Origin of the sequence: Streptomyces sp. NPDC126510 (assembly GCF_040302345.1) — a bacterium.
GTDB lineage: Bacteria > Actinomycetota > Actinomycetes > Streptomycetales > Streptomycetaceae > Streptomyces.
The window spans coordinates 1-57,671 of record NZ_JBEORR010000030.1; the positions used below are offsets into that span (position 1 = coordinate 1).

General features: G+C 72.1%; 49 protein-coding genes (1 of these 49 running past the window's edge). 35 read left to right on the forward strand and 14 right to left on the reverse strand.

Annotation, left to right across the window (positions count from 1 at the left end):
- Positions 1-188 precede the first annotated feature (188 nt).
- Entirely contained in the window at positions 189-968 is a 780-nt protein-coding gene (locus ABTX60_RS32960) for a TetR/AcrR family transcriptional regulator (RefSeq protein WP_352100679.1), read from the reverse strand.
- A gap of 109 nt (positions 969-1,077) precedes the next feature.
- Between ABTX60_RS32960 and ABTX60_RS32965 the strand changes: the two genes are divergently transcribed.
- From ABTX60_RS32965 to ABTX60_RS32985, 5 genes are all read left to right on the forward strand, one after another.
- Positions 1,078-2,037 carry an ATP-binding cassette domain-containing protein gene (locus ABTX60_RS32965; RefSeq protein WP_352100680.1) on the forward strand — a complete coding sequence of 320 codons (960 nt, stop codon included), beginning with the start codon at positions 1,078-1,080 and terminating at the stop codon, positions 2,035-2,037.
- Positions 2,034-2,852: an ABC transporter permease gene (locus ABTX60_RS32970; RefSeq protein ID WP_352100681.1), complete on the forward strand. Its 819-nt coding sequence runs from the start codon at positions 2,034-2,036 to the stop codon at positions 2,850-2,852. Before ABTX60_RS32965 ends, ABTX60_RS32970 begins: the two co-directional genes overlap by 4 nt.
- Positions 2,853-3,002: 150 nt before the next feature.
- Entirely contained in the window at positions 3,003-4,514 is a 1,512-nt protein-coding gene (locus tag ABTX60_RS32975; RefSeq protein WP_352100682.1) for a cellulase family glycosylhydrolase, read from the forward strand.
- Between the two features lie 292 nt (positions 4,515-4,806).
- Positions 4,807-6,411 carry an alpha/beta hydrolase gene (locus ABTX60_RS32980; protein WP_352100683.1) on the forward strand — a complete coding sequence of 535 codons (1,605 nt, stop codon included), beginning with the start codon at positions 4,807-4,809 and terminating at the stop codon, positions 6,409-6,411.
- Positions 6,412-6,515: 104 nt separating this feature from the next.
- Complete coding sequence (locus ABTX60_RS32985) at positions 6,516-7,202, forward strand: formylglycine-generating enzyme family protein (protein WP_352100684.1); 687 nt, start codon at positions 6,516-6,518, stop codon at positions 7,200-7,202.
- Between the two features lie 125 nt (positions 7,203-7,327).
- Here the strand turns inward: ABTX60_RS32985 and serC are convergent, their stop codons facing one another.
- Complete coding sequence (serC, locus tag ABTX60_RS32990) at positions 7,328-8,446, reverse strand: phosphoserine transaminase (protein WP_352100685.1); 1,119 nt, start codon at positions 8,444-8,446, stop codon at positions 7,328-7,330.
- A gap of 72 nt (positions 8,447-8,518) precedes the next feature.
- Positions 8,519-9,868 carry a glycoside hydrolase family protein gene (locus tag ABTX60_RS32995; RefSeq protein ID WP_352100686.1) on the reverse strand — a complete coding sequence of 450 codons (1,350 nt, stop codon included), beginning with the start codon at positions 9,866-9,868 and terminating at the stop codon, positions 8,519-8,521.
- Between the two features lie 207 nt (positions 9,869-10,075).
- Here ABTX60_RS32995 and ABTX60_RS33000 point away from each other — a divergent pair, with 207 nt between their 5' ends.
- From ABTX60_RS33000 to ABTX60_RS33035, 8 genes are all read left to right on the forward strand, one after another.
- Positions 10,076-11,089: a LacI family DNA-binding transcriptional regulator gene (locus tag ABTX60_RS33000; RefSeq protein WP_352100687.1), complete on the forward strand. Its 1,014-nt coding sequence runs from the start codon at positions 10,076-10,078 to the stop codon at positions 11,087-11,089.
- Positions 11,090-11,171: 82 nt separating this feature from the next.
- Complete coding sequence (locus tag ABTX60_RS33005; RefSeq protein WP_352100688.1) at positions 11,172-12,515, forward strand: ABC transporter substrate-binding protein; 1,344 nt, start codon at positions 11,172-11,174, stop codon at positions 12,513-12,515.
- A gap of 94 nt (positions 12,516-12,609) precedes the next feature.
- Positions 12,610-13,602, forward strand: coding sequence for a carbohydrate ABC transporter permease (locus ABTX60_RS33010; RefSeq protein ID WP_352100689.1), 993 nt, complete (start codon positions 12,610-12,612; stop codon positions 13,600-13,602).
- A gap of 7 nt (positions 13,603-13,609) precedes the next feature.
- Complete coding sequence (locus ABTX60_RS33015) at positions 13,610-14,452, forward strand: carbohydrate ABC transporter permease (RefSeq protein WP_352100690.1); 843 nt, start codon at positions 13,610-13,612, stop codon at positions 14,450-14,452.
- 23 nt (positions 14,453-14,475) lie between these two features.
- Positions 14,476-17,361, forward strand: coding sequence for an FAD-binding and (Fe-S)-binding domain-containing protein (locus tag ABTX60_RS33020; protein ID WP_352100691.1), 2,886 nt, complete (start codon positions 14,476-14,478; stop codon positions 17,359-17,361).
- Positions 17,362-17,481: 120 nt separating this feature from the next.
- Positions 17,482-18,618 carry a lipid II:glycine glycyltransferase FemX gene (locus ABTX60_RS33025; RefSeq protein WP_352100692.1) on the forward strand — a complete coding sequence of 379 codons (1,137 nt, stop codon included), beginning with the start codon at positions 17,482-17,484 and terminating at the stop codon, positions 18,616-18,618.
- A gap of 163 nt (positions 18,619-18,781) precedes the next feature.
- Positions 18,782-19,741 carry an EamA family transporter gene (locus ABTX60_RS33030; protein ID WP_352100693.1) on the forward strand — a complete coding sequence of 320 codons (960 nt, stop codon included), beginning with the start codon at positions 18,782-18,784 and terminating at the stop codon, positions 19,739-19,741.
- Between the two features lie 83 nt (positions 19,742-19,824).
- Positions 19,825-20,427, forward strand: a complete 603-nt coding sequence (locus ABTX60_RS33035; RefSeq protein ID WP_352100694.1) for a DinB family protein — start codon at positions 19,825-19,827, stop codon at positions 20,425-20,427.
- A 151-nt stretch (positions 20,428-20,578) separates the two neighbouring features.
- Here ABTX60_RS33035 and ABTX60_RS33040 read toward each other — a convergent pair whose 3' ends face one another.
- A complete protein-coding gene (locus tag ABTX60_RS33040; protein WP_352100695.1) occupies positions 20,579-21,370 on the reverse strand; it encodes a hypothetical protein in 792 nt (263 codons plus the stop codon).
- 358 nt (positions 21,371-21,728) lie between these two features.
- On the opposite strand from ABTX60_RS33040, the gene ABTX60_RS33045 reads away from it, so the two are divergent.
- From ABTX60_RS33045 to ABTX60_RS33090, 10 genes are read left to right on the forward strand one after another with little or no spacing between them, the layout of a single operon-like run.
- Complete coding sequence (locus ABTX60_RS33045; RefSeq protein WP_352100696.1) at positions 21,729-22,523, forward strand: TIGR03084 family metal-binding protein; 795 nt, start codon at positions 21,729-21,731, stop codon at positions 22,521-22,523.
- Positions 22,520-24,187, forward strand: coding sequence for an acyclic terpene utilization AtuA family protein (locus ABTX60_RS33050; RefSeq protein ID WP_352100697.1), 1,668 nt, complete (start codon positions 22,520-22,522; stop codon positions 24,185-24,187). Before ABTX60_RS33045 ends, ABTX60_RS33050 begins: the two co-directional genes overlap by 4 nt.
- Positions 24,184-25,782: an acyl-CoA carboxylase subunit beta gene (locus tag ABTX60_RS33055; RefSeq protein ID WP_352100698.1), complete on the forward strand. Its 1,599-nt coding sequence runs from the start codon at positions 24,184-24,186 to the stop codon at positions 25,780-25,782. Before ABTX60_RS33050 ends, ABTX60_RS33055 begins: the two co-directional genes overlap by 4 nt.
- A gap of 10 nt (positions 25,783-25,792) precedes the next feature.
- A complete protein-coding gene (locus ABTX60_RS33060; RefSeq protein ID WP_352100699.1) occupies positions 25,793-27,634 on the forward strand; it encodes an acetyl/propionyl/methylcrotonyl-CoA carboxylase subunit alpha in 1,842 nt (613 codons plus the stop codon).
- A 57-nt stretch (positions 27,635-27,691) separates the two neighbouring features.
- Entirely contained in the window at positions 27,692-28,813 is a 1,122-nt protein-coding gene (locus ABTX60_RS33065; RefSeq protein WP_352100700.1) for an acyl-CoA dehydrogenase family protein, read from the forward strand.
- Positions 28,814-28,850: 37 nt separating this feature from the next.
- On the forward strand, positions 28,851-30,419 hold the full coding sequence (locus ABTX60_RS33070) for a 4-coumarate--CoA ligase family protein (protein WP_352100701.1): 1,569 nt from the start codon (positions 28,851-28,853) through the stop codon (positions 30,417-30,419).
- Entirely contained in the window at positions 30,416-31,150 is a 735-nt protein-coding gene (locus tag ABTX60_RS33075; protein ID WP_352100702.1) for an enoyl-CoA hydratase family protein, read from the forward strand. Before ABTX60_RS33070 ends, ABTX60_RS33075 begins: the two co-directional genes overlap by 4 nt.
- Entirely contained in the window at positions 31,138-31,749 is a 612-nt protein-coding gene (locus ABTX60_RS33080; protein WP_352100703.1) for a TetR/AcrR family transcriptional regulator, read from the forward strand. The genes ABTX60_RS33075 and ABTX60_RS33080 overlap by 13 nt, the downstream gene beginning before the upstream one ends.
- 53 nt (positions 31,750-31,802) lie before the next feature.
- Complete coding sequence (locus ABTX60_RS33085; protein ID WP_352100704.1) at positions 31,803-32,051, forward strand: type II toxin-antitoxin system CcdA family antitoxin; 249 nt, start codon at positions 31,803-31,805, stop codon at positions 32,049-32,051.
- On the forward strand, positions 32,048-32,449 hold the full coding sequence (locus ABTX60_RS33090) for a DNA-binding protein (protein WP_352100705.1): 402 nt from the start codon (positions 32,048-32,050) through the stop codon (positions 32,447-32,449). Before ABTX60_RS33085 ends, ABTX60_RS33090 begins: the two co-directional genes overlap by 4 nt.
- A gap of 3 nt (positions 32,450-32,452) precedes the next feature.
- On the opposite strand, the gene pdxH is transcribed toward ABTX60_RS33090, so the two are convergent.
- Positions 32,453-33,121 carry a pyridoxamine 5'-phosphate oxidase gene (gene pdxH, locus ABTX60_RS33095; protein WP_352100706.1) on the reverse strand — a complete coding sequence of 223 codons (669 nt, stop codon included), beginning with the start codon at positions 33,119-33,121 and terminating at the stop codon, positions 32,453-32,455.
- Positions 33,122-33,406: 285 nt separating this feature from the next.
- Between pdxH and ABTX60_RS33100 the strand changes: the two genes are divergently transcribed.
- A complete protein-coding gene (locus ABTX60_RS33100; protein WP_352100707.1) occupies positions 33,407-34,507 on the forward strand; it encodes a citrate synthase 2 in 1,101 nt (366 codons plus the stop codon).
- A gap of 51 nt (positions 34,508-34,558) precedes the next feature.
- Here ABTX60_RS33100 and ABTX60_RS33105 read toward each other — a convergent pair whose 3' ends face one another.
- Positions 34,559-35,035, reverse strand: coding sequence for an HIT family protein (locus tag ABTX60_RS33105; protein WP_352100708.1), 477 nt, complete (start codon positions 35,033-35,035; stop codon positions 34,559-34,561).
- 475 nt (positions 35,036-35,510) lie between these two features.
- Between ABTX60_RS33105 and ABTX60_RS33110 the strand changes: the two genes are divergently transcribed.
- On the forward strand, positions 35,511-36,908 hold the full coding sequence (locus ABTX60_RS33110) for a PAS domain-containing protein (RefSeq protein ID WP_352100709.1): 1,398 nt from the start codon (positions 35,511-35,513) through the stop codon (positions 36,906-36,908).
- A gap of 106 nt (positions 36,909-37,014) precedes the next feature.
- On the opposite strand, the gene ABTX60_RS33115 is transcribed toward ABTX60_RS33110, so the two are convergent.
- Positions 37,015-37,770 (reverse strand): SIS domain-containing protein, encoded by a 756-nt coding sequence (locus ABTX60_RS33115; protein ID WP_352100710.1) that lies wholly within the window; start codon positions 37,768-37,770, stop codon positions 37,015-37,017.
- Positions 37,771-38,041: 271 nt separating this feature from the next.
- Between ABTX60_RS33115 and ABTX60_RS33120 the strand changes: the two genes are divergently transcribed.
- Both ABTX60_RS33120 and ABTX60_RS33125 read left to right on the forward strand, forming a co-directional pair.
- Complete coding sequence (locus tag ABTX60_RS33120) at positions 38,042-38,734, forward strand: iron-dependent transcriptional repressor DtxR (protein WP_053671441.1); 693 nt, start codon at positions 38,042-38,044, stop codon at positions 38,732-38,734.
- Between the two features lie 671 nt (positions 38,735-39,405).
- A complete protein-coding gene (locus tag ABTX60_RS33125) occupies positions 39,406-40,314 on the forward strand; it encodes an alpha/beta fold hydrolase (RefSeq protein WP_352100711.1) in 909 nt (302 codons plus the stop codon).
- Positions 40,315-40,456: 142 nt separating this feature from the next.
- Here ABTX60_RS33125 and ABTX60_RS33130 read toward each other — a convergent pair whose 3' ends face one another.
- From ABTX60_RS33130 to ABTX60_RS33140, 3 genes are all read right to left on the reverse strand, one after another.
- Positions 40,457-42,049: a transporter gene (locus tag ABTX60_RS33130; protein ID WP_352100712.1), complete on the reverse strand. Its 1,593-nt coding sequence runs from the start codon at positions 42,047-42,049 to the stop codon at positions 40,457-40,459.
- Positions 42,046-42,837, reverse strand: coding sequence for an ABC transporter ATP-binding protein (locus ABTX60_RS33135; protein ID WP_352100713.1), 792 nt, complete (start codon positions 42,835-42,837; stop codon positions 42,046-42,048). The genes ABTX60_RS33130 and ABTX60_RS33135 overlap by 4 nt, the downstream gene beginning before the upstream one ends.
- A gap of 113 nt (positions 42,838-42,950) precedes the next feature.
- Positions 42,951-43,613 carry a bifunctional DNA primase/polymerase gene (locus ABTX60_RS33140; protein ID WP_352100760.1) on the reverse strand — a complete coding sequence of 221 codons (663 nt, stop codon included), beginning with the start codon at positions 43,611-43,613 and terminating at the stop codon, positions 42,951-42,953.
- A 306-nt stretch (positions 43,614-43,919) separates the two neighbouring features.
- Here ABTX60_RS33140 and ABTX60_RS33145 point away from each other — a divergent pair, with 306 nt between their 5' ends.
- Together ABTX60_RS33145 and ABTX60_RS33150 are read left to right on the forward strand one after the other, a co-directional pair.
- Positions 43,920-45,305: an NsdA family TPR-like regulatory protein gene (locus ABTX60_RS33145; protein ID WP_352100714.1), complete on the forward strand. Its 1,386-nt coding sequence runs from the start codon at positions 43,920-43,922 to the stop codon at positions 45,303-45,305.
- Positions 45,306-45,506: 201 nt separating this feature from the next.
- Complete coding sequence (locus ABTX60_RS33150) at positions 45,507-47,435, forward strand: hypothetical protein (RefSeq protein WP_352100715.1); 1,929 nt, start codon at positions 45,507-45,509, stop codon at positions 47,433-47,435.
- A 55-nt stretch (positions 47,436-47,490) separates the two neighbouring features.
- On the opposite strand, the gene ABTX60_RS33155 is transcribed toward ABTX60_RS33150, so the two are convergent.
- Positions 47,491-48,801: an ABC transporter substrate-binding protein gene (locus ABTX60_RS33155; protein ID WP_352100716.1), complete on the reverse strand. Its 1,311-nt coding sequence runs from the start codon at positions 48,799-48,801 to the stop codon at positions 47,491-47,493.
- 117 nt (positions 48,802-48,918) lie between these two features.
- On the opposite strand from ABTX60_RS33155, the gene ABTX60_RS33160 reads away from it, so the two are divergent.
- Together ABTX60_RS33160 and purU are read left to right on the forward strand one after the other, a co-directional pair.
- The gene (locus ABTX60_RS33160; RefSeq protein ID WP_352100717.1) at positions 48,919-49,419 is read left to right on the forward strand and encodes an SCO4402 family protein; all 501 of its coding nucleotides are present in this window, start codon (positions 48,919-48,921) and stop codon (positions 49,417-49,419) included.
- A gap of 94 nt (positions 49,420-49,513) precedes the next feature.
- The gene (gene purU / locus ABTX60_RS33165; RefSeq protein ID WP_352100718.1) at positions 49,514-50,395 is read left to right on the forward strand and encodes a formyltetrahydrofolate deformylase; all 882 of its coding nucleotides are present in this window, start codon (positions 49,514-49,516) and stop codon (positions 50,393-50,395) included.
- Positions 50,396-50,473: 78 nt separating this feature from the next.
- Here the strand turns inward: purU and ABTX60_RS33170 are convergent, their stop codons facing one another.
- Entirely contained in the window at positions 50,474-51,841 is a 1,368-nt protein-coding gene (locus ABTX60_RS33170) for a maleylpyruvate isomerase N-terminal domain-containing protein (RefSeq protein WP_352100719.1), read from the reverse strand.
- Complete coding sequence (locus ABTX60_RS33175) at positions 51,838-52,419, reverse strand: sigma-70 family RNA polymerase sigma factor (protein WP_352100720.1); 582 nt, start codon at positions 52,417-52,419, stop codon at positions 51,838-51,840. The genes ABTX60_RS33170 and ABTX60_RS33175 overlap by 4 nt, the downstream gene beginning before the upstream one ends.
- Before the next feature lie 358 nt (positions 52,420-52,777).
- Here ABTX60_RS33175 and ABTX60_RS33180 point away from each other — a divergent pair, with 358 nt between their 5' ends.
- Positions 52,778-53,158 (forward strand): STAS domain-containing protein, encoded by a 381-nt coding sequence (locus tag ABTX60_RS33180; protein WP_189727000.1) that lies wholly within the window; start codon positions 52,778-52,780, stop codon positions 53,156-53,158.
- Positions 53,159-53,326: 168 nt separating this feature from the next.
- Positions 53,327-53,839, forward strand: a complete 513-nt coding sequence (locus ABTX60_RS33185) for an EF-hand domain-containing protein (RefSeq protein ID WP_352100721.1) — start codon at positions 53,327-53,329, stop codon at positions 53,837-53,839.
- Between the two features lie 109 nt (positions 53,840-53,948).
- Here the strand turns inward: ABTX60_RS33185 and ABTX60_RS33190 are convergent, their stop codons facing one another.
- Positions 53,949-55,451: a class I adenylate-forming enzyme family protein gene (locus tag ABTX60_RS33190; protein WP_352100722.1), complete on the reverse strand. Its 1,503-nt coding sequence runs from the start codon at positions 55,449-55,451 to the stop codon at positions 53,949-53,951.
- Between the two features lie 89 nt (positions 55,452-55,540).
- On the opposite strand from ABTX60_RS33190, the gene ABTX60_RS33195 reads away from it, so the two are divergent.
- Positions 55,541-56,737, forward strand: a complete 1,197-nt coding sequence (locus ABTX60_RS33195; RefSeq protein ID WP_352100723.1) for an amidohydrolase family protein — start codon at positions 55,541-55,543, stop codon at positions 56,735-56,737.
- Positions 56,737-57,671, forward strand: the 5' portion of a protein-coding gene (locus tag ABTX60_RS33200; RefSeq protein WP_352100724.1) for an acyl-CoA dehydrogenase family protein. It continues 199 nt past the right edge of the window; 935 of the gene's 1,134 nt are visible here — the first part of the coding sequence; its start codon is at positions 56,737-56,739; the stop codon falls past the right edge of the window. The genes ABTX60_RS33195 and ABTX60_RS33200 overlap by 1 nt, the downstream gene beginning before the upstream one ends.

The window sequence follows — 57,671 nt, forward strand, 5'->3', positions numbered from 1 at the left end:
GGCATTACGGTGGAACACGAAGGCCTCCGTGCGGTGAAGATTCGACACCTCCACCACACACGGGGGCCTTCGCCATGATCAAGCCCGGCCAGTGTTAACAACGCTCGTGATCAATACAGCTAGGTCGTGTCCGTGAAGGGCCCTGGGCGGGCGGTCTTCGAGGTCGCGGCCTGGCTCCTCGGCGCTCGTCAGCGAGCGTTTCCGCGGGTCTCCACCAGCACCTCCAGTCCGTCCAGGATCCGCTGCAACCCGAACTCGAAGTGGTCGAAGTCCGGCCCGAAGGTGTCCTCGGAGAGCGATGCCATCACCGGGTAGCGGCCCGAGGCCATGGCCTTCTCCAGGACCGGCACCTGCGCCTGCCAGAACTCGGCGTCCGTCAGGCCCGTCCGGCGCTCCGCCTCCAGTTGGTACAGCTGTGTGCGCGCGGCCCCGACGACATACCCGTCGATCATGATGATCGCGGAGACCAGCTCGGGGTCGCTCAGCCCCATCGGGCGGATCAGGGTCAGTACCTTCTCCATGCCGTCGAGGGCGCTCGGGCCGAGGATCGGGCGGGACTGGTTGACCTGGAGCAGCCAGGGGTGGCCGCGGTAGAGCGCGAGGGTGGCGCGGGCCAGTGCCTCCAGGGCCGCCCGCCAGCCGCCGTCGCCGAGGTCGGCCGGGTTCTCGGAGGGGCGCTGCACCCGGTCCAGCATGAGGTCGAGCAGCTCGCCCTTGCCGGGCACGTACCGGTAGAGCGACATGGTTCCGGTGCCGAGTTCGGCCGCGACGCGGCGCATGGAGAGGCCCTCCAGCCCCTCGGTGTCCGCCACCTGGATCGCCGCTTCCACGATCCGGTCCAGCGTCAGGGTCGGTTTGGGGCCGCGGGTCGGGCGGCGGCCGGTGTCCCACAGCAGTTCGAGCGTGCGGGCGATGTCGCCGCTGCCGCTGGTCTCCGTACCGCCCGTGCCACTCGAACCGCTCGTCATGGAGTCCAGCTTAGGTCCCCGCGAAAAAACTGGGTACGGCGTACGCGTAATCGGGTACGGTGTACTCAGTTCGGTGCCGACGGGGCACGGGCGTGCGGGAGGGGGCGGCATGGACGGATACGCGGTGCGGGCCGAGGCGCTGGAGAAGAGGTACGGCGAGAAACGCGCCCTGGACGGCTTCGACCTGGAGGTGCGCGAGGGCGCGGTGCACGGCCTGCTCGGGCCGAACGGGGCGGGCAAGACCACCGCCGTCCGCATTCTGTCCACGCTGATCCGCCTGGACGGGGGCAGCGCGACGGTCGCCGGTCTGGACGTCGTCCGACAGGCGCGCGAGGTCCGGGCCCGGATCGGCCTCACCGGCCAGTACGCGGCGGTCGACGAGGTGCTCACCGGCCGGCAGAACCTGGAGATGTTCGGCCGCCTCTTCCACCTCGGCGGCAGGCGGGCCCGGCTCCGGGCGACCGAACTGCTGGAGCAGTTCGACCTGACCGACGCCGCCGACAAGGGCGTCGGCAAGTACAGCGGTGGCATGCGCCGCCGCCTCGACCTCGCCGCGTCGATGATCCTCGCTCCGGCCGTCCTCTTCCTCGACGAGCCGACGACCGGTCTCGACCCGCGCAGCCGGGGCGAAGTCTGGGACTCCGTACGTGGGTTGGTGGCGGGTGGCACGACCGTGCTGCTCACCACGCAGTACCTGGAGGAGGCCGACAAGCTCGCTTCCCGGATCACCGTCATCGACCAGGGGCGGGCCATCGCCGACGACACCCCGGACGGACTGAAGAACCTGGTCGGCGGCGACCGGATCGAGGTCGTGGTCGCCGAGCGGGCCGAGATTCCGCGCGTGGTGAAGGTCGTCGCCCGGGTCACGGACGGCGAACCCGAGGCCGACGAGGCCGAGTTGCGGGTGCACGCCCCGGTCACCGACCGGGTCGCCGCGCTCACCGAGGTCGCCCGCACCCTCCAGGACGAGGGTGTCCGCGTCGAGGACATCGGGCTGCGCAGGCCGAGCCTCGACGACGTGTTCCTGCGTCTGACCGGGCACCGCACCGAGAAGGAGGCCGCGGCGTGAGTGCCACCGACCTGAGCACGCCGGGCACCCGGAGCGGTGCGTACTGGCTCCTCGCCGACTGCTGGAACATCGTCCGCCGCGGTCTGACCCACTACCAGCGTCAGCCGGTCAACATCGCCTGGCAGCTGGGCTTCCCGATCCTGTCCGTGCTGATGTACGGCTATGTCTTCGGCAGCGCGATGAAGGTGCCGGGCGGCGGGGACTACAAGGACTTCCTGATGCCGGGCATGTTCGTGATGACCATGGCGTTCGGCTTCATCAACACCGCGACCGTCGTGGTCTACGACTCCACCAAGGGCGTCATCGACCGCTTCCGCTCGATGCCGATGGCCTCCTCGGCCGTGGTGGCCGGGCGCGGGGTCACCGATCTGATCATGGCCTGCGCCGAGTTGGCCATCATGATGCTGACGGCCCTCGCCATGGGCTGGCGCCCGGACGGCGGCTTCGCCTTCCTCGCCGCCTTCGGTCTGCTGCTCTGGCTGCGGTTCGCGCTGATCTGGATCGGTGTGTGGCTCGGCCTGCTGGTGCCCAACCCGGAGGCCGCGGGCGGCCTGTTCGCGGTCGCCTTCCCGTTGACGATGATCTCCAGCATCTTCGTCGCGCCGCAGCTCATGCCCGACTGGCTGGGGTGGCTGGCGGTCTGGAACCCCATCTCGTCCTCGGCGGCGGCGACCCGTGAGCTGTTCGGCACGCCGGTCACCGGTGACTCCTGGGTGGAACAGCACGCCCTGCTGATGGCCGGGGTGTGGCCGGTGATCCTGACGGCGATCTTCCTGCCGCTGGCCGTGCGGCGCTTCAGGAAGCTGAGCCGATAGCCGGCGGAGTGGGTCGCGCATCTCCCAGAGTCTTGACGTGCTCATGTTGCATCAGTTCTCTGGGAGGTGCGCGGCACGATGGGAGCGCTCCCAATCTGTTCCGGGTGCCGCGCTCTCCCCTCCCCGAGGAACCCGAGAGGAAGCAGCCACATGTTCCGCACTCTGCGCAGAGCGCTGTGTGTTGCCGCGGCGCTCCTGTTACCGCTGGCGGGCGTGCAGTCGGCACGAGCCGATGTCGCCGCCGAGGCCGCCGGTGCCGGTTACTGGCACACCAGCGGCCGGCAGATCCTGGACGCGGCCGGGCAGCCGGTCCGGATCGCCGGCATCAACTGGTTCGGCTTCGAGACCTCCAACCGCGTCGCCCACGGCCTGTGGACGCGCGACTACAAGAGCATGATCGACCAGATCAGGTCGCTGGGCTACAACACCCTCCGCATGCCCTACAGCGACGACATCCTCAAGCCCGGCGCCATGCCCGAGGGCATCAACCTCGACGGCAAGAACACGGACCTGCGCGGGCTGACCTCGCTCCAGGTCCTGGACAAGATCGTGGCCTACGCGGGCCAGTCCGGCCTCAAGGTCGTCCTGGACCGCCACCGTCCGGACGCGGCGGGCCAGTCGGCCCTCTGGTACACGGCGTCGGTCCCCGAATCGACCTGGATCACCAATCTCAAGGCCCTGGCGGCCCGTTACAAGGGCAACTCCACGGTGATCGGCATCGACCTCCACAACGAGCCCCACGACCCGGCCTGCTGGGGCTGCGGAGACACCTCCCGGGACTGGCGCCTGGCCGCCCAGCGCGCGGGCAACGCGGTGCTGTCGGTCAACCCCGAGCTGCTGATCATGGTCGAGGGCGTGCAGTCGTTCAACGGCACCAACATCTGGTGGGGCGGCAACCTCGCGGGCGTGGCCCAGTACCCGGTCCAGCTGGACGTCCCGAACCGGCTGGTGTACTCGGCGCACGACTACGCGACGTCGGTGGCGGAGCAGTCCTGGTTCACGGACCCGTCCTTCCCCGCCAACATGCCGGGGATCTGGGACAAGCACTGGGGTTACATCTTCAAGCAGAACATCGCCCCGGTGTGGCTCGGCGAGTTCGGTACGACGCTGAAGCCCTCGGTGGACCAGAAGTGGCTGGCCGAGCTGGTGAAGTACCTGCGCTCGACGTCGGCGCACGGCGCCGACAGCTTCCACTGGACGTTCTGGTCCTGGAACCCCAACTCCGGTGACACGGGCGGCATCCTGAAGGACGACTGGCAGACGGTCGACACGGTGAAGGACGCCTATCTGGCGCCCATCAAGGCCCCGGCCTTCGGCACCGGAACCCCCGGTCCCGGCCCGGGCGACCCCGGCAACGGTACGCCCGCGTGCACCGCCGCCTACACCGTCGGCAGTGACTGGGGCGGCGGCTTCAACGCCGAGGTGAAGGTGACCAATACCGGCACGGCTCCGCTGAAGTCGTGGAAGGTGACGTGGACGTGGAGCGGGTCGCAGAAGGTCACGAACATGTGGAACGCGACCCACACCCAGACCGGTGCCACCGTCACCGCGGTGAACGCGGCGCACAACGGCAGCGTGGCACCGGGCGGTTCGGCGGGCTTCGGCTTCGGTGGGGCGCCCGGGGGCGGGGGTGTGCCGGCGGTGACGTGCACGGCGACGTGAGCACGGGGTGAGCTGGGGCGCCCGGTGCTCCTCGGGCGCCCCCTGTTCTGCCTGACCGGACTGCCCCTCGGACTGCCCCTCGGACTGTCCCTCGGCTTGGCCCTCCGGGCTGACGGCCTGTCCGGAATTGCCAGAACACCCCCTTCCTGAGGGGTTTCTGAGAACCGACTGTGACTCGATTTGGTCAAGTCTCGGTCGAACCCGTACATGCGCGGTGCGCTCTTCCGGAACGATGCGGCACGGTCCGTGTCAACTCGCGGGCCTGACCCCCCTCACCGTTGCGAGAGACTCCATGAGAAGAAGCGCAGCCGTACTGTGTGGCGCGACCGTCGTACTGGCCGGGACACTCACCGCCGTCCCCGCCGACGCCAGCGCGTCGCAGTCCGCGAACACCGCCCGGGCCACCGCCGCGAAGGTCACCTGGAAGAAGTGCGGGACGGACGACACTCCGACGCTCCAGTGCGCGTCGGTGAAGGTGCCGCTCGACTACGCGAAGCCGCGAGGCAAGCAGATCACCCTGGCTCTCTCCCGCGTGCCGCACACCGCGTCGAAGTCCCAGGGCCCGCTGCTCGTCAACCCCGGCGGCCCCGGCGGCAGCGGCCTGTCGCTGGCCGAATTCGTCGCGTCCTCCCTGCCCAAGACGGTCGCCGCCCAGTACGACGTGATCGGCTTCGACCCGCGCGGAGTGGGCAAGAGCCAGCCCGCCCTGGACTGCGAGCCGGGCTACTTCGACCCGGTCCGGCCCGACTCCGTGCCCAGCACCCCGGCGCTCGAGAAGGCCAACCTCGCCCGCGCCAAGTCCTTCGCGCAGGCCTGCGGCCGGAAGTACAAGGACGTCCTGCCGTACATCGACACGGTCAGTGCCGTGAAGGACATGGACTCGATCCGCAAGGCCCTCGGCGCGTCGAAGATCAACTACTTCGGCTACTCGTACGGCACCTACCTCGGCGCGGTCTACGCCAAGCTGTTCCCCGAGCGAGTGCGGCGCCTGGTGCTGGACTCGATCGTCGACCCGACCGGCGTCTGGTACGACGACAACATCCAGCAGGACTACGCCTTCGACAAGCGCCACAAGGCCTTCATGGCGTGGATAGCCAAGTACAACGGCACCTACAAGCTCGGCACCGACCCGAAGAAGATCGAGGCCAAGTGGTACGCCATGCGGGCGGCCCTGGCCAAGAAGCCCGCGGGCGGCAAGGTGGGCGCCTCCGAGCTGGAGGACATCTTCATACCCGGCGGGTACAACAACGGCTACTGGCCCACGCTCGCCCAGACGTTCGCGGCCTACGTCAACAACCACGACACCGCCGCGCTGGTCAAGGCCTACGACAACATCGCGGCGATCGACGCCTCCGGTGACAACGGCTACAGCGTCTACACCTCGGTGCAGTGCCGTGACGCGTCCTGGCCGCGCGACTGGAAGCAGTGGCGCAAGGACAACTGGGCGGTGTACGAGAAGGCTCCGTTCATGGCCTGGAACAACGCCTGGTACAACGCGCCGTGCGCGTTCTGGCCGACGAAGTCGCTGAAGCCGGTGAACGTCTCCAACACCAAGCTCCCGCCGGTCCTGCTGTTCCAGGCGACGGACGACGCGGCCACGCCCTACCAGGGCGGTGTCACCATGCACCGGCTGCTGAAGAAGTCCAGCCTGGTCGTGGAGCAGGGTGGCGGCAACCACGGCATCACGCTCAGCGGCAACGCCTGCCTCGACAAGTACCTCGCGGCGTACCTCACCAACGGCAAGGTCCCGCACGGCAGCGGTGTGGCCGACGCCGTCTGCCAGAAGACCCCCGACCCGAAGCCGCAGCCGGCGGCGCAGAAGGCGCCGAGCACGCTGCGGCCTGCCGTCGCGACGGTCGGTGACAGCCTGCGCGGGATCCTGGGGTCCGGACGCTGAGCGCCTCGGTGACCCGGCCCTGACAGGACGCGCGGAGGGCGCCCGGCGCAACTCGCCGGGTGCCCTTCGCCGTTCACCGGGGACACGACCTAGGGTGTCCGGTCATGGGGGAGAGCGTGGGCAACGAGATGGTGGCCGTCCCGGCGGGGCGTGTCACGCTGTCCGACCGGCGGACGCAGCGCAGTTGGGCGGTGGAGGTCGGGTCGTTCCGGATGTCGGCGTTCCCGGTCACCCAGGCCTGGTACGCCGAGGTCACCGGCCGGCGCCCGAGCACCGCCCGGGGTGACCGGCTGCCCGTCGAGGGCGTCTCCTGGTGGGACGCGATCCGGTTCTGCAACGCCCTGTCCGTTCGCGAGGGCCTGACCCCCGCGTACGAGGTGCGGCCTGGGGACGGGGAGGCCGGCTGGGACACCATCGCGGATGGCTACCGGCTGCCGACCGAGGCCGAGTGGGAACACGCCTGCCGCGCCGGCAGCACCGGCCCCCGCTACGGCCCGCTCGACGAGATCGCCTGGTACCGGGACAACTCGGCGGAGACCGTCCATCCCGTGGGCGGCAGACAGCCCAACGCCTGGGGTCTGTACGACATGCTCGGCAACACCTGGGACTGGTGCTGGGACCTCTACGACGCCGAGGTCTACGGCACCTACCGGGTGCTGCGGGGCGGCGGCTGGTCCGACGAGCACTGGAGCTGCCGTGCCTCCGTACGCCGCCGGAGCCATCCGACGTTCCGGATCGACGACGTGGGGTTCCGGGTGGCGCGCTCGGCGCCGGCCGCCACGGGTATGTGATCCGCCGGGTGAGAGCTGAGATCCCCTTCTTCTGGGTCCCGCGGGCGGGCGCGCGGCCGTCCCGGGCACGAGCGAGGGCGCCCCGCACGAGCGGGACGCCCTCGTGACTCGCGTACGCGAGAAGGTCAGAGCTTCTCGATCACGTAGTCGACGCACTTCGTGAGCGCCTCGACGTCCGCCGGGTCGATCGCCGGGAACATCGCCACGCGCAGCTGGTTGCGGCCGAGCTTGCGGTAGGGCTCGGTGTCGACGATGCCGTTGGCGCGCAGCACCTTGGCGACGGCTGCCGCGTCCACCTCGTCCGTGAAGTCGATCGTGCCGATGACCTGCGAGCGCTTGGCCGGGTCGGTGACGAACGGGTTGGCGTACTTGATGTCCTCGGCCCAGCCGTAGAGGGTGCGGGCGGAGGTGGCGGTGCGGCGGACCGACCAGTCCAGGCCGCCCTGGCCGTTGATCCACTCCAGCTGCTGGTTCAGCAGGAAGAGGGTGGCCAGCGCCGGGGTGTTGTACGTCTGGTTCTTGCGGGAGTTGTCGATCGCCGTCGGCAGCGAGAAGAACTCCGGGATGTGGCGGCCGGAGGCGTGGACGCGCTCGGCGCGCTCGATCGCGGCCGGGGAGAACACGCCGATCCACAGGCCGCCGTCGGAGGCGAAGGACTTCTGCGGGGCGAAGTAGTAGACGTCCGTCTCGGAGACGTCGACCGGCAGGCCGCCCGCGCCGGAGGTGGCGTCCACCAGGACCAGCGCGCCCTCGTCGGCACCGGCCACACGCTTGATCGGCATGGCGACACCGGTCGAGGTCTCGTTGTGGGTGAACGCGTAGACGTCCACGCCCGCCTCGGCGACCGCCTCGGGGTGGGTGCCCGGGTCGGCGGAGATGACGTCCGGCTCGGCCAGCCAGGGCGCGAGCTTGGCGGCCTTGGCGAACTTGGACGAGAACTCGCCGAAGGTGAGGTGCTGCGACCTGTTCTCGATCAGGCCGTGCGTCGCGATGTCCCAGAACGCGGTGGAGCCGCCGTTGCCGAGGACCACCTCGTAGCCGTCGGGGAGCTGGAACAGCTCGCTGATGCCCTCGCGCACCTGGCCGACCAGGTTCTTGACGGGGGCCTGACGGTGGGAGGTGCCGAGCAGGGACGTGCCGGTGGCGGCCAGGGCGTCCAGCGCCTCCACCCGCACCTTGGAGGGGCCAGCGCCGAATCGACCGTCGGCGGGCTTGATGTCAGCAGGAATCTGGATCTCAGCCACGAAGGGGAGCGTAGCCGTTTCCAGAAACGTGGGCGAAACGTCGTCCGTCGGGTGAGACGGGGAATGGACAGGTCAGTGCGACGGCGGGCCGGGCCAGACGGCCGAGGCGTCGTCGCGGTGCGGGTCCGGCAGCCGGAGGGGGCGGACGGCGACGGGGCGGACTCCGCCCTCGGTGGTGGCCGTCCAGGGGGCGGGGCGGCCGGAGTAGCACAGGGTGGTGAGGACGAAGACGCCGTCGGCGTAGACCTCGACGTACTCACCGACGGTGAGGATGCGCAGTGAGGCGGCGGGTTCCGGGAGGAGTGTCTCACCGAGCACCTCGCCGTCCGGGCCGGTGACCCACAGGTTCTTGCCGTCGCAGCCGACCGTGAGCGCGGGCCGGTCCCCGTCGGGGACATGCGTGCGCAGGGTGATCTCGGTGCGGCCGGAGAGGCCGACGTTCCCGACCGCGTGCAGCGGGGCCTCGTAGGTCTCCTCGCCGAGCCAGGGGTCCAGGCCCGGCCACCATTCCAGGCGGGGCGCCGAATCCTCGGGCAGGGCGAGCGTTTTGGGCTGGGCGAGCATGCCGCGGCAGCGCTCGCCGGTGTCGCTGAGGCCGACGCGGCGCGGGGTGGTGTGCAGCACGACGCGGGAGCCGTCGGGGGCGGCGACGACGCGCGGGGCGTACGCGCCGGTCGGGCCGAGCGGGCCGCGACGGGTCCACGGGCCGCGCAGGCGCGGGGCGGTCCACGCCTCGAAGCCCCGGGTGGCGCCGATCGAGCCGAGCAGCAGCCAGCTGCCGTCGTCGAGGCGTTCGAGGACCGGGCACTCGAACTCGTCGACGTCGCCGGGGGAGAGCAGCGGCGGGTGGACGGTCCAGTGCTCCAGGTCGTCGGAGGTCGCCCAGGCGACGCACCCGCTGACCTCGACGGGGAGGGAGGCGTCGGCGGCGCAGACCAGCATCACCCAGCCGTCGGACTCGTCGTCGCGTACGACGAAGGGGTCGCGCCAGCCCATGCGGTCGGCGGTGCGGTACCACCGCCCGTCCGCCTCGACGACCGGCCCGGTGCCGTGGCGGCGCCAGCCGGTGCCGTCGGTGCGCCCGGAGCGGGCCAGGCCGATCGACTGGAGGGGCCAGCCTTCCGGGGTGAGCCCGGAGACGGCGGTGTAGAGCATCGCCATGCCGGGGCCGTGCGGGAAGGCGTGCATCGTCCACACCGCCTGCTGGTCGAAGCGGCCCGGCAGGCCGTTGCCGAAGGCCGTGCCCTGCGGCTCCCAGTGGACCAGGTCGGCGGAGGTGGCCCGGCCGTAGGAGGTCTCCATGCGCAGGTGGTCGAACTCGGCCGTCCAGGGGCCCTGCAGGTGCAGCACGGTGTAGGTGCCGTCCGCGTGGCGCAGGAGGTCGAAGTCGTTCACGCAGAGGCCGGGCGGTGCGTATCGCATGGACAGGTCCTGTCTGCCGACAGCGGCACTCAAACGCGTGCGCTGTGATCTTGCTGGGAGAACTTCCTCTGGGAGTCAGCCGAAGTAAATCTGAACGCAAACGCTTGCGCAACCAGGTGTGCCGGTTTACGGTCTCGTCACTCCCACTCCCGCCGACGTGCTCCGGACCCCCCGCCACGCGGCGCGCACCCGATCAAGGAGCGTCCCGTGACGGTCAGCATCACCGATGTCGCCGAGGCCACCGGGGTCTCGGCGTCCACCGTGTCCCGCGCCCTGCGCGGCCGTTCGGGAGTGTCGGAGGAGATGCGGGCCCGGATCGTCGCGGCCGCCGCCGAACTGGGCTACACCGCTTCGCGCTCGGCCTCCAGCCTGGCCAGCGGGCGCACCTACACCATCGGCGTCGTCGTCCCCTACGTCGGCCGCTGGTTCTTCGGCACGGTGCTGGACGCGGCCGAGAAGGTCTTCAGCGCCGCCGGTTACGACGTGCTGTTGTACAACCTCGGCTCACCGGAGGCGCGCAAGCGTTTCTTCATCAAGCTGCCGATCCGCAAGCGGGTCGACGCCGTGCTGTCCCTGCTGATCCCGGACCCGGAGGAGGCCGCCGCCCTGTGCTCCCTCGGGGTGCCGCTGGCGACCACGGTCGGCGGCGCCCGGCCCGGCTTCACGGTGGTCGGCATCGACGACCGGGGCGGGGCCCAGAGCGCCGTACGGCACCTGGTGAACCTCGGCCACCGGCGGATCGGGATGATCTCCGGCGCCAGCGAGCCGCTGCACTGGACCACGCCCCTGGACCGCCGGCAGGGCTACCTGGACGTGCTGGCCGACGCCGGAATCGAGCCCGACCCCGCCCTGGAGGCGGACGGCGGTTACACGGTCGAGGGCGGCGAGCGGGCCATGACCGAGCTGCTGGCGCTGCGCCAGCCGCCGACCGCCGTGTTCGCCCAGTCCGACGAGATGGCGATGGGCGCGCTGCGCGCCCTGCGCCGGCACCGGCTGAGGGTTCCCGAGGACGTGTCCGTGGTCGGTTTCGACGATCACGAGCTGTCCGAGGTGGTCGGGCTGACCACCGTGGCCCAGCCGGTCGCGGCCCAGGGCCGGGAGGCCGCCCGGCTGCTGCTGGCGCGCCTGGAGGGACCGAACGCCGTGTCGCCGCGCCCCGTCGAGATGCCCATCCGCTTCATCCTCCGCGAGACCACCGCTCCGCCGCGCGGCGACCGGTAGCGGTACCTCCCCACCCGTTTCTCCTCCCCCTGCTCCTCTCCACACCCGCGCTCCCACCGCACACCCGCTCGGAGGCACCACCATGATCACCGGCCACGGAAAACACCGCCGTACGGGCCTGACGGCCCTCGCCCTGCTGCCCCTGGCCGCGCTGGCCGCCTGTGGCGGCGGGGGCGGCGGCAGCGACACCTCCGCCGAACAGGGCAGCGGCAAGGGCACCATCAGCGTCTGGGCCCACCAGGGCCAGGCGAGCGAGGCGACCGCGCTGCAGAACGCGGTGAAGTCCTTCAACTCCTCGCAGAACGACGTCAAGGCCGAGCTGAAGCTCATACCGGAGAAGGACTACACCAAGACCATCACCGCCACGAACGCCTCCGAACTGCCGGACGTGCTGGAGTTCGACGGCCCGACGATGGCGAACTTCGTCTACAACAGCAAGCTCGCCCCGGTCGACGGCCACGTCTCCGCCAAGACCCTCGGCAACGCCACCGACGCGATCAAGGCGCAGGGCGAGATCGACGGCAAGCACTACGGCCTCGGCATGTTCGACGCCGGGCTCGGCATGTACGCCAACAAGAAGCTGCTGGACGCGGCCGGCGTGAAGTACCCAACGGGCCTGGACGACGCCTGGACGGCCGAGGAGTTCGGCAAGGCCCTCAAGTCCCTGAAGGGCAAGGACGCCGACGGCAAGGTCCTCGACATATCGGAGCAGTACGGCCTGGCCTCCGAGTGGGGCACCTTCGGCTTCTCCCCGATCGTCTTCTCGGCCGGCGGCGGCCTGCTGAAGGACGGCAAGGCGGAGGGCGCCCTGGACAGCCCGAAGGTCGTCTCCGCGATGAAGACCTTCCAGTCCTGGAAGACCTACGTCGACCCCAACACCGACGGCAACGCCTTCGCCCGGGGCAAGGTGGCGCTGAGCTGGGTCGGCCACTGGAACTACCCCGCCTACAGCAAGGCGCTCGGTGACGACCTCGCCGTGCTGCCGCTGCCGGACTTCGGCAACGGCCCCAAGACCGGCCAGGGCTCGTGGGCCTGGGGCATCGGCGCCAAGAGCAAGAACGGCAAGGCCGCGGGCGCCTTCCTGGACTACCTGCTCAACGACACCAACGTCGGCGCGATGACGAAGGCCAACGGCGCGGTGCCCGCCACCAAGTCCGCCCTCGCCAAGAGCGAGCTGTACAAGAAGGGCGGCCCGCTCCAGCTCTTCGCCGACCAGCTGGCCAAGCCCTGCGGCGACAGCGAGATCACCTCCTCCTGCGTCGCGGTCACCCGCCCGGTGACCGCCGGATACCCCACCGTCACCGCCAAGTTCAGCACGGCCCTCAACTCGGTCTACGGCGGCGCCGACCCCGAGGAAGCCCTGCGGAAGGCCGCCCGCGCCATCGACCGGGACTTCACCGACAACGCCGGCTACGAGATCCCGTAACCCGCAGGACGCATCGGCCCGGGCGGGCCGCCGTCGACGTGGCGACGCAGCCGCGTACCGACCGCGCCCGCCCCGCCGGGAAGAGGACCCTCCCGTGAAAACCGTGGAACCCGCGCACGCCGCGGCCCGAGGCCCGGCGCAGGACGTCTCGTCCGCGCCCCCCGCGAAGTCCCCGCGTCCCGCTCGCGGCAACCGTGACCGGCTGCACGGGCTGCTGATGGCCGCCCCGGCCGTCGGCGGGCTGATCGCCTTCGTCGGCATCCCGTTCGGCTACGCCGTGGTGCTCTCCTTCTACAACGTCCGCCTCGGCTCGCCGCTGGAGCCGGCCTTCTTCGGCGTGGAGCACTACCGGCGGCTGTTCACCGACCCCGACCTGTCCGGCCCGTTCCTGCGGGCGCTGCTGAACAACCTCACCTTCGCCGCGGTCGTCGTACCGCTCCAGACGGGTCTGGCGCTGGCGCTGGCGATCCTGCTCAACCGCAAGCTGAAGGCCATCGGCCTGTTCCGCTCCTTCTTCTTCATGCCGGTGGTCTTCCCGATGGCGCTGGTGGCCGTGATCTGGCGGCTGATCCTCGCCCGCAGCGAGCAGGGCATGCTCAACTCCCTGCTCGACACGGTGAGTTTCGGCAACTGGGGCGCCTTCGACTGGCTCGGTGACGGTCTCACCGCGATGGGCTCGGTCATCGTGCTGTCGGTGTGGCAGGGCGTCGGCTTCCAGATGGTCATCCTGCTGGCCGGCCTCCAGCAGATCCCGGGCGAGCTCTACGAGGCCTCCGAGCTGGACCGGGCCTCGCGATGGCAGCAGTTCCGGCACGTCACCCTGCCCGGCATCCGCGGCACCCTCGTGTTCGTCGCGATGCTGACCTCGGTGCTGTCCTTCCGGGTCTTCGACCAGGTGTACATCCTCATCCGCGGCGGCGGCCTGGACGAGGACGCCACCCGCACGGTCATGTACCAGGCCGTCACCACCGCCTTCGACCAGAACGACATCGGCCAGGCCTCGGCCGTCACGGTGGTGTTCTTCCTGATCGTCGTCGCCCTGACCATCGTCCAGCGCCGCGTCGTCCGGCCCGACAACGAGGACTGACCGACCCATGGCCATGACCCGTACACCCGTACGCCGCGTCCTCGACTACACCGTCCTGGGCGTCCTGGCGTTCGTCTTCGCCCTGCCCGCGCTCTACCTCTTCCTCGGCAGCCTCAAGCCGTCCGACGAGGTCTTGAACGGCCTGTCCGGCTTCCTGCCCACCCACCTCTCCTTCGACAACTACACAGCCGTCCTCGACAGCCTGAACTCCGACAGCACCGGCTACTTCTGGCAGTTCATGGGTGTGTCGGTGCTGCTGTCGTTCGTGGTCGTGACGGGCGGGCTGATCGTCAACTCGATGGCGGCCTACGGGCTGACGCGGCTGAAGTGGCGGGGGCAGAACGCGGTGTTCACCCTCGTCCTGCTGCTGATGCTGATCCCGTTCGAGTCGGTGGCGGTGCCGCTGTTCTACATGTTCAACGGCCAGCGCAACACCCTGTTCGTCCAGGCGCTGCCATTCGTCGCCAACGCCTTCGCGATCTACCAGTTCCACACGTTCTTCAAGAAGATCCCGACGAGCATCGAGGAGGCGGCCCGGCTGGACGGGGCGGGTCCCTGGCGCACCTTCTTCGCGATCATCGTGCCGATGTCCCGGCCGGTGTTCGCCTCGGTCGCCATCCTCACCTTCCTGATCCAGTGGGGCTCCTTCCTGTGGCCGGTGCTGATGGTGTCCGACCCGTCCGTGCGCCCCCTGCCGCTGGAGATGAGCGTCTTCCAGGGCCAGCAGCCGCCGGACTGGGGTCAGATCCTCGCCTTCGGCGTGCTGCTGGTGCTGCCCGTGCTGATCGTCTTCGCGTTCTTCCAGCGCTGGTTCGTCGAGGGCGTGGCCAGCTCCGCCGTCAAGGGCTGAGGGTCCGGGGGCATGCTGGACGCATGACGGATCTCGAAGCGCGGCTGCGTGCCGTCGTCCGGGGTGACGTCGGGTTCGACGTCACCTCCCGGGCGCTGACGACCATGGACGCGTCCAACTACCGGCGGGTCCCGGTGGGCGTGGTCGCTCCGCGTGACGCCGAGGACGTGGCGGCGGCGCTGGCGGTGTGCCGGGAGCGGGGGGTGCCCGTGGTCGCCCGCGGTGGAGGCACCTCCATCGCCGGACAGGCCACCGGCACCGGTGTCGTCCTGGACTTCACCCGGCACATGAACCGGCTGCTGTCGCTCGATCCGGAGACCCGCACCGCCGTCGTCCAGCCCGGCCTCGTCCTCGACCGGCTCCAGGACGCCGCCGCCCCGCACGGCCTGCGGTTCGGCCCCGACCCCTCCACCCACAGCCGCTGCACGCTCGGCGGCATGATCGGCAACAACTCCTGCGGCTCGCACTCCGTGGCGTGGGGGACGACCGCAGACAGCGTGCGGGAACTGGACGTCGTCACCGCGCGCGGCGAGCGCCTGCGACTCGGGCAGGACTGGGCCGGGGCGCCGGACGGGCTGCGCGCCCTGGCCGAGGCGGAACTGGCGCGTCTGCGCACCGGCTTCCCTCAGCTCCCCCGCCGCATCTCCGGCTACGCGCTGGACGCCCTGCTGCCCGAGCGCGGTGCCGACGTGGCCCGCTCCTTCTGCGGTTCCGAGGGCACCCTCGGGGTGCTGACGGAGGCGGTCGTACGCCTGGTCGAGGCGCCACGCGCGCGTGCGCTGGCCGTGCTGGGCTACGCCGACGAGAGCGCGGCGGCGGAGGCCGCGGCCGGACTGCTGCCCTTCGGCCCGCTGACGGTGGAGGGCATGGCGGCGGACCTGGTGCCGTCCCCGGAGACGCTGCCGCGGGGCGGGGCCTGGCTGTTCGTGGAGACCGGCGGGGAGTCGGCGGGCGAGGCACGCGCGCGTGCGGAGGCGATCGTGCGGGCCGCCGACGTCCTGGACGCGCTCGTGGTCACCGACCCGGCGGGGCAGCGCGCGCTGTGGCGGATCCGCGAGGACGCGAGCGGCACGGCGACGCGCATGCCGGACGGGACCGAGGCGTGGCCGGGCTGGGAGGACTGCGCGGTACCGCCCGCCCGGCTCGGCGCGTACCTGCGGGACTTCCGGGCGCTGCTGACGGCGCACGGACTGCGCGGCACGCCCTACGGACACTTCGGGGACGGCTGCATCCACGTCCGTATCGACTTCGACCTCCTCACCGAGGCGGGTGTCGCCCGCTTCCGCCGCTTCTCGGAGGAGCTCGCGGAGCTGGTGGTGGCGCACGGTGGATCGCTGTCCGGGGAGCACGGCGACGGGCAGGCGCGCGCGGAGCTGCTGCCGACGATGTACGGGGCCGAGATGGTGGGCCTGTTCGAGCGGGTCAAGGGCGTGTGGGACCCGGACGACCTGCTCAACCCCGGGATGCTGGTGCGCCCCGCGCCCCTCGACGCCGGCCTGCGCTTCTCGGTCCTGCCCCGCGAACCGGTCGACGTGGCGTTCGGCTATCCCGCCGACGGCGGTGACTTCCCGGCGGCGGTGCGGCGCTGCGTGGGCGTCGCCAAGTGCCGTACGACGTCGGTGTCCGGCTCGGGCGTCATGTGTCCGTCCTTCCGGGCGACGGGGGCGGAGGAGCACTCCACGCGCGGGCGGGCCCGGCTGCTGCACGAGATGCTCGCCGGTGAGGTGGTGACGGACGGCTGGCGCTCGGCCGAGGTCCGGGACGCGCTGGACCTGTGCCTGTCCTGCAAGGGCTGCCGGTCGGACTGCCCGGTCGGGGTCGACATGGCCACGTACAAGGCGGAGTTCCTGCACCAGCACTACGCCGGGCGGCGCCGGCCCGCCGCGCATCACTCGATGGGCCGGCTGCCGGTGTGGCTCCGGGCGGTGTCCCGCACCCGCACGGCATGGCTGGTCAACGCGCTGTCCGCGGTGGGGCCGTTCGCCCGGGCGGCGAAGCGGCTGGGCGGGATCGCGCCCGAGCGGGAGATCCCGAGGGTGGCCCGGCGCACGTTCAGCCGGTGGTGGGAGCGGCGGCGGGCGCACCGCACCGCCGCGCGGGGCGACCTGGTCGTCCTGTGGCCCGACACCTTCACCGAGCACCTCTCCCCGGCCGTCGGGCAGGCGGCCGTAAGGGTCCTGGAGGTGGCCGGGCTGCGGGTGGCGCTGCCGCCGACCGTGCGGCTGGCGAAACCGCCCGTGGGGGACGGCAGGACCGTCGCCCTCGATCCGCTGACCCTGCTGCGCGGACGGGGCCGGGTCTGCTGCGGGCTGACGTACGTGTCGACGGGCCAACTGGACCGCGCCCGGGCCGTCATGCGCCGCACGCTGGACCTGATGGAACCGGTGCTGGAGACCGACGCGCCGGTCGTGGTCCTGGAGCCGAGCTGCGCCGCGGCCCTGCGCACCGATGTTCCCGAGCTGCTGCACGACGACCCCCGCGCGGCCCGCCTCGCCGCGAAGGTCCTCACCTTCGCAGAGACGCTGGAGCGCCACGCCCCCGGCTGGGCGCCGCCGCGCGTTGCCCGTCCCGTGGCCGGGCAGACCCACTGCCACCAGCACGCGGTGCTCGGCGACGCCGCCGACCGCCGGCTCCGGCAAGCGGCCCGGCTCACCGGCGAACTGAGTGGCGGCTGCTGCGGCCTCGCGGGGAACTTCGGCTTCGAGAGGGGCCACTGGGAGGTGTCCACCGCCTGTGCGGAGGAACAGCTCCTGCCCTCGGTCCGGGACGCCCCGGACGGCACGGTGGTCCTGGCGGACGGCTTCTCCTGCCGCACCCAGCTGGAGCAGCTGGCGGGCGTACGGGGCAGGCACCTGGCGGAGGTGCTGGCCGAGGCGCTGGACGAGGACCCCGGACGCGACGGCTCATGAGGCGTTCGGGCCACGGGCCGGTGGACCCGAGTGTCTGAGCCGGGGGAGGGCCGACGCCGCTCCTAGGCTCGCGGGACCAGTCACCGCCCGTCGAGGGCCGCTGCTCGAAGGAGCCCGCGCATGAGCGTCAGCGTCCAGCCGATCACCCGTGACGAGCACCTCGCGTTCGTCACGGCCCGCCCCTCCGCCAGCCACACCCAGGTCCCGTCCTGGGGCGAGGTGAAGCCCGACTGGAAGGCGGAGAGCCTCGGCTGGTTCGACGACGACGGGCAGCTCGTCGGGGCGGGACTGGTGCTGCTGCGCCCCCTGCCCGGGCCGCGGCTGCCCGGGCTGCCGCGCCACCTCGCGTATCTGCCCGAGGGCCCGCTCCTCGACTGGCACGAGCCCGGCCTCGACCGCCTGCTGGAGCCGATGCTCGCGCACCTGAGACGGCGGGGCGCCTTCGCGGTGCGCATGGGCCCGCCGGTCGTGGTGCGCCGCTGGAGCGCCGACGCGGTCAAGGCGGCGATCGCGGACCCGGCCGCCCGGCGGCTGCGTGACGTGCGGGCGACCTCGTACGAACCCCGGGCCGGTCAGGTCGCGGACGGTCTGCGCCGCATGGGCTGGCGGCAGTCCGAGACGGCCGGCGGGGACGGCTTCGCCGCGGGGCAGCCCCGCTACGTCTTCCAGGTGCCGTTCGCCGGCCGGTCGCTCCAGGACATCCACAACGGCCTCAACCAGCAGTGGCGCCGCAACATCAAGAAGGCGGAGAAGGCCGGGGTGAAGGTCGTGCGCGGCGACCTGGCGGACCTGCCGGCCTTCCACGAGCTGTACTGCGAGACCGCCGAGCGGGACCGCTTCGTCCCGCGCCCGCTGCCGTACTTCCAGCGCATGTGGAGCGCGCTCACCGCCGAACACCCGGACCGGATGCGGCTCTACCTCGCCCACCACGACGGCGAGGTGCTCGCCGCGGCCACGATGCTGACCGTCGGCGACCACGTCTGGTACTCCTACGGCGCCTCCACCGCCCGCCGCCGCGAGGTCCAGCCGAGCAGCGCCGTGCAGTGGCGCATGATGACCGACGCGCACGAACTGGGCGCGGCCGTCTACGACCTGCGCGGCATCACCGACACCCTGGAGGAGTCGAGCCACCTGCTGGGTCTGCTCCGCTTCAAGGTGGGCACCGGCGGCGAGGCCGTGGAGTACCTCGGCGAGTGGGACTACCCGCTCAACCGGCTGCTCCACAAGGCGTTCGACCTCTACCTCTCCCGGCGCTGACGTCTCACGCCGCGAGACAGAGGCAAAAGGGGTTCACGCACCTGACGAAGTCCATTACCCTGGACTGTGTAGTGCATCGGGATGTACGTTGCGTAGGTCCGGGTGTACGCACCGCACACGCCGTCCGACCCCGGACAGCGACCCCCGAGCCCAGGACCCGCCCGTGACCACGCCGGAGACCACCGCGACATCCCCAACCACGACCGGAACCGCCGCCGCACCCGCGGCCGGCCCGGGCAGGCTCGGCTCGCTCGGGCCCGTGGGCCTGGTGCTCGCCGGCGGCATCTCCGTGCAGTTCGGCGGCGCCCTGGCGGTGACGCTGATGCCCAGGGCGGGCGCCCTCGGGGTCGTGGCACTGCGCCTGCTGGTCGCGGCCGTCGTGCTGCTCCTGGTCTGCCGTCCGCGGCTGCGCGGCCACTCGCGCACCGACTGGGGCACGGTGGTCGTCTTCGGCATCACCATGGCCGCGATGAACGGCCTCTTCTACCAGGCCGTCGCGCGCATTCCGCTGGGCCCCGCGGTCACGCTGGAGGTCCTCGGACCGCTCGCCCTCTCGGTGTTCGCCTCCCGCCGCGCGATCAACCTCCTCTGGGCGGCGCTGGCCCTCGCCGGCGTCTTCCTCCTCGGCGGCGGAGGCTTCAGCGGTCTCGACCCCACGGGAGCGGCCTTCGCCCTGGGGGCCGGCGCCATGTGGGCGGCCTACATCGTCTTCAGCGCCCGTACGGGCCGCCGCTTCCCGCAGGCGGACGGGCTGGCCCTGGCGATGGCGGTGGGGGCGGTGCTGTTCCTGCCTCTGGGCATCGCCGAGGCGGGGACGAAGCTGCTCGACCCGGTCACACTGGGCCTGGGCGCGGCGGTCGCCCTGCTCTCCTCGGTCCTGCCCTACACCCTCGAACTCCTCGCCCTGCGCCGCCTGCCCGCCTCCACCTTCGCGATCCTGATGAGCCTCGAACCGGCCATCGCCGCGACGGCCGGCTTCCTCATCCTCGACCAGGCCCTCAGCGCCGCCGAGGCCGCCGCGATCGCCCTCGTCGTCGCGGCGAGCATGGGGGCGGTGCGCACCCAGGTGGGTCCGGGGCGGAAGAGGAAGGCGGCGTTGGAGAGCACGGGGCTGGAGGGGTAGGGCCCGGGGCCGGGGGCGGCCCCCGTCGCCGTCCGGCCCGGTTGTCAGCGCCCGGTGTCAGTGCCCGGTGCGAGACTGCCCGAATGACCGCACCGGACCCCAAGGCGGACCTGCTCCGCTACCTTCAGGACGCACGTGAAGCCCTGTTCTGGAAGCTCGACGGACTCTCGGAGTACGACGTCCGCCGCCCCCTGACACCGACCGGCACCAATCTGCTGGGCCTGGTCAAGCACACCGCCGGGGTGGAGCTCGGGTACTTCGGGGACACCTTCGGCCGGCCGTTCTTCGCCGAGGACCCACCGCCCTGGTGGTACACGCGGGATGCCGCACCCAACGCCGACATGTGGGCCACCGCGGACGAGTCCCGCGAGGACATCACCGGGCTGTACCGCCGGGCGTGGGAGCACGCGGACGGCACGATCGCGGCGCTGCCGCTGGAGGCGACCGGCCGCGTCCCCTGGTGGCCCGAGGAGCGGCGGGAGGCCACGCTGCACCACATCCTGGTGCGCGTGATCGCCGACACCAGCCGTCACGCCGGCCACGCCGACATCGTGCGCGAACTCATCGACGGGGCGGTCGGGCTGACGCAGGGGAAGGACAGCATGCCGCCGGGGGACCGTGCCATGTGGGAGACCCATCGGCACCGGCTGGAGGAGGCGGCGAGAGCGGCGGACAAGACCGTCTGACCACACCACGGCGGGCGGGGCCGGGCGGCAGCGAGGACCGACACCGGCGTCCCGCGGTGGGTCGACCGAGCGGGCCGGGCGGCAAGGAAGACCGACGCACCGGCACCCCGCTCCGAGCCGACCGTAGCGGGCCCGGTGGCAGCATCGCCGGCTAGCGCACCAGCATCCCGCGCACCGAGATGCCGTAGTGCGCCCGCAGCCGCCGCAGCTCCCACACCCCGACCGCCGTCACCGACAGCGGCGCCCCGAGCAGGAACACCGCCCGCACCGGCCCCGGCACACCCGCGTACGCCCCGGTGAACAGGTCGATCAGCGTCATCTCCCACACCAGCGTCATGGCCAGCAGCGGCGGCATCGTCCGGTGGATGTCGGCCGTGCGGAACACGTGCAGCAGGGCCAGGCCGACACCCCAGGCGATGAACGGCAGCACCCACACCAGGACGAGCACCACGACCACCCACGTGATCACCGTCGTCGCCGGGCCGGTGGCGAACCGCCCCTCGACGAAACCGGTGAGCACCATCAGCGGGAACACGAAGACCGCGGCGATCAGGGCCACCATCGCCCCGAACGGTTTCGCGGCCCGGCGCAGCAGATCCCGGCGGGCCGACGGGGCGGTCAGGGCCAGCAGCACGCCCACCACCACCGGAAACGTCACGGACAGCACCAGGACGCTGTGCCACGACTGGTCGAGGCGGTCGTCGGCGACGTCCCGCAGGGAGCTGCTGACCTTGTAGCTCACCGACACCCACACCACCGCGGCCAGCCCCACCAGCGTGCGGATCTTCTGCATGCGCGCGATGAAGGCGTCCTCGACGAGGTCCGGCCGGGACGGCCGGAACACCCGGCGCGCGGTGTGGACGGGGCCGATCCGCCGTCGCAGCCGCGCGACGGGGCCGGGCGGCGGCGGGGGAGCCGGGTGCGGCATGTAGGGGTGCGGCACATGGGGTGGATAGCCACCCCCGGGTGGCGGCACCTGGGGCGGGTACCCACCTCCCGGCGGCGCGTACGGCCCGGGTGAAGGTGGAAAGGGCCCTGGCCGGGGCGGATACGGCTGCTGACCGTTCGGGTCGTACGGCGGCTGCCCGCCCGGATTCCAGGTGCTCATCCTTGTGTCTCCCCCGACGCATGACCGATGGAACGAGCGCGCCCCAGAGTGTATTGATCGCGCCGCCGAAGAGCACGCTTCCGGCCACCACCACAATTTCATGCAAGCACGCTTGATTGTTTCTGGCGCCGCTGCCATGCTCCTCAGCACGCCGAACCGCCCCGCACACCGCCGTGCCCCGAGGGGAGCGCCCGTGTCCGATCCGACGTCCGTGATCGACGATCTGCGCGAGGAGAGCGAGGAACTCGACCGCCTCGTGGCCGGGTTGCCCCCGCAGCGCTGGTCGCTCGCGACCCCCGCGCCCGGCTGGACCGTGGCCCACCAGATCGCCCATCTCGCCTGGACGGACCGCTCGGCCCTGCTCGCCGTCACGGACGCCGACGGCTTTCACACGCTGGTGGAAAAGGCCCTCGCCGCGCCGGGCTCCTTCGTCGACGAGGGCGCCGAGGAGGGCGCGGGGCTCCCGCCCGGCGAGCTGCTCGCCCGGTGGCGCGGTGGCCGTACGGCACTGGAGGAGGCACTGCGGGCCGCCCCGCCGAAGGCGCGCTTCCCCTGGTACGGCCCGCCCATGTCGACGGCCTCCATGGCGACGGCCCGCCTGATGGAGACCTGGGCGCACGGGCAGGATGTGGGCGACGCCCTGGGTGTGGTGCGCCCACCCACCGACCGGCTGCGGCATGTGGCCCGGCTCGGGGTACGGACCCGGGACTTCGCCTACGGCGTGCACGGCCTGACCCCGCCCGCCGACCCGTTCCGCGTCGAACTGCGCGCCCCCTCCGGCGACCTGTGGACCTACGGCCCCGAGGACGCCGAGCAGCGTGTCACCGGCCTCGCCCTCGACTTCTGCCTCCTGGTCACCCAGCGCGCCCACCGCAGTGGTCTGGCCCTGCGCGCCGACGGCCCCGACGCCGACCGCTGGCTGGACATCGCGCAGGCCTTCGCCGGGCCGCCGGGCGGCGGACGCCCGCCGAGGGAGTCCGCCTCGTGACCCTCCGCATCGGCAACGCCTCCGGCTTCTACGGCGACCGCTTCGACGCGATGCGCGAGATGCTCACCGGCGGCGGACTCGACGTCCTCACCGGCGACTACCTCGCCGAGCTGACCATGCTCATCCTCGGCCGGGACCGCATGAAGGATCCCGCCGCCGGATACGCCCGCACCTTCCTGCGGCAATTGGAGGAGTGCCTCGGGCTCGCGCACGAGCGGGGCGTCAGGATCGTCACCAACGCGGGCGGGCTCAACCCGGCCGGACTCGCGGACGACGTACGGGGGTTGGCCGACCGGCTGGGCATCCCCGTACGCGTCGCCCATGTGGCGGGCGACGACCTCACCGCCGCGCACCCGGGCTCGCTCGCCGCCCACGCCTACCTCGGCGGCTTCGGCATCGCGGAGTGTCTGCGGGCGGGCGCCGACGTCGTCGTCACCGGGCGCGTGACGGACGCGGCCCTGGTGACCGGGCCCGCCGCCGCGCACTTCGGCTGGACCCCGCGGGACCACGACCGGCTGGCGGGCGCGGTGGTCGCCGGGCATGTCCTGGAGTGCGGGACGCAGGCCACCGGCGGCAACTATGCCTTCTTCCGGGACGGAGACGTCCGCCGCCCCGGTTTCCCGCTCGCCGAGCTGCACGAGGACGGCGGCTGCGTCATCACCAAGCATCCCGGCACCGGCGGCTTCGTCGACGTCGGCACGGTCACCGCGCAACTGCTGTACGAGACGGCCGGCGCCCGGTACGCGGGGCCGGACGTCACCGCCCGGCTGGACACCGTGCGGCTGAGCCAGGACGGGCCCGACCGGGTGCGGATCGAGGGCGTGCGCGGGGAGGCACCGCCGCCCACCCTCAAGGTCGGGTGCAACCGGCTCGGCGGCTTCCGCAACGAGGTCGTCTTCGTGCTCACCGGCCTCGACGTCGAGGCCAAGGCCGCCTTGGTGCGGGAGCAGCTGGAACCGGCCCTCGGCAAGGCCGCCGACGCGCGCTGGGAGCTGGTCCGCACCGACCGCCCCGACGCCCCGAGCGAGGAGACGGCGAGCGCGTTGCTGCGGCTCGTCGTGCGGGACCCCGACCAGGAGGTCGTCGGACGGGCGCTGAGCGGGGCGGCCGTGGAGCTCGCCCTCGCCAGCTATCCCGGCTTCCATGTGCTGGCCCCACCCGGAAAGGGCTCGCCCTATGGGGTCTTCGAGGATGTGTACGTCCCCCATGGTGCAGTCGACCATGTGGCGGTCCTCCACGACGGACAGCGGGTTCCGGTGCCGCCGCCCCACGACACCCTCGTACTCGACGACGTTCCGCAGCCGCCGCTCCCCGAGCCGCTGCCGCCCGGGCCGGTCACCAGGGCTCCCCTCGGTCTCGTCGCGGGCGCCCGCAGCGGGGACAAGGGCGGCAACGCCAACGTCGGGGTGTGGGCCCGCACCGACGACGCCTGGCGGTGGCTCGCCCACGAGCTGACCGCCGACCGGTTCCGGGAGCTGATCCCCGAGAGCCGCGCACTGACCGTCGTACGGCACGTGCTGCCCAACCTGCGCGCCCTCAACTTCGTCGTCGAGGGCATCCTCGGCGCCGGCGTCGCCGCACAGCACCGCTTCGACCCGCAGGCCAAGGCCCTCGGCGAATGGCTCCGCTCCCGCCACCTCGACATACCGGAGGCCCTCCTTTGACCGTCCTGACCTCCGGGCTCGACACCAGCAGTCCCGACTACGCGGCCGGCCGCGAGGCCATGCTCGCCAAGCTCGCCGCACTCGACGCCGAACACGCCAAGGCCCTCGCGGGCGGCGGCGAGAAGTACGTCGCACGGCACCGGGGGCGCGGCAAGCTCCTCGCCCGCGAGCGCGTCGAGCTGCTCCTCGACCCCGACACGCCGTTCCTGGAACTGTCCCCGCTGGCCGCCTGGGGCAGCGACCACACCGTCGGCGCGTCCCTCGTCACCGGCATCGGGGTCGTCGAGGGCGTGGAGTGCCTGATCACCGCCAACGACCCGACGGTGCGCGGCGGTGCGAGCAACCCCTGGTCGCTGAAGAAGGCCCTGCGCGCCAACGACATCGCGCTCGCCAACCGGCTGCCCTGCATCAGCCTGGTGGAGTCCGGGGGTGCCGATCTGCCGTCCCAGAAGGAGATCTTCATCCCCGGCGGCGCGATCTTCCGCGACCTCACCCGGCTGTCCGCCGCCGGGGTCCCCACCGTCGCCGTCGTCTTCGGCAACTCCACCGCCGGCGGCGCCTACATCCCCGGCATGTCCGACCACGTGATCATGGTCAAGGAGCGGGCGAAGGTGTTCCTCGGCGGCCCGCCGCTGGTGAAGATGGCGACCGGGGAGGAGAGCGACGACGAGTCCCTGGGCGGCGCCGAGATGCACGCCCGGGTGTCGGGCCTCGCCGACTACTTCGCCGTCGACGAGCCGGACGCCCTCCGGCAGGCCCGGCGCGTGGTCGCCCGCCTCAACCACCGCAAGGCCTACGAGGATCCACGCCTCGCCGAGCCGCCGAAGTACGACCCGGAGGAGCTGCTGGGCATCGTCCCCGGCGACCTCAAGATCCCCTTCGACCCGCGCGAGGTCATCGCCCGGATCGTCGACGCCTCCGACTTCGACGAGTTCAAGCCGCTGTACGGGACGAGCCTGACCACCGGCTGGGCCGCGCTGCACGGTTATCCGGTCGGCATCCTCGCGAACGCCCAGGGTGTCCTGTTCAGCGAGGAGTCGCAGAAGGCCGCCCAGTTCATCCAGTTGGCCAACCAGCGCGACATCCCCCTGCTCTTCCTGCACAACACCACCGGCTACATGGTCGGCAGGGAGTACGAGCAGGGCGGCATCATCAAACACGGGGCGATGATGATCAACGCCGTCAGCAACAGCCGCGTGCCCCACCTCTCCGTCCTCATGGGCGCCTCCTACGGCGCCGGCCACTACGGCATGTGCGGCCGTGCCTACGACCCGCGCTTCCTCTTCGCCTGGCCCAGCGCCAAGTCGGCCGTCATGGGCCCGCAGCAGCTCGCGGGCGTGCTGTCGATCGTCGCCCGCCAGTCGGCCGCCGCCAAGGGGCAGCCCTACGACGAGGAGGCGGACGCGGCGCTGCGCGCCATGGTCGAGCAGCAGATCGAGTCGGAGTCGCTGCCGATGTTCCTGTCCGGGCGGCTGTACGACGACGGCGTCATCGACCCGCGTGACACCCGCACCGTCCTCGGCCTGTGCCTCTCCGCGATCCACACCGCCCCCTACGAGGGCGCGCGCGGCGGCTTCGGCGTCTTCCGGATGTGAGGAACCCTCAGTGATCACTTCTGTGCTGGTCGCCAACCGGGGCGAGATCGCCTGCCGCGTCTTCCGCACCTGCCACGACCTGGGCATCCGCACGGTCGCCGTGCACTCGGACGCCGACACGACCGCCCTCCACGCGCGCGCGGCCGACACGAGCGTACGACTTCCAGGGAAGGCGCCCGCCGACACCTATCTGCGCGGCGACCTGATCGTGAAGGCCGCCCTCGCCGCCGGGGCGGACGCCGTGCACCCCGGCTACGGCTTCCTCTCCGAGAACGCCGGCTTCGCCCGGGCCGTCCTGGACGCGGGCCTGCGCTGGATCGGCCCGCCCCCGGACGCCATCGAGGCCATGGCGTCCAAGACCCGCGCCAAACAGCTCATGGGTATCCAGCCCCTCGCCGACATCACCGAGGCCGACCTGCCCGTGCTGGTGAAGGCGGCGGCGGGCGGCGGCGGCCGCGGCATGCGAGTCGTACGCCGACTCGCCGATCTGGAAGCCGAGTTGGCCACAGCCCGGGCCGAGGCCGCGAGTGCCTTCGGCGACGGCGAGGTCTTCGTCGAGCCGTACGTGGAGAACGGCCGCCACGTCGAGGTGCAGATCCTCGCCGACACCCACGGCACGGTCTGGCCCCTCGGCACCCGCGACTGCTCCCTGCAGCGCCGCCACCAGAAGGTGATCGAGGAGGCCCCGGCCCCCGGCCTCCCGCCGGAACTCGACGCGGAGGTCCGCGCCCTCGCCGTACGGGCCGCCCGGGCCGTCGACTACGTGGGCGCCGGCACGGTCGAGTTCCTCGTCGCCTACGGCAGGGCGCACTTCCTGGAGATGAACACCCGCCTCCAGGTCGAACACCCCGTAACCGAGGCCGTGTTCGGGGTCGACCTGGTCGCCGAACAGATCCGGATCGCCGAGGGCCACCCCCTCGAAACCGAACCACCACGCGCACGCGGCCACGCCGTCGAGGCCCGCCTCTACGCCGAGGACCCGGCCCGCGACTGGTCCCCGCAGACCGGCACCCTGCACCGGCTCTGCGTCCCCGGGCCGGTCCGCCTGGACACCGGCTACACGGACGGCGACGAGATCGGCGTCCACTACGACCCCATGCTCGCCAAGGTCGTGGCCCACGCCCCCACCCGCACGGAGGCCGTCCGCAGGCTCGCCGCCGCCCTGGAACGCGCGGCGATCCACGGTCCCGTCACCAACCGCGACCTCCTGGTCCGCTCCCTGCGCCACCCCGAGTTCACCGCGGCCCGCATGGACACCGGCTTCTACGAGCGCCACCTGCCGGACCTGACCGAGCCGTCCCCCGACCCGCACGCCCCTCTGGCCGCCGCCCTCGCCGACGCCCACGGCCGCTCCCGCTTCGGCGGCTGGCGCAACGTCCCCTCACAGCCGCAGATCAGGCGGTACGCGATGGCGGGCGAGGAGCACGAGGCCCGCTACCAGCACACCCGGAACGGCCTGGAGGCGGACGGGGTACGGGTGGTGCGCGCCGACGCGGGCCTGGTCGTCCTCGAAGTGGACGGGGTGGAGCGGAAGTACGAGGTCACCCGCTACGGCGAGCAGGTCTACGTCAACGCCACCGCTCTGACCGCCCTGCCCCGCTTCGCCGACCCCGCCACCCAGCACGCCCCGGGCTCCCTCCTGGCACCGATGCCGGGCACGGTCGTCCGCGTCACCGAGGGCCTCACGGCAGGCACCCCCGTTAAGGCGGGGGATCCACTCCTCTGGCTGGAAGCGATGAAGATGCAGCACAAGATCACGGCCCCGGTGACGGGAACACTGACCTCCTTGCCGGTCACCCCCGGTCAACAAGTGGAGCCGGGCATGTTGCTGGCGGTTGTGCAGGAGGCCTGAAGGGGCGCGGGGAACTGCGCGACAAGCCACATCCGGCCCGCACCGAAAGGACTCCCCATGGACACCGAAGATCACAAGGCGCTCCGAGAAGCCGTCGCCGCCCTGGGCAAACGCCACGGCCGCGAGACCGACACCGCGCAGCTCTGGTCAGAAGCAGGCAAACTGGGCTACCTGGGCGTCAACCTCCCCGAGGAATACGGAGGAGGTGGCGGCGGCATCTCCGAACTCTCCATCGTCCTCGAAGAGCTCGGCGCAGCCGGCTGCCCCCTCCTCATGCTGGTCGTCTCACCGGCGATCTGCGGCACGGTGATAGCCCGCTTCGGCACGGAACAACAGAGACAACAGTGGCTCCCCGGCCTCGCCGACGGCACCCGCCTCATGGCCTTCGGCATCACCGAACCCGACGCCGGCTCCAACAGCCACCGCATCACCACCACGGCCCGCAAAGACGGCACCGACTGGCTCCTCACCGGCCGCAAGGTCTTCATCTCCGGCGTGGACATCGCGGACGCGACCCTCATCGTCGGCCGCACCGAAGACGCCCGCACCGGCCGCCTCAAGCCCTGCCTCTTCATCGTCCCGCGCGACACCCCCGGCTTCACCCGCCGCCCCATCGACATGGAACTGAACGCCGCGGAGAAGCAGTTCGAACTGGTCCTGGACGACGTACGGCTGCCCGCCGACGCCCTGGTCGGCGACGAGGACGCGGGCCTCCTCCAGCTCTTCGCCGGCCTCAACCCCGAACGCGTCATGACCGCCGCCTTCGCGATCGGCATGGGCCGCCACGCCCTCGCCAAAGCTGTCGAGTACGCCCGCGACCGCACCGTCTGGAACACTCCCATCGGCGCCCACCAGGCCATCGCCCACCCCCTGGCCGCGGCGCACATCGACCTCGAACTCGCCCGCCTGATGATGCGGAAGGCCGCCGCCCTCTACGACGCGGGCGACGACATGGGTGCCGGAGAGGCCGCCAACATGGCCAAGTACGCGGCCGGGGAGGCCTGCGTGAAAGCCGTCGACCAGGCCGTGCACACCCTCGGCGGCAACGGCCTCACCCGCGAGTACGGCCTGGCCCGGCTGATAACGGCCGCGCGCGTGGCTCGTATCGCCCCGGTGAGCCGGGAGATGATTCTCAACTACGTCTCCCACCAGACCCTGGGCCTGCCCAAGTCGTACTGAGGACCCCGAGAGGCCCGCGCGCGAGGAGGAACCAGCGATGTTCCGCAGCGAGTACGCAGACGTCCCGCCCGTCGAACTGCCCATCCACGACGCCGTCCTGGCCCGGGCCGCCGAGTTCGACGACATCCCGGCGCTGATCGACGGCACCGACGGCACCACCCTCACCTACGAGCAGGTCGACCGCTTCCACCGGCGCGTCGCCGCCGCCCTCGCCGAGGCCGGGGTCCGCAAGGGCGACGTCCTCGCCCTGCACAGCCCCAACACCATCGCCTTCCCGACCGCCTTCTACGCGGCCACGCGCGCGGGTGCCACCGTCACCACCGTGCACCCGCTCGCCACCGCCGACGAGTTCGCCAAACAGCTGCGGGACTCGGCGGCCCGCTGGATCGTCACCGTGTCACCGCTGCTGGACGTCGCCCGCCGGGCCGCCGAACTCGCCGGCGGCGTACGGGAGATCTTCGTGTGCGACAGCGCGAGCGGCCACCGCTCCCTGATCGACATGCTGGCCTCGGCGGCCCCCGAGCCGCGGATCGACATCGACCCCGCCGAGGACATCGCCGCCCTGCCGTACTCCTCCGGCACCACCGGCATCCCCAAGGGCGTGATGCTGACCCACCGGCAGATCGCGACCAACCTCGCGCAACTCCACCCGGCGGTACCCGCGGGCCCGGGAGACCGAATCCTGGCGGTTCTCCCCTTCTTCCACATATACGGCCTCACGGCCCTGATGAACGCGCCCCTGCGGCAGGGCGCCACCGTCGTCGTCCTGCCGCGCTTCGACCTGGAGCAGTTCCTCGCGGCCATCCAGAACCACCGCATCACGGCCCTCTACGTGGCCCCGCCGATCGTCCTGGCCCTCGCCAAGCACCCGGCCGTCGCCCAGTACGACCTGTCGTCCCTGCAGTACATCATCAGCGCCGCCGCACCCCTGGACGCCCGCCTCGCAGCGGCCTGCTCCCGGCGCCTCGGCCTGCCGCCCGTCGGCCAGGCCTACGGCATGACGGAACTGTCGCCCGGCACCCACGTCGTCCCCCTGAACGCCATGGACGACGCCCCGCCCGGAACCGTCGGCAAACTCATCGCAGGCACCGAGATGCGCATCGTCTCCCTCGACGACCCCGGTAAGGACCTCCCCGTCGGCGAATCCGGCGAGATCCTCATCCGAGGCCCCCAGATCATGAAGGGCTACCTCGGCCGCCCCGACGCCACCACCGCGATGATCGACCCCGACGGCTGGCTGCACACCGGAGATGTGGGGCACATCGACGAGGCCGGCTGGCTGTTCGTCGTCGACCGGGTCAAGGAACTCATCAAGTACAAGGGCTTCCAGGTGGCCCCGGCCGAACTGGAGGCCCTGCTCCTCACCCACCCGGGCATCGCCGACGCCGCCGTCATCGGCACGTACGACGCCGACGGCAACGAGGTCCCGCACGCCTACGTGGTCCGCCAGCCGTCCGCCACCGACCTCACCGAGGCGGAGATCATGCTGTACGTCGCCGAGCGCGTGGCCCCCTACAAGCGGATCCGTCACGTCACCTTCATCGTCGGAGTCCCCCGCGCGGCCTCCGGCAAGATCCTCCGTCGACAGCTGAGGGAGAGCGCATGACGCTGATCACCCGCACCCACGCCCGTGCCGTGGAGACCCTGTCCCTCGACGCGCCGCACAACCGCAACGCCCTGTCGGCGGCCCTGGTCGGCGAACTCACCGGCGCGCTCACCGACGCCGGCAAGGACCCCGGCGTCCGCGCGATCGTCCTCACCCACACGGGCAACACGTTCAGCGCCGGCGCCGACCTCAAGGACCCGCCCCCGGCCGAGGCGCTCGTCGCCCTGCTGCGGCAGATCATCGAGCTGCCCAAACCGGTCCTCGCCCGGGTCACCGGACACGTCCGCGCGGGCGGCCTCGGCATCCTGGCCGCCTGCGACATCGCCGCCGCATCCACCCAGTCCACCTTCGCCTTCACCGAGGTCCGCATCGGCGTGGCCCCCGCGGTCATCTCCCTGCCGCTCCTGCCCCGCACCGACCCCCGCGCCCTCGCCCGCCACTACCTCACCGGCGAACGCTTCGACGCGGCGGAAGCGAAGGCGACCGGCCTGCTCACCACCTGCGCCGACGACGTCGACACGGCCCTGGACCCGATGCTGGAAGGGTTGCGAAAATCGGCCCCCGACGCCCTGGCCGAGACGAAACGGCTGCTCACGGCTAGGGTGCTGGAAGCCTTCGACCGGGACGCCGCCGACCTGACCGCGCTCTCGGCCCGGCTGTTCTCCTCCCCGCGAGCCCGCGAGGGGATGACGGCCTTCCTCGAACGACGGGATCCGGCATGGGTGGTGTGAGCACGGTCGACCGTGCGGAGAGAGTCCCCAAGCAGGACCGCAGCCGGGCCACCCGGCAGCGGCTCCTCGAAGCAGCCGTGTCCTGCCTCGCCGAACACGGCTGGGCGGGATCCACCGTCTCCGTGGTCGCCGAACGCGCCGGCGTCTCCCGCGGCGCGGCCCAGCACCACTTCCCGACCCGCGAGGACCTCTTCACCGCGGCCGTCGAATACGTCGCCGAGGAACGCTCCACCGCCCTGCGCGCCCTCTTCCCCGAGGGCGCGGCAGGCGACCGGCACGCCGTCGTCGCCGCCCTCGTCGACCTCTACACGGGGCCGCTGTTCCGCGCGGCCCTCCACCTCTGGGTCGCCGCCTCCAACGAGGAACAGCTCCGGCCCCGCGTCACCGAGCTCGAATCCCGCGTCGGCCGCGAGACCCACCGCATAGCCGTCGACCTCCTCGCCGCCGACGAGTCCCTCCCCGGCGTCCGCGAAACCGTCCAGGGCCTCCTCGACATGGCCCGCGGCCTGGGCCTCGCCAACCTCCTCACCGACGACGCGGACCGCCGGGAACGGGTGGTGGCGCAGTGGGCGGGACTGCTGGAGGAGACGCTCGGCTGAGGGGGTTGGTGCCGGCACGGCCGCGAGTGCGCATACCGCAGTATGCTCGGAGCATGGCGGACACGACACGCATCACGGTGACACTGCCGACCGACCAGGTAGCCGAACTCAGGAAGCTCACCGACAACGTCTCCGGTTATGTCGCCGAGGCGGTGGCACGTCAGCTGCGGCATCAGCTGCTCGGCGCCGACCTGGTGCGCCACCAGGAGGAGTACGGGGCCTTCACCGAGGAGGAACTGGCCGAGGCCCGTTCCAGGATCTTCGGCACGACGGACGCCGGTGGATCGGCGAGTGCCGCGTGATGGAGCACGTCGAGACGGTCGTCCTGGATTCTCAGGGGCTTTCCGCCTGGATCGCCCAGGACCGCAAGATCCTGGCGATGTTCCAGGTGCTGCACGCCATGGGCGCCGATTTCGTCATCGGCGCCAACACCATCGTGGAAGTCAGCCATGCGCGGGTGAACATGCCTCGACTGCAGTGGGCGCTCTCGCGGGTCAAGGTCGAGCCGGTGACCGAGGCCGCCGCGAAAGCATCCGCGGAACTGCTGAAGGCCGCCGGGCTGCACGGCCACAAGTACGCGATCGACGCGACCGTCGCCGAGATGGCAGTGCGGCAGCCGGGCCCGGTGGCCGTGCTGACGTCCGATGCCGACGACATGGCGCGGCTGTGCGGCGACCGCGTCCGGCTCATCGGCATCTGAGCCTCACGGACTGAGCCGCTCCACCCGCCAGCTGCCGTCCGGCCGCTCCACGTACCGCAACCGGTCGTGCAGCCGGTTCTCCCGCCCCTGCCAGAACTCCACCGCCTGCGGAGCCACCCGGAAACCGCCCCAGTGCGGGGGCACCGGCACCTGCTCGCCCTCCGGGTAGCGGGCGGCCAGCTCGGCGTACGCGGCGTCGATGTCGGCCCGGGTGGAGATCACCGAGGACTGGGCACTGGCCCACGCCCCCAGCTGCGAGCCGTGCGGACGGGTCCGGAAGTACGCCGCCGTCTCGTCCCGGCCGGTACGCCGGGCGACCCCGGTCACGATGACCTGCCGTGCCATCGGGTGCCAGGGGAACAGCAGCGAGACGTACGCGTTCTCCGCCAGGTCACGCGCCTTGCGGGAGTCGTAGTTCGTGTAGAAGACGAACCCCTGCTCGTCGAAGTGCTTCAGCAGCACCGTCCGGGCACTCGTCCGCCCCTCGGCGTCGGCCGTCGACACGATCATGGCGTTCGGCTCGAACAGCCCGCCGTCCGTCGCGGCCTGCTTGAACCAGCGCGCGAACTGCTCGACGGGCGTCGCGGCCAAGTCGGTCTCGGAGAGCCCGTCGGCCCGGTACTGCTTGCGCATCGAGGCCAGATCGAAGGGGACGTCGTCGCGGTCGGTCACCCGGTCATCTTGCCGTACGGACGGTGTCCTTCGTCACTGCATGGCACTGAGTGCCGTGAACCCTCCCCAAGCGTGGCACTCGGGGATATCGTTTCCGTGCCGTTCCGGTTGGGTGACCGCCTGCCGTACGGGGCATCACAGGGGCAACCGGCCGGGACCGCGAGTCGCCGTACGCGACCGTGGATCCACTGGGCGGCGCCCGCTTCGCCAGCTCACTGACACATGGTTCGTTCGCCCCACCCCACATCAACACCATCTGTCACTTACATCACGAGGAGCCGCCTGATGTCCGACTTCGTACCCGGGCTCGAGGGAATCGTCGCGTTCGAGACGGAGATCGCCGAACCCGACAAGGAGGGCGGCGCGCTCCGGTACCGCGGCGTCGACATCGAGGACCTCGTCGGCCACGTCTCGTTCGGCAACGTCTGGGGCCTCCTCGTCGACGGCGCCTTCAATCCCGGCCTGCCGCCCGCCGAGCCGTTCCCCATCCCCGTGCACTCCGGCGACATCCGCGTGGACGTCCAGTCCGCCCTGGCCATGCTGGCGCCCGTCTGGGGCCTCAAACCCCTCCTCGACATCGACGCCGAGCAGGCCCGCGCGGACCTGGCCCGAGCGGCCGTCATGGCGCTCTCCTACGTCGCCCAGTCCGCCCGCGGCCAAGGCCTGCCGATGGTCCCGCAGCGCGAGATCGACAAGGCCCGGTCCGTCGTCGAACGCTTCATGATCCGCTGGCGCGGCGAGCCGGACCCCAAGCACGTGGCGGCGGTGGACGCGTACTGGACGAGCGCGGCGGAGCACGGCATGAACGCCTCCACGTTCACGGCTCGCGTGATCGCCTCGACCGGCGCGGACGTGGCGGCGGCGCTCTCCGGCGCGGTGGGCGCGATGTCCGGCCCGCTCCACGGCGGCGCCCCCTCCCGCGTCCTCGGCATGATCGAGGAGATCGAGCGCACGGGCGACGCCGAGGCCTACGTGAAGAACGCGCTCGACAAGGGCGAGCGCCTGATGGGCTTCGGCCACCGCGTCTACCGCGCCGAGGACCCCCGTGCCCGGGTCCTGCGCCGCACCGCCCGCGAACTGGGCGCCCCCCGCTTCGAGGTCGCCGAGGCCCTGGAGAAGGCGGCCCTGGCCGAGCTCCACGCCCGCCGCCCCGACCGCGTCCTCGCCACGAACGTCGAGTTCTGGGCGGCCATCGTCCTGGACTTCGCCGAGGTCCCGGCCCACATGTTCACGTCCATGTTCACCTGCGCCCGCACGGCCGGCTGGTCGGCCCACATCCTGGAGCAGAAGCGCACGGGCCGCCTGGTCCGCCCCTCGGCCCGCTACGTGGGCCCGGGCACCCGCAACCCCCGCGAGATCGAGGGCTACGAGGACATCGCCCACTGACCCGACCCACCCACGGCCTCACCCGACCCCGGGTGGGGCCGTCCGCGTGCCTCACCCCGCGAGCCTGTCCAGCTCCTCGCCCATGGCCTCCCGCAGCCGGTCGTGCCGGGGCCCGAGCGCGTACCGCTCCTCGCTCCACCGCTCCCGCGGGTAGAGCCACACGGGCAGCCGCACGAGCTCCTCGGGCTCCCAGTCGTAGCGGGGCCACACATGGGCGTGCAGGAACGCGTCGGCGTTTCCGAGGATCTCCAGATTGACCCGCCGGAACCCCGACTCCACCCGCCGGCAGGCCCGCTCGACGGCTTCCCCCAGCCGCTCCATGTCGGCGAGGAACGCCAGCCGCGCGCTCCGCGGCAGCTCGGACAGCCGCTGCACCTCGGGATCATCGGTCAGCAGCACCGAATAGCCGGGCAGGAACTGCACATCACCGATCACCGCGAATCCGGAGTCCAGCCTCCGCATCACCGTCGGGTTCTCACCCCGCAGAGCGCTCCCGATCCGGTCCTCGCGCCACCCATTCACCGCCATGGCCCCCGTCTGTCGCGGAAAAACGCAGACGACCCGCGAGTCGGGTTCCTCCGGAGAGGAGCCGGCCGGACGTACCGGCGACTCGCGGGTCGGGTGACTGCCAGAGATTGGGCCGGCTGCACGCTCGCTCACGCGCTGGCTCGGCACCGCACTGAGTATGGTGACGGGCCGCTAGCCCGCAGCCACCTCACGCGTCCGGTTTCCATACATCTGCCGAACCACCTCCTCTCTCGTGTACCTGAACCCTAAGAAACCGTTCGGCCTCGGATCAACCGTTTTTTTGAGACCTTGACCCCACGGGCTGCCGACCTCTCCGGATGAACGTTTCTGTTGCGTTGACGTGGGCATTGCCGCAGTACAACGATTCCTTCAATGTTGTGGGAACTCGGTGTGCGCTGGGTCACGTTCGAGTTGAATGATTGCAAGGAGCGAACCGACGTGCCGTACGTGCGGACGCAGCCTGCAGGGGGTCCAGGTGAGTGCTTCCCGGCGTAGTGGGACCACCGACGAGCTGGGGCCGGACGAGCCCGAGCGGGACGGTTCGGATGGTTCGGATCTGCTTGCCGCTTTGCTGGACGGGATGGACGCGGCGCTGTGCGCGTTCGACGCCGACGGTGTCGTGACGCACTGGAACCGCGAGGCCGAGCGGATTCTCGGGTGGAGTGCGGACGAGGCCGTCGGGCGGCGCGGGCTGGCCGGGTGGGCCGTGCGCACCGCTGACGCCGAGGAGGTCGAGGGCCGGCTGCTGTCGTCGATGCACGCCCCCGGCCGGCAGGTGCACGAGTTCGCGCTGCTGACCAAGGACGGCGGGCGGGTCCTCGTGCGGACGCAGTCGGCGGCGGTGCGCGGGCCCGACGGGAAGCCGGCGGGTGTGTACTGCGCGTTCAGCGAGGTGCACGCGCAGATCGATCTGGAGCGGTCGATCGCCCTGAGCGAGGCACTGTTCGAGGACGCCGGCTGGGGTGTCGTGCTGGTCGACGTGGACCTGCGGCCGGCGGTGGTGAACGCCCACGCGGCCCGGGCGCTGGGCACGGGCCGCACGGCGGTGCTGGGGCGGCCGCTCGGGGAGTTGCTGTCGCAGGGCGTCGAGGAACTGGAGAGCGTGCTGCAGCACGTGCTGGCGGAGGGTGCGCCGCCGGCGCCCGCCGAGGTGTGGGTGAGTGTGCGGATGCCCGAGGGGGAGCGGCGCCGGTGCTGGCGCAGCGGGTTCCTGAGGCTGGCCTCGCCGCTCGCGGAGGAGCCTGTTCCGCTGGGTGTGGGCTGGCTCTTCCAGGACGTGACGGAGGCCAAGCAGGCCGAGCAGGAGGCGTCCCTGCTGCGCTTCCGTACGCAGCAGCTGCACCGGGCGTCGCGGGCGGCGGCCGAGTGCGAGGACCCGGCCGAGGCGGCGACGGTCCACCTGGACTTCGCCCTGGCCGGTTTCGCCGACCACGCGCTGATCGACCGGGTCGCCGGCGGCGCGCTGACCGACGCGGAGGCCGAGGGGGCCGTCCGGCTGGTCCGGGTCGCCGCCACACCCTCCGGCGCACCCGGGCCGACCCGGCTGACCGGGTACGCGAGCCTCCCCGTCCGCTACGCCGAGGGGCACCCGGCCCTGCAGTGCGTGGAGCGGGTGGGGGCCCTGCGTGCGAGTGCGGGTGCGGCCCGGCCGGAGGCGGCTCGGGAGTGGGCCCTGGCCCGCCAGTGGCCCGCGGACGCGGTGCACGCCCTGTGCGCGGTGCTGCGCAGCCGGGGCCGGACCCTGGGCGTCGTGACGTTCCTGCGGGGCGCGGGCCGCAACGCCTTCGAGCGCTCCGACGCGCTGTACGCGGAGGACGTGGCGGTACGGATCGCCGCGGCGCTGGATCTGGCGGGGTTGTCGGGCGGGGAGTAGCGGGCTGCTGGGCGGGGAGCGAGCTGGACCGAACCGGGCGAGGAGTGAGGGGCGCCCGCCTCGGGCCCGGTCTGTCCGCCGCCTCTCTTCGGTACCGGTAGAAGCTTCAGTACCGGTAGAAGATCCGGTCGCGGTACTGCTCCATCACCCGGGCGTTCCAGTCGTGGCCGCCGTCCACGTTGCCGGAGCGCAGCAGGGGAGGTTCGATGCCGCGGTCGGCGAGGGTGGTGGCGGTCGTCGCCATGACGGCTTGGAGGAGGGCCGAGGTGACGACCGTCGAGGCCGGGGCGAAAGGGGCCGGGATGTCGTCGTGGGTGAGTTCCGCGTCACCGACCGCGATCTTCGAGTCGAGGACGAGGTCGCAGTGGTCCTTCAGGTACGTCCCGGAGGCGTGCCGGGACTTCGTCTCCGACGCGTAGGCCACCGAGGTCACGCCGATGACCTTCACGCCCAGGGCACGGGCGTTCATGGCCATCTCCACGGGCAGGGCGTTGCGCCCGGACAGGGAGATGATCAGCAGGGCGTCGCCCTCGCGGAGCGGGGAGCTGTCGAGGACGGCGCTGGCGAGGCCGTCGACGCGTTCGAGCGCGGAGCCGAGCGGCGCGGGCATGACGTCGACGCCGACGACACCGGGCACGGCGAGCAGGTTCATCAGCGCGAGGCCGCCGGCGCGGTAGACGAGGTCCTGCGCGGCGAGGGAGGAGTGCCCGGCGCCGAAGGCGAAGAGCCGGCCGCCCGCCGCGACGGTGTCGGCGAGGAGCGTCCCGGCCGCGGTGATGCCGTCGGTCTCCTCGTCGCGGAGCCGCCGCAGCAGGCCGATCGCGGCGTCGAGGAACTGGCCGGCCGGCACGCGGTCGCTCATACGGGGTCCCTTCGGGCAGGCCTCGGCGGCTTGTGTCGCGCATCACGGTGCGGTCTGGACCAGTGCGGTGTCAATACGGCCGTGCGGGCCGTGCGCCGAGCGTCGTGACGCCCCCGAAGGAGAAGTCCGTACCCTTGCGCGCGGCCGGGTAATCTCCCGCTTCGCCTCCCGCGGCACGGTTGTCGGTGGTATCCGGCAGAATTGGGTTCAGGGCCAGCGCACACGCCGGTGAGCCGTCCAGCCTCCGGCAGATCTCATTCGAGGGGCACGTATGTCCGGACTGATCGACACCACGGAGATGTATCTCCGCACCATCCTCGAGCTGGAGGAAGAGGGTGTGGTCCCCATGCGCGCCCGTATCGCCGAGCGGCTGGACCAGAGCGGGCCGACCGTCAGCCAGACCGTGGCGCGGATGGAGCGCGACGGTCTGGTGTCCGTCGCCAGTGACCGGCATCTGGAGCTGACCGACGAGGGCCGCCGGCTGGCCACGCGTGTGATGCGCAAGCACCGCCTCGCCGAGTGTCTGCTCGTCGACGTGATCGGTCTGGAGTGGGAGCAGGTCCACGCGGAGGCGTGCCGCTGGGAGCACGTGATGAGCGAGGCCGTGGAGCGCCGCGTCCTGGAGCTGCTGCGGCACCCGACGGAGTCGCCGTACGGCAACCCCATCCCGGGTCTGGAGGAGCTGGGCGAGAAGGACGGGGCCGACCCGTTCCTGGACGAGGGCATGGTGTCGCTGGCCAGCCTCGACCCGGGCGCCGAGGGCAAGACGGTCGTGGTGCGCCGGATCGGCGAGCCGATCCAGACGGACGCGCAGCTGATGTACACGCTGCGGCGGGCGGGCGTGCAGCCCGGCTCGGTGGTGAGTGTGACCGAGTCGGCGGGCGGGGTGCTGGTGGGCAGCGGCGGCGAGGCGGCCGAGCTGGAGTCGGACATCGCCTCCCACGTGTTCGTCGCCAAGCCCTGAGCGACCGGCGGGAGCGGACCGGGGCGGGCGGACCGGCCTGAGCGGACCGGCCCTGCGTCCATCAACCCGGCGTCCGCCGCCCGTCGGCCGCCGGTCACCATCCGCTGCCGGGCAACTCCCGTCCCGCATGCGGTTCTTGTGGCGTTGGCGTGATCCGGACCGAATCCGGCGTCCAGTCCGCCGAATCGCAGCGCTCGTCCGCTTCCCGTGCGACGCTGTCGCGTGAGGCATATGACCTGAGGGGCTCTTGGCCGCGGCTCGGCAGTGATGCCGCCCGGCCGGGGAGGGGGCGGGAGGATGTGCCGTGAAGACGCGGAGGGCCCCGGCGCCGTGTGGCGCCGGGGCCTGTCCTCCCCTGTGCTGACCCGGAGCCCCGAGCTCTCAGGGTCATTCCCCTCGGACCGGTTTCCCCGAGCGGTCCGCCTCCCGCTGAAGATCTCCCCTCGACAGCGGCGATCAATCCCCGAGGGTGGTCACTCGAACGAGGGGTGTTGCCCGCGAGAACCTCATTCTCGAATGCGCATTCGATAGTCTGCGGGCGGCGCACGGCACACTTGCACCGACAGGTACGGCAACCAGCAGGGCAGAAGGAACAGCAGGCAGAACACGGTTCACAGGACCGGCCGGCTCGAGGGAGTCGCGGTCCGCGCGAAGCTTGGGGGGTGCCAGACATGGCGCGACGCATCGACGTGACCGGGACGGGCGGCGTACGCCTGGCGGCCTGGGAGTTCGGCGACCCGCCCAAGACCGACCCGGCGCAGGACGCGCAGGACGGACAGGGGGCGCACGACGGGCACACCGCGCCGGAGGGCTCGCCCGGCGTGCTGTTACTGCACGGCCTCATGGGCCGCGCCTCGCACTGGGCGTCCACCGCCCGCTGGTTGTCCGCGCGCTACCGCGCGGTCGCCCTCGACCAGCGCGGCCACGGCCGCAGCGACAAACCCCCGGGGGGTGCCTTCACCCGTGACGCCTACGTCGACGACGCCGAGGCCGCCCTGGAGCAGCTCGGCCTCGCCCGGGTCGTCCTCATCGGCCACGCCATGGGCGCGCTGACCGCCTGGCAGCTCGCCGCCAAGCGTCCCGACCTGGTCCGCGGACTGATCATCTGCGACATGCGGGCCTCCGCGCTCGGTGCCGCCTCGCAGCGCGAGTGGGGCCAGTGGTTCGACTCCTGGCCGCTGCCCTTCGCCACGCTCGCCGACGTCCGCAAGTGGTTCGGCGAGGACGACCCCTGGGTGGAGCGGCCCAATCCGGCCCGTGGCGAGTTCTACGCCGAGGTGATGGCCGAGTCCCCGGACGGCTGGCGCCCGGTCTTCGAACCGGAGCAGATGCTCCGCTCCCGCGAGACGTGGGTGTACGACGCGCACTGGGAGGAGCTGGCCCAGGTCCGCTGCCCCGCCCTGGTCGTGCGCGGTCTGGACGGCGAGCTGGGCCGCGCCGAGGCCCAGGAGATGGTCCGCGTCCTGCCCCGAGGCCAGTACGCGGAGGTCGCCGACGCCGGCCACCTGGTGCACTACGACCAGCCGGAGGCCTGGCGCGCCGCCATCGAGCCGTTCCTGGACTCGCTGGGCGACCACTGACGGGACGCGTTCCCCGGCCGGCCCGTGCGACCACTGACGGGACGCCTTCCCCTGCGCGCCCGGGCGACCACTGACGGGACGCCTTCCCCTGCGCGCCCGGGCGACCATTGGCATGAGGTTTCCCCGGCCGGCCCGGAGCGCCTCACCCCTTGCTGACCGCCGCCAGGATCTCCGGCAGTCGCAGGGCCGTCCGCGGGGCGGCCAGTTTCAGCCCCGCCGCCGTCAGCGCCGCCCCGTACGCCGTGCCCACCGGCAGCAGCAGCCACGTCCAGTCGTCGCCGTCGGCGCTCACGTTCAGCCAGATCGTGAGCGCGATGACGGGCGCGCACAGCAGGGCGGCCGCCATCATCCCGCCGAAGATGGAGATCCAGGCGAGCCCGGTCTGCCCCGGGGCGACGTTCTTGTAGCCCTCCTGCGGGATGGAGTAGGGGAACCGGGCGGAGGTCCACGCCCCGGTCGCGAGCATCGCGCCGAGCAGCGCGAAGGACAGCCCCAGCGCCTCGGGCAGCCGCCGCCAGTCGCCGAGCATGGCCGTCGTCACCACGGTCACCAGCGTGGCGTACGGGAGGGTGATCAGCAGCAGGGCGTACGCCCGGGCGCGCAGCTCGACGTAGGCGTCCCGGGACGAGGAGATCGTCATCGCGACCATCCAGAACGCGGAGGTGTCCTGTCCGAACTGGTTGTACATCTGGATGCCGAGCATCCCGGCGGCGAAGCACGCGAAGTACACCGACCCGGTGCCCTGCCAGGCGTTGAACACCGGCACGATCAGCCCGATGGCCAGCGACGTCACCCAGGCGGCCTTGGTCTTCGGGTCGCGCCACACGTACCGCAGGCTGCGCTCCATGACCGTGCCCGTACGCCCTGCGGGGAGCAGCTTCCCGAGCCCGGTCGAGGAGCGCTCGCGGGCGGCCGACCCGGCGCTCGGCAGGGTGGACCCGTCGGGCGAGGTCATCAGCCGGGTCAGATGCCGTGACCAGAGCGCGAGCAGCGCCACCAGCGCACCGGCGGTCAGCGCCAGTTGCGCGAGCGCGAGACCGTAGGACCCCTCGCTCACCGCGTGCACGGCCCAGAGCGCCGACGCCGGCGGCACCCACCGCAGCACCTCCGCCACCGGGTCGAGCTCGCCCAGCCCCGACGCCCCGAGCCGCTGCGCACCGAAGTTGACGACCTGCGCCCCGATCGCGATGACGAGTCCGCTGAGCACCGCGAGGTCCCGCCCCTTGCGGCTGGTCAGCAGCCGCACGTTGGCCGCGGCGACGGCCCGCGCGAGGGCCACGCACACCAGCAGCGCCAGTACGACGGCGACCGCACCCACCACGAACGCGGCCCCGCCCCGCGCCACCGCGATCACGGAACCCACCAGCAGACACAGCGTGAACAACGGCCCGATGCCCACCAGCGAGGCCGCCAGCAGCGCCCGTACCAGCGGCCGGGGCCGCAGCGGCAGCATCACCAGCCGGGTCGGGTCGAGGGTCTCGTCACCGCTGGGGAAGAACAGCGGCATCACAGCCCAGCCGAGCCCCAGCACCGCCACCGCCAGTACGACCACCGACTCGGCGTGCGCGTGCCCGCGCAGCGCGATCAGGCCGATCAGCTGGAGCGCGGCGAACAGCAGGGCGAAGACGGCCGAGGTGATGTAGGCGGCCTTGCGCCCGCCGGACTGCCGCAGTCCGTTGCGCAGCAGCGACAGCTTCAGCCGGACGAAGACGGGGGTGATCGCGGGGGTGCTCACCGCGAGCCACCGCCCAGCCAGTCGAGGTCGGACCCGGCGTCCCGGCTCTGCGCGCCGACGAGTTCGAGGAAGGCCCGCTGCAGCGAGGGCGCGTCCCCGCGCACCTCGGCGAGCGTGCCGGTGGCGCGGATCCGCCCGGCGGCCATGACGGCCACCCAGTCGCAGAGCGACTCGACGAGCTCCATGACGTGGGAAGAGAAGACGACCGTGGCGCCCGAGGCCGTGTACCGCTCCAGGACGCCCCGGATGGTCTGTGCGGAGACGGGGTCGACGCCCTCGAACGGCTCGTCCAGGAAGAGCACTTCGGGATTGTGGAGGAGAGCGGCGGCGAGCCCGATCTTCTTGCGCATGCCGGTCGAGTAGTCGACGACCAGTTTGTGCTGGGCCCCGGCCAGGTCGAGGACGTCAAGGAGTTGTGTGGCCCGCTTGTCGACCTCGGCACCGGGCAACCCGCGCAACCGGCCGGTGTACGCCAGCAGTTCCCGCCCGGAGAGCCGCTCGAAGAGCCGCAGCCCCTCCGGCAGCACCCCGATCCGGGCCTTCACCTCGACGGGGTCCCGCCACACGTCGTGCCCGACCACCTCGACGGTCCCGTGGTCGGGCCTGAGCAGCCCGGTCACCATCGACAGGGTGGTGGTCTTCCCGGCCCCGTTCGGCCCGACGAGCCCGATGAACTTGCCCGCGGGCAACTCGAGATCGACCCCGGCGACAGCGACCTGCTGCCCGAACCGCTTCCAAAGCCCCCGCACCCGCACAGCGCTGGATTCCACCGCGCCTCCCTCCGTCACCCTGCACCCTACGGTGGGGCAACGCCCTTCTTTCAGGGGCGCGGGGAACTGCGCGATCAACCAGACACGACCCGCAGCCGCCACGAAACGGCAACCACGCAGACGATCCGGCGCTATCGATCCCTACCGCACGCATAGGCCAACGGCGAGATCAACTCCTCCGCATCCGGCAGCCACCGGTTCGCCGGAGTCGGCCGGCAGGCCCACTGCACGGCCCCCCGTGCCCCGAACCGCGTGGGCGGCGCAGCCACATACGCCCCCTCACCCAGCACGGTCAGATCCAGCGACGACACCGACCACCCCAGCTTCCGCACCAGATCGGGCACCTTCACACCGGCCCCCGGCAGCACGAAGAACTCCATCCGCCGATCCGGCGTGAGCGTCACCGGCCCGAGCGTCAGCTCCATCCGCTCCATCCGCGCGAGCGCGAGGAACCCGGCCGTCTCCGGCACGGAGATCGCGTCGAAGGTCCGCCCCGTCGGCAGCAGGATCGACGCGGTCGGCTGCTTCTGCCACATCCGCCGCGCGACCGTCGCACTGCCCGTCGCCTGCGTCGCCCAGTCCGGACGCGCCGGGTGCGACCCGGGCGCCGGACACGCCGCGTCACCGCAGGAGCAGCGCTGGCTGCCGTCGACGGCTTCCAGCCAGGTGCCGGGGAACACGTCCCAGTGGCGCTCCTCGGCGTAGCGAACGGCGGTCTCCAGCAGCGTTTCCCCGCGCTGCTTCGGGATCTGAGCGGCTTCGGTGCCGGCGATCGTCTCTTCCACGATGAACACAACTCTGGTCGTCACCAGGGGTTACGCCCGCGGCCGTGCGCGGGGGAGAGCATCGCCCCTGTTCCCGGGGCGCATGGGTGCATGTGCGGGGGCGCGCGGGAGGAACGGTGGCCGGAGCTGGGTAGCCAGGTGTGGGGCCGGCAGCAGCCGTCACCCCGGCAATCCTCACATGCCTCGCATTTTCACCTGGTGGGCGGGGCATTGATCTTCACGGCCGGATCTTCTAGCTGGGGCGTGAGGGGCTCGGCCGCGGAAGACACGTCAACTCGGTGCGTGGGCAGGCACCGCAGCCACAGGGGGTACGCCATGGCCGCAAGGCCGCTCGTCGCCCGGCAGCCGAACGAACGGCTCCAGGCGCTCATCCAGGAAGCCGGATGCTCCAACGCGGGCCTGGCCCGCCGGGTCAACATGTGCGGTGCCGAGCACGGCCTCGACCTGCGCTACGACAAGACGTCGGTGGCGCGCTGGCTGCGTGGACAGCAGCCACGGGGCCGGGCACCCGCGATCATCGCCGAGGCCCTGGGCCGCAAACTCGGCCGTACGGTCACGATCGACGAGATCGGCATGGCCAACGGCAAGAACCTCGCCTCGGGCGTGGGCCTGCAGTTCTCGCCGACGGTACTGGGGGCCATCGAGCAGGTCTGCGAGCTGTGGCGCAGTGACGTGGGGCGGCGGGACTTCCTGTCCGGCTCCTCCGTCGCCGCGTCCGCGCTGGTCGAGCCCAGCCGGGACTGGCTGATCTCCGCACCCGACGCGCAGGTGTCGCGCTCGGCCGGGCCGCGGGTGGGGCAGTCCGACGTGCAGGCGGTGCAGGCCATGACGCAGGCACTGGTGGACCTCGACCACCAGTACGGCAGCGGGCATGTGCGGCCGGTCGTCGTGCACTACCTCAACAGCGTCGTCTCGGGGCTGCTGGCGGGGTCGTACCGGGAGGCGGTCGGGCGGGACCTGTTCGCCGCGGTGGCCCGGCTGACGGAGCTGGCCGGGTACATGGCCGTCGACACGGGCCAGCCCGGTCTGGCGCAGCGCTACTACATCCAGGCCCTGCGGCTGGCGCAGGCCGCCGGGGACCGCGGCTACGGCGGGTACGTCCTCGCGGCCTCCATGAGCCATCTCGCCGCACAGCTCGGAAACCCGCGGGAGATCGCGCAGTTGGCGCGGGCGGCGCAGGAGGGGGCGCGGGGGCGCGTGTCGCCGCGGGCGGAGTCGATGTTCCTGGCGGCGGAGGCGCGCGGGCACGCCCTCATGGGCGACGTGCGCGCCGCCCAGTCCGCGGCGGGGCGCGCGGTGAGCGCCCTGGAGGCGGCCGACGCGGCCGCCGGGGACGACCCGGTGTGGATCGCGCACTTCGACGAGGCCTATCTCGCCGACGAGTTGGCCCACTGCCACCGTGACCTCGGGCAGGCCGAGGCGGCGGCGCGGTGCGCGCAGGAGTCGCTGGCCGGGCATCCCGAGACGCGGGCGCGCCGCCGGGCCATCGGATATGTGCTGTTGGCCACGGCGCAGGTGCAGCAGCGCGAGATCGAGGAGGCGTGCAACACCGGCATGAAGGCCGTGGAACTGCTGGAGGGGCTGCGGTCCAACCGGGGCGCCGAGTACCTGGAGGACTTCCAGCAGCGGCTGGAGCCGTACCGGGACGAGGCGGTGGTAAGGGAGTTCGGGGCACGGCTCGACCTGCAGGCCGCTGCGTGAACACGGGGTCTGCGGATGCGTGAACATGCGGGAAACGGCTGCGGCGTGCGGGGGAGGTGACATGGGCGACGCGCCGTGACCCGCCGGTGTTACCGCGCTCACAGGGCACGCGGTCGGGCCCTGTGCTGCGTGGCACGGGGCTCTGGGGACCCGGTAGCGTGACCCGACGATTCACAAGGTCCCCCATAAGTAGGAGTCCCGGTGACGCAGAGTGGACAGGGCGAGGAGCCCTCGGCGCGCCCCGCGCGCGAAGGCATCGTGCTGCCCTCCGACGGTGGCGAACCACTGCTGCCGGGCATGACGGGCGGACCCGACGACGCCCCCGGCCGCCGGCCCGCCCCGCCCGCGACGGGCGGGGCGCAGGCCTCGGCCCCCGCTGAGGGCCAGACCTGGGGCCAGCCGTGGGGGCCCGGCCAGGAGCAGACCCCGCCCCCGCCGCCGGGCCAGACCTGGCAGTCGCAGCCCCAGCAGTGGAGCACGCCGGAGCAGCCCGGGTGGGACGCCCAGGCCCCGAGCGCCCTCCCCCCGGAGGGCACCCGGCCCCAGGACCCCTACGCCGGCACACCGGCGAACCCCGACCCGTACGGCACGGCCCAGCCACCCGCGGGTACCGCCGGTTACGCCCCGTACGGAGCCGCGGGCGGCGGCGCCCCGCTGCCCCCGGAGGGCTCCGGCTACGGATATCCGCAGGGGGCCGACGGCTATGGGGCACCCGCCCCGGGTGGCGGCCGGCCGCAGCCGGGGTCCGATGCGCACGGGGTCGGGAACGGCGGCGCGCAGTCGCCGCAGGCAGGCTCCGGGTACGGATACCCGCAGGGTGCCGGTCAGCCGCCGGCCGCCGATGCCTACGGGGGCTCCGCCCCGGGTGGAGGCCGGCCGCAGCCGGAGTCCGGTGCGCACGGGGTCGGTCAGCCGGTCGCCGGTGGGGCGTACGGCGCTCCCGGCGGGGGAGTCTCGCAGCAGCCCTACGGAGGTGGCCTGCCGCCGGCCTCCGCTGCGTACGGCGCTCCCGGCGGGGGCGCGCCGCTGCCCGCGTCCGCCGACGAGGGCGCGACCCGGTACATACCGCCCGTCGCGGGCGACGCCGCCGCGGCCACGCAGTACCTGCCGCCCGTCGCGCAGGCCGCCGACGAGGGGGCGACCCAGTACATACCCCCGGTGTCCCCGGGGGCGCTGCCGCCGGAGATGCCTTCCGGGGAGGACCCGGAGGCGACGCGGTACCTGGGGACCGGCCCCCGGGCCGGGGCGGGAGCCGGGCCGCTGCCGTCGGCCTCGCACCCGGACGCCGAGGCGACGCAGTACATCCCGCCGGTGCCCGGCGGCGACAAGCAGCCGCCCGCCGAGTTCGACAACCTCTTCCGCAGTGACCGGGGCGCCGGCAGCCCGGCCGGGGCCACCCAGCAGATGCCCCGCATCGAGCAGCCGCAGCCCGCGTACGGCGCCGCTCCCCAGCCGTCCCACGTCCCGCCCGCCGGAGGCCGCTCGCGCGGTGGCCGTAGCGGATCGCGTGTGCCCGTCATCGCCGCCGTCGGCATCGGCATCGCCGTGCTCGGTGTCGGCGCGGGCGCGCTGCTCGCCGGTGGCGGAGGCGGCGGTGACGACGACAGCGGCGACAAGAAGACCGTGGCCGCCTCCGCCCCCGCGACGGACGGCTCCGCCTCGCCGTCGGCCGACCCGGCCCGGGCCCAGGCGGTGGAACTGGACAAGCTGCTCGCCGACAGCGGCAACAGCCGCAGCACCGTGATCAGGGCGGTCGCCGACGTCAAGGGCTGCGACAACCTCCCGCAGGCGGCCAAGGACCTGCGGGACGCGGCCAAGCAGCGCAGCGGGCTCGTCACCCGGCTCTCCGGCATCGAGGTCGACAAGCTGCCCGGCCACGCCGCGCTGACCGCCGCCCTCACCAAGGCCTGGCAGGCCTCCGCCTCGGCCGACAACCACTACGCGGCCTGGGCCGACCAGACCGCCGGCAAGAAGGGCTGCAAGAAGGGCCAGGCCCGCACCACCAACCAGACCCTGGCCGGCAACCGGGCGAGCGGCGTCGCCAGCACCGAGAAGGCCAAGGCGGCCGGGCTGTGGAACGGGATCGCGAAGAAGTACGGCCTGACCGAGCGCCAGCCGACGCAGCTCTGACCGACCGGGGAAGTCCCTCGGGCCCGGCGCCGGAGCGAGCCGCCGGGCGGGACGCTCAGGTGTTCACGTCGGCGTTCTCGAGCGTGCGCGTCGTGTCGACGAAGCCCTTGCGCGCCGAGACCAGCCGGCCGTCCCGCACCACCTGGAGGGTCACGTTCGCGTTGACCAGGCGCGGGAAGCCCACGGCGGCGAGCTTGTCCTGGAACCGCCACCGCAGCCTCGGCGTGAGCCCGCCCGTGCCCACCTCCAGGCCGTCGTCCAGGGCCTGAGCCACCGTGTCGGCACTCACCTCGCCGTCGCCCAGCGACTCGACGATCTGCCGGAACACCGTGTAGGCGATCCATGTGGTCTGCACTCCGGCGTCCGCGGGGTCGATGCGGTTGTCGCCGAAGGCCTGCTCCCGGATCACCCGCTTCATTCCGTCCCAGCGCGGATCGGTCGCCACCGGGTACCAGCCGGTGATGTACGAGCCCTCGTAGGGACCCGAGGCCCCGCCGGTCGCGTCGATCACCGTCTGGTCGACGCTGCCCAGCACGGTCGCCGTCCGCACCTCGGGGAAGTCCTCGCGGGCCCGCCGGAAGGAGTCCATGAAGGTGCCGTTGCGGTCCCCCAGCGCGGGCACCACGCACCCGTCGTCCGCCGTGCCGCCGGCCGTCGTGCGCAGGGCCCGCTCGGCCTGGCCGTCGTACTCGGTGGCGTCCTCCGCCGCCCGCTGGTCGTTCGAGCCCCGGTGTCCGCCCGCCTTGAGACCGGAGTCGAGCAGCGGGGGCAGCTGGTCGCCCGTGATGGTGTCGGGCCGGATCAGCGCGACGGGTCCGCAACCGGCGAGGGCGCTGCCGAGACCGGCGAGCAGCGCGGGCTGCCCGCCGTTGACGGGGTAGGACAGGGGGCTGGTGAACTCGGCGTTCGTGATGCCGTAGCCGCCTATGTAGGGGATGCCCGCGCCCTCGAGCGAGGGGAAGAAGGAGTCGGCGTACTGGCTGTACGATCCGACGACCGCGACCGCGTTCTCCTTGACGGCCCGCCGGGCGCACTTCGCGGCGGCCACCCCGTCGTTGTGGTCGTTGCAGGTCAGCACGTTGAGCTTGCGGCCGTTGATCCCGCCCTTGGCGTTGATCCAGCGGGCGTAGGCGCGGGCGAAGGCGGGCATGCCGGGTTTGTTGGTGGCCTCGGTGTCCTGCGGGGCCCAGGTCATGACGGTGATGGTGTCGTCCCCGGCGCCCCCCGTGGTGCCGGGGACGACACCGCATCCGGCGAGGAGCGACGCGCACGCGACCGCCGTGCCCGCGGAGATGATGCCGTTTCTGGCGTGACGGGTGAGGAGGCCGGGGAGGAATGTGCTGCGGGTGCGTCGCCTGCCGGTCATGGTTCTGCACGATTCCGTCACATGGCTAACCCGTGCGTGATGTCGGATCAACAATTGGTGACACACAGGTGAATTGCAGGGGCCGGTGTGACCGATGTGGAGGGGAACGTACGATCGATGACCGTGCAAGCTTCGGAGAACTCTTCCCGTCGTGGCCGTCGCTCATCCACCATGGGCGGCATGCCTGTCAACGACATGCCGTGGTGGCGCTGGCGCAGCAATGTGCGCTCGGCGCTGCACATGCTCTCCGATCCCGGGTTCCAGCGGGACGTCTGGCTGGCCGGTGTGGACGGCTACGGCGACGTGACCGACGCGGTGTACCGGCTGGTCGAGGACACCTGGCTGGATCACTGGTCCGCCGAGAAGTACGTCGGCACGATCTTCCGCGACTCGCAGGAGGCGGCCCTGGTCGACACCGCGGTGCTGCGGGTGCTGCGGATCATGCACCAGGTCGGGCCGGACGCGCCGGTCGCCGCGTACCTCCAGCACGAGGCGTGGCCGGAGGCCGTCCAGGCGGCCCGGGACGCGCATGTGCTCCTCGCCGCGAGTGACGGCGAGGAGCCGGACGCGGCGCCGCGCAGCCTGGACGTGCTGCGGATCATGACCAGGTCCGCGTAGCGGTCCGGCGTCCCGGCCGGCGCGGCGGCTCCGCCGCGGTCCGACCTGCGGGACGATTGCCGGTCGTGTCGGTCCTTGTGGGAACCTGTCCTGCATGAACGAGCAGTCCACCAGCGCCGCGGTCCCGCCCGACCAGTACGTCCTCACCCTTTCCTGCCCGGACAGGAAGGGCATCGTGCACGCCGTGTCGAGCTACCTGTTCATGACCGGCTGCAACATCGAGGACAGCCAGCAGTTCGGCGACCACGACACGGGACTGTTCTTCATGCGGGTCCACTTCTCGGCGGACGCCCCGGTGAGCGTGGAGAAGCTGCGGGCCAGTTTCGCGGCGATCGGCGACTCGTTCCAGATGGACTGGCAGATCAACCGGGCCGACCGAAAGATGCGCATCCTGCTGATGGTCAGCAAGTTCGGGCACTGTCTGAACGACCTGTTGTTCCGGGCGCGGACCGGGGCGCTGCCGGTGGAGATCGCCGGAGTGGTGTCGAACCATACGGACTTCGCGGAGCTGGTGGGGTCGTACAACATCCCTTTCCACCACATTCCGGTGACGAAGGACACGAAGGCGGAGGCCGAGGGGCGGCTGCTCGACATCGTGCGTGAGGAGGGTGTCGAGCTGGTCGTGCTCGCCCGGTACATGCAGGTGCTCTCGGACGACCTGTGCAAGGCGCTCTCCGGGCGGATCATCAACATCCACCACTCGTTCCTGCCGAGCTTCAAGGGGGCGAAGCCGTATCACCAGGCTCATGCCCGGGGTGTGAAGCTGATCGGTGCGACCGCTCATTACGTGACGGCTGATCTTGACGAAGGGCCGATCATCGAGCAGGAGGTCGAGCGGGTGGGGCACGACGTGACGCCTGAGGGGCTTGTCGCGATCGGGCGGGACGTGGAGTGCCAGGCGCTGGCCCGGGGTGTGAAGTGGCATGCCGAGCGGAGGATTCTGCTCAATGGGCGGCGGACTGTGATTTTCGCCTAGGAGCTCGGTTCGTTCCGTTCGGTGGCGGGTGCGGGTGGTTTGTGGTTGTTCGCGCAGTTTCCCGCGCCCTCAAGAACCTCACATCCTGCTCAGTGAAGCTGCCGCGAAGAGGACGTCCCTGATCGCCTCTCTGTCCCCGACCTGGCCTGCCGCCGCCTCCTGTGGAGGGACGTGGCCGGCGGCCAGGCGGCAGAACTCGACGCCGTCCAGGGCCACGTGGGCCACCTCGTGCTCGGCGGAGCCCTTCGCCGCGGGGGAGTCGAGGGGGATCAGCCACTCGCCGCCGCCCGAGCCCTCGATCTCCAGCCGGAGGCTGCGGCCGGGCTCGCCCGCCGCGACCAGGTGGCGGTGGTGGGCGGGGGAGGCCAGACCGGTCCGGCGGCGGTGGGCCAGGGCCGTCGGCAGCATGCGGGCCGCCAGGTCGATCATGCGGTGCAGATGGCGTGGCGAGGGCGGGTCGTAGGGGTAGTCGACCGCGTCGGCGATGTCCTCGGCGTGCACCCAGCACTCGAAGGCGCGATCCAGCATCGCGTCGTGCAGCGGCAGTTCGAAGTCGCCGTACGCCACCGGCGTCTTCCCGCCGCCGCCCGTGAACGACACCGTGCGTACGAGGCTGTGGCTCTGCTCCCGCCAGGGCGTCCGGACGGACCGGGTGGGCGGGAAGTGGGAGGCGCGCCAGAACGCCTCGGTGCGGGACGCCGGCGTGGGGCGCCGGGACGGGACGTCGCCCAGCGGGTCGTCCAGGCCGAGCGCCACCCCCACCAGGCCGTCGACGCTGAGCAGATGGGCGATGACCCCGGCGACGGTGGTGCGGCGGCTCGTCGGCTCGTCGGAGCGGAACCAGCGCAGCCGTACCGGCGCGTGCCACTCGGCGTCGCCGAAGTCCTGCAGCAGGGCGTCCAGGCGCGCGGTCTCGGCGTCGTACGCGGCGGCCCACTCCGGTACCGGGATGCGCGGCGGACGCCGCTCCAGGCAGGTGTCCAGAACGCGGGTGCGCAGCCCCGGGTCCAGGTCGAGGCTCTCGGGGCGTTGCAGCAGCCCGACCGCCTCGCGCAGCCGCCGGGCCTCGTCGGCGCAGGAGCCGCACTCGCCGAGGTGCTCCTCGACGGCCGTGGCCTCCTCGGCCGAGCACGCGGCCAGCGCCCAGGCGCCGAGCAGGGCCTTCAGTACGGGGTGCCCGAAGACGGGCGGGGCGGGCGGTGCCGTCATGTCGCCGAGGTCCCCCGGCGCGGGCAGCGGCAGCCCGCTGTCCTCGACGGAGGCCCGGGGCGGGGGAATCCGCGGCGGCCGCCCGTGCTCCGCAGCCTCACCGGTACCGCGCCCGATATCGCCGCTCTCAGGTCGAATGCCGCTCTCGTCCCGGGCGTTGGGGGTGTTGTCCTTCTCCTCGTGGTCGGCGTCCCCTTCGCCGTCCTCGTGCGCCTCGAACCTGTCCGGCCCGTTCACACCGCACCCCCGTAGCCGGGCGGTGCGTCCGGTGCCGCGGTGTCGTGGGCGGTGGACAGCAGTTGCAGGCCGAGCCGCAGGCGGCGACGGGCCTCGTCCTCGGTGATGCCGAGGTCGGTGGCCGTCTGGCGGTAGTCGCGGCGCTGGAAGTAGGCCCGCTCCAGGGCCGAGCGCAGCGGAACCGGCATGGACTGGACGATGTAGTCGGCGCGGGCGGCGACGGAGGCGCGACGCACCCGGTGCTCCAGTTCCTCCGCGGTGCCGGCGCCCTCCCGGGTGAGGGCGGCGGTCTCGGTGGCGCGCAGTCGCTGCACCGCGAGCCGGTGGGTCAGGGTGGCGACCCAGGTGCGCAGCGGGCCCTGCCTGGGGTCGTAGGAGTCGGGATGCTCCCAGACGTGGATGAAGACCTCGCGGGTGATGCCGTCGGCGGCGCGCTCGTCGCCGAGTACGCGGTGGGCGAGGCCGTGCACGAGGGAGGCGAACCGGTCGTAGAGCTCACCGAGGGCCGCCGCTTCGCCGCGGGCGAGCCGCTGCTGCATCTTGCGGTCCCAGCGAGGCGGTACGTCCTTCTTCGCCATGCCCTCACCCCCTGCTCGTGTCCCGCGCCCGCGCTCTGTCCAGCCTGTGCCCGATGTCTTCTCGAATGTAGTCGGCACGTCCGGTGGCGCACGCCCCTTTGTGGCAATGTGCGCCCCCTGGGCGGCTGCAGGTGGTAGAGGGCCGCCGGCGCTCGCACCGGAGGCCTTTGGACTCGCGCCTACCCCGCTGTCCGTCGATCAGACATGACTGAAAAAGGATCGAACAGGATCGAAGTCGGCTAAATCAAGCCTCTTTAGCGGGGGATCCGTTTTCCGGGTTGCGTTTCAGGGAACCGCCGCTGGGCAGCCGCGCTGCAAGGAAGCGTAGGGTCTGCTTCCGGTTTGGCGATCGAAGGGCGTGGTGGTGACCTTCAAAGTGACCGGCGGCGAGCAGGGCGAATGGGCCGTGCTCCAGGTGTCGGGCGAACTGGATCTGGTGACGTCACCGGTGCTGCGTCAGCGCGTGCACGACGTGGTGGCCGAGGGGCATCACTGTCTCGTCCTGGATCTGTCCGACGTGTTCTTCTGCGACTCCAGCGGCGTCGGCGTGCTCATCGCGGCCCGCCGGCTGATCCGCTCCTGCCAGGGCCGGCTGCGCCTCGTGCTGCCCGCCCGGGGTGCGGCCGACGGATCCCACGTCAACCGGGTCCTCGGCGCGCTGGGCGTGCGCAGACTGTTCGACGTGTACGGCGATGTGGACGCCGCCCTCGGCGACGAGGGCGAACCCCTGTCCGCGTGACGGCCCGATGACGCACGGTACGGCGAATGTCGCCGTTGCGGCACGCCGTTGCCCCGGAATTCCCCCGGTCTTGGCACAAGTGACGTTTTCGCGCGCCCGAACGGCACTCTCCGTCGTACGCTCCGACCCAGACGTACCCCACCCGACGTAAGGCGGCCCGAAAGAGACATGGTCAGCAGCGAGTACGAGCGCAGGATCGCCGCCCGGTTCGCCACCTTCGACCAGGACGGCAACGGCTACATCGACCGCGAGGACTTCTACGGCGCGGCCAAGGCGCTGCTCACGGAGTTCGGCGTGGCGGCCCGGTCCGACAAGGGGCAGGCCCTGTACGGCGGCGCCGAGGCCTTCTGGCAGGGCATGGCCGGGATAGCGGACCGCGACGGCGACCAGCGCATCACACGCGAGGAGTTCGTCACCGGTGCGGTCAAGCGCCTGCGCGACAACCCCGACCGGTTCGCCGAGATCGCCCGCCCCTTCCTGCACGCGGCCCTGGACGTCGCGGACACCGACCGTGACGGGGCAGCGACGGTCGAGGAGGCCGGCCGTGTCCTGAAGTGCCTCGGCGTCCCCGAGGACGTCGCCGGACCGGCCGCCGCAACGCTCGACGCGGACGGGGACGGCAAGGTCGGCGAGACCGAGGTCGTCCCGGCCTTCGCCCGCTATTTCACCGTGCCCGAGTAGGGCCACGAGCGCCCCTTCGGCGTAGGGGTCGTTCCGGGCGGGCGGCTGCGGGCTGTCGGTGGTTGTTCGCACAGTTCCCCGCGCCCCTGGGGGGCCTGCCCGCAGCCGGTCACGTGCCCGAGTAGCGCTCGCGGAGCTTGTACTTCAGCACCTTCCGCAGGGTCTCGCCCCGCGGAAGGGCGTCCACCACCTCCAGCCGCTCCGGCAGCTTGTGCACCGACAGTCCCTCGGCGCGCAGGAAGGCGGTCACGCCCGCGAGCGTCAAGGCCTCGGTCCCCGGCCTCTGTTCCACCACCGCGCACACCAGCTCACCGCGCGCCGCGTCGGGCAGCCCGATCACGGCCGCGTCCCCGACCGCCGGATGCCGGTGCAGCAGGTCCTCTATCTCCTGGGCCGAGATGTTCTCGCCCTTGCGGATGATCACGTCCTTCAGCCGGCCGGTGAGCACCAGGTGCCCGGTGTCCGTGAGCCGCCCGAGATCGCCGGTGCGCAGGAACCCCTCGGCGTCGAAGGCCTCCGCCGTCTGCCCGGGGTCCAGGTACCCGCGGCACACGGCCTCCCCGCGCAGCCGCACCTCCCCGTCCACGATCCGGATCTCCATCCCCTCCGGCGGCCGTCCCTCGGTCGTCGCCAGCAGTTCGGGGTCGTCGTCCGGCGCCCCCATGGTGATCATCGGCACCTCGGTCATGCCGTACCCGTGGGTGAGCTGCACGCCCATCTCGCGCACGACCGCGTGGTACAGCTCAGGCGGCTTGGGCGCCCCGCCGCCCGCCAGCAGCCGCAGCGACGGCACCACCGGCCTCCCCGGCCGCTTGCGCTGCTCCGCCAGGAACATCGAGTAGAACGCCGTCGACCCGCCCGCCATCGTCACCCCGTGCGCGCGGTACGCCGCCAGCGCGTCGGGCAGTGCGAACCGCTCGAACAGCACCGCCGGGAAGCCGTACAGCAGCAGCATCACCGTGTAGTCGGGGCCGCCGATATGGGCGTACGGGAAGGCGATCGAGCCGACGTCGTCCGCCGAGGGGCGCAGCGCGTGCGCGAGGCACGAGCCGCCCGCGAGCAGCGAACGGTCCGTGTGCAGCACGCCCTTGGGGTCGGAGGTCGTACCGGACGTCCAGTAGATCCAGCGGACGGCGGTGCCGTCGGAGGGCGGGGGAGGCAGCAGGGACGGATCGCCGTCGGGGAGGTCGTCGTAGGCCTCGAAGACGCCCTTCGCGCCCAGCCGCCGGGCCATCTCCGCGTGGTCGAAGCCGCGCCAGGTGCCCGGCACCGCGAAGAACTCCGCCCTGGACTCGCGCAGCGCGAAGCCGGCCTCGCGGTCCCGGTAGAAGGGGATCACCGGGGTCTGCACGGCGCCCAGGCGGGCCAGGGCGAAGGACAGCACGGCCGTCTCGATGCGGGTGGGCAGCTGCCAGGCGACCACCGTGCCGGGGCGCACGCCCATGCCGTACAGCCCGGCCGCGACCCGCTCGGCGCGGGTGCGCAGCGCCTCGAACGTGAGCGTGCGGCCGTCCTGGTGGAACAGCGGCCGGTCAGGAGTGAGGGCGGCGCGGCGGGTGACCAGCTCCCACAGCGTGGCCGACGAACTCAGGGCGTGCGGGGTCTCGTTCACGGATGCCCCCTGCTGCTTGGCTGACGGGTCGTCAGATGGGATGCTAACTGACGAGCCATCAGATAAGTACCGTCCGGCGGAGGGGACCCATGGCCATCGAACTGCCCCGCATCATCAGCGTCGACGACCACGTGATCGAGCCCGCCCACCTCTTCGACACCTGGCTGCCGGCCAGGTACCGCGAGCGCGGCCCCAGGGCGCTGACCGCCGGCATCGGTGAACTCGCCTACATCGGCGGCAAGTACCGGATCACCATGGACCCGGACGGTCAGCCCACCGACTGGTGGATCTACGAGGACCTGAAGTTCCCGTACAAGCGCAACATCGCCGCCGTCGGCTTCGACCGGGACGAGATGACCCTGGAGGGCATCACCCGCGAGGAGATGCGGCCCGGCTGCTGGGACCCCAAGGAACGTCTGAAGGACATGGACCTCAACCATGTCGAGGCGAGCCTGTGCTTCCCCAGCTTTCCGCGGTTCTGCGGTCAGACCTTCGCCGAGGCGCACGACAAGGAGGTCGCCCTCGCCTGCGTGCGCGCCTACAACGACTGGATGGTCGAGGAGTGGTGCGGCGACAGCGGCGGCCGGCTCATCCCGCTGTGCCTGATCCCGCTGTGGGACGTCGGCCTGGCGGTCGAGGAGATCCGCCGCAACGCCGCACGCGGGGTGAAGGCGGTGACCTTCTCCGAGATCCCCACCCACCTCGGGCTGCCGTCCATCCACTCCGGCTACTGGGACCCGTTCTTCGCGGTCTGCCAGGAGACCGGGACGGTCGTCAACATGCACATCGGCTCGTCCTCGCAGATGCCGGCCGCCTCCCCGGACGCCCCGCCCGCCGTCCAGGCCTCCCTCAGCTTCAACAACGCCATGGCCTCGATGATGGACTTCCTTTTCAGCGGGGTCCTGGTGCGCTTCCCGCGTCTGAAACTCGCCTACTCCGAGGGCCAGATGGGCTGGGTCCCGTACGCCCTGGAGCGCGCCGACGACGTCTGGGAGGAGCACCGGGCCTGGGGCGGCGTGCGCGACACGGTCCCCGAGCCGCCGTCCACGTACTACTACCGGCAGATGTACTGCTGCTTCTTCCGCGACAAGCACGGCGTGGCGTCCCTGGACGTGGTGGGCCGTGACAACGCCACCTTCGAGACCGACTACCCGCACGTCGACTCGACCTTCCCGCACACCAAGGAGGTCGCCCTGGAGCACGTCGAGGGCCTCGACGACGAGACGGTGTACAAGCTGATGCGGGGCAACGCCATCCGGATGCTCGACCTGGACCTCGACCGCTGATGGACCTGTCGGACACGCCCGAGGAGGCCGCCTTCCGGGCCCGGCTGCGGGAGTGGCTCGCGGCGGTGCTCCCGGGCCTCCCGCCCCGGCCGTCCCCCCACGACTGGCCGGGGCGACGGGCCTACGACCTCGGCTGGCAGCGCCGGCTCCACGACGCGGGGTACGCCGAGGTCCACTGGGACGCCACCCCGAGCGTCCGCCTGATCTTCCTGGAGGAGACCGAGCGGGCCGGTGCTCCCTACGTGGGCGCCAACTTCGTGGGCCTGCTGCACGCCGGGCCGACGATCGCCGCGGAGGGCACCCCGGACCAGCGGGCACGCTGGCTGCCGCCGATCCTGCGCGGCGAGGAGGTCTGGTGCCAGGGCTTCAGCGAACCGGAGGCCGGCTCCGACCTCGCGGCCCTGCGCACCCGCGCGCGGCGCGACGGAGACGCCTACGTGGTGACCGGCTCCAAGATCTGGACGTCCCACGCGGAAGTCGCCGACTGGTGCGAGCTGTTGGTCCGCACCGACCCCGACGCCCCCAAGCACCGGGGCATCACCTGGCTCGCCCTGCCCATGGACGCGCCGGGCATCACCGTACGGCCGCTGCGCACGCTGGCCGGTTCGGCCGAGTTCGCCGAGGTGTTCCTGGACGAGGTGCGGGTGCCGGTGGCCAACCGGGTCGGGGACGAGAACGACGGATGGCGCGTGACCATGGTGACGCTGTCCTTCGAACGCGGTACTGCGTTCGCCGGCGAGGTCGTGGCCTGCCGGCGCGTGCTGGGCGAACTGGCCGTCGAGGCCCGCGAGAACGGCCGCTGGGACGACCCGGCCCTCAGGCGCAGGCTGGGCAGGTTGCACGCCGAGTTCCGGGCGCTGTGGCGGCTCACGCAGTGGAACGTCAGCGCGGCGGAGGCGGCGGGCGGGGTGCCGGGCGCCGGCGGCTCGGTCTT

Coding starts and splice junctions, on each gene's coding strand:
- ABTX60_RS32960 (WP_352100679.1), bottom strand. CDS start 968: ATGACGAGCGGTTCGAGTGGCACGGGCGGTACGGAGACCAGCGGCAGC.
- ABTX60_RS32965 (WP_352100680.1), top strand. CDS start 1,078: ATGGACGGATACGCGGTGCGGGCCGAGGCGCTGGAGAAGAGGTACGGC.
- ABTX60_RS32975 (WP_352100682.1), top strand. CDS start 3,003: ATGTTCCGCACTCTGCGCAGAGCGCTGTGTGTTGCCGCGGCGCTCCTG.
- ABTX60_RS32980 (WP_352100683.1), top strand. CDS start 4,807: ATGAGAAGAAGCGCAGCCGTACTGTGTGGCGCGACCGTCGTACTGGCC.
- ABTX60_RS32985 (WP_352100684.1), top strand. CDS start 6,516: ATGGGGGAGAGCGTGGGCAACGAGATGGTGGCCGTCCCGGCGGGGCGT.
- ABTX60_RS32995 (WP_352100686.1), bottom strand. CDS start 9,868: ATGCGATACGCACCGCCCGGCCTCTGCGTGAACGACTTCGACCTCCTG.
- ABTX60_RS33005 (WP_352100688.1), top strand. CDS start 11,172: ATGATCACCGGCCACGGAAAACACCGCCGTACGGGCCTGACGGCCCTC.
- ABTX60_RS33015 (WP_352100690.1), top strand. CDS start 13,610: ATGGCCATGACCCGTACACCCGTACGCCGCGTCCTCGACTACACCGTC.
- ABTX60_RS33020 (WP_352100691.1), top strand. CDS start 14,476: ATGACGGATCTCGAAGCGCGGCTGCGTGCCGTCGTCCGGGGTGACGTC.
- ABTX60_RS33025 (WP_352100692.1), top strand. CDS start 17,482: ATGAGCGTCAGCGTCCAGCCGATCACCCGTGACGAGCACCTCGCGTTC.
- ABTX60_RS33035 (WP_352100694.1), top strand. CDS start 19,825: ATGACCGCACCGGACCCCAAGGCGGACCTGCTCCGCTACCTTCAGGAC.
- ABTX60_RS33065 (WP_352100700.1), top strand. CDS start 27,692: ATGGACACCGAAGATCACAAGGCGCTCCGAGAAGCCGTCGCCGCCCTG.
- ABTX60_RS33070 (WP_352100701.1), top strand. CDS start 28,851: ATGTTCCGCAGCGAGTACGCAGACGTCCCGCCCGTCGAACTGCCCATC.
- ABTX60_RS33075 (WP_352100702.1), top strand. CDS start 30,416: ATGACGCTGATCACCCGCACCCACGCCCGTGCCGTGGAGACCCTGTCC.
- ABTX60_RS33080 (WP_352100703.1), top strand. CDS start 31,138: ATGGGTGGTGTGAGCACGGTCGACCGTGCGGAGAGAGTCCCCAAGCAG.
- ABTX60_RS33085 (WP_352100704.1), top strand. CDS start 31,803: ATGGCGGACACGACACGCATCACGGTGACACTGCCGACCGACCAGGTA.
- ABTX60_RS33100 (WP_352100707.1), top strand. CDS start 33,407: ATGTCCGACTTCGTACCCGGGCTCGAGGGAATCGTCGCGTTCGAGACG.
- ABTX60_RS33105 (WP_352100708.1), bottom strand. CDS start 35,035: ATGGCGGTGAATGGGTGGCGCGAGGACCGGATCGGGAGCGCTCTGCGG.
- ABTX60_RS33115 (WP_352100710.1), bottom strand. CDS start 37,770: ATGAGCGACCGCGTGCCGGCCGGCCAGTTCCTCGACGCCGCGATCGGC.
- ABTX60_RS33120 (WP_053671441.1), top strand. CDS start 38,042: ATGTCCGGACTGATCGACACCACGGAGATGTATCTCCGCACCATCCTC.
- ABTX60_RS33125 (WP_352100711.1), top strand. CDS start 39,406: ATGGCGCGACGCATCGACGTGACCGGGACGGGCGGCGTACGCCTGGCG.
- ABTX60_RS33145 (WP_352100714.1), top strand. CDS start 43,920: ATGGCCGCAAGGCCGCTCGTCGCCCGGCAGCCGAACGAACGGCTCCAG.
- ABTX60_RS33155 (WP_352100716.1), bottom strand. CDS start 48,801: ATGACCGGCAGGCGACGCACCCGCAGCACATTCCTCCCCGGCCTCCTC.
- ABTX60_RS33160 (WP_352100717.1), top strand. CDS start 48,919: ATGACCGTGCAAGCTTCGGAGAACTCTTCCCGTCGTGGCCGTCGCTCA.
- purU (WP_352100718.1), top strand. CDS start 49,514: ATGAACGAGCAGTCCACCAGCGCCGCGGTCCCGCCCGACCAGTACGTC.
- ABTX60_RS33175 (WP_352100720.1), bottom strand. CDS start 52,419: ATGGCGAAGAAGGACGTACCGCCTCGCTGGGACCGCAAGATGCAGCAG.
- ABTX60_RS33185 (WP_352100721.1), top strand. CDS start 53,327: ATGGTCAGCAGCGAGTACGAGCGCAGGATCGCCGCCCGGTTCGCCACC.
- ABTX60_RS33195 (WP_352100723.1), top strand. CDS start 55,541: ATGGCCATCGAACTGCCCCGCATCATCAGCGTCGACGACCACGTGATC.